The sequence below is a fragment of the Roseobacter sp. HKCCA0434 genome, assembly GCF_032464675.1.
In the GTDB taxonomy this organism is placed as follows: domain Bacteria; phylum Pseudomonadota; class Alphaproteobacteria; order Rhodobacterales; family Rhodobacteraceae; genus Pontivivens.
In genome coordinates this window covers 56077-97199 of the sequence record NZ_JAWDKL010000014.1, presented here as the reverse complement: position 1 = coordinate 97199, position 41123 = coordinate 56077, and the positions used below count along the sequence as shown (strand labels likewise).

The window sequence follows — 41123 nt, the reverse complement described above, 5'->3', positions numbered from 1 at the left end:
GCTGGTGGGTCCCGACCTACCTGGTCGAGGAGCATCCCGAGCTCGCCAGGCTCGACGGCGTGCTGGTCCGCTGGCCGGAGGACGCGCTCGCCATGAAGCTGGTTCAGTCGCTGCGCTTCATGCTGGGCGACGCGGCGGGGATGCGCGCCTCGGTCGCCACGGCGGCGCGCGGGATCGGCGCGGATCACCCGATGCATGGCTATCTGCTGGGCTGCCGCGCCTTCGCGCTGGAGGAGACGGGTGACTACGCGGCGGCGGAGGCGGCGGGCCGCGCCGGGCTGGAGCTGTGTCCCGATGATGCCTGGGGCCTGCATGCCGTGGCACACGTGCACGACATGACCGGCCGGATGGAGGACGGCGTGCGCTGGCTCGCCGGGCGCTCGAAGCATTGGGCGCATTGCAACAATTTCGCCTATCACGTCTGGTGGCACCTTGCGCTGTTCCATCTCGACCGCGGCGCCTGCGGCCCGGTGCTGGAGCTCTACGACCGCAAGGTCCGACCCGCCGCCACCGACGACTTCCGCGACATCGCCAATGCCGCCTCGCTCCTGTTCCGGCTGGAGGTCGAGGGCATCGATGTCGGCGACAGGTGGGAGGAGCTGGGCGCGCTCGGCGCAGGCCGGACGGAGGATGGCTGCCTCGTCTTCGCGGACCTTCACTACCTGCTGGCGCTGAACGCCACGGGGCGGACGGGCGAGGCCACGCGCCTTGCCGCCCGCATCGCCGCCGATGCCGCCACGCTCGACCACGATCAGCACGAGGTCGCGGCACTGGCGGGACAGCCGATGGCGCGCGGCCTGCTCGCCTTCCGCGCCGCCGACTACGCCACCGCGCGGCGCGATCTCGCCCATGCGCTCGACTGGCTGCCCCGCATTGGTGGCAGCCATGCGCAGCGCGACGTGTTCTGGCGGCTGGCGGTCGAGGCGCATCTTCGGGCGGGCGACCTCGCCGGGGCCGAGGCCCTGCTGGCGCGCCGCGTTCTGGAACGCGGGGCCGAGGACGGCTATACCGCTCGCAGGCGACATCTGATCGCACGACGTCGCGCCGAGCTGCGCGGCACGCGTATCGCCGCGCAGTAGGGGCCAGCGCCATGAACACGCCGAGCACGACCGCACCACCACCGTCCGCCCCCGGGGCGCGCAAGCCGCGCGACCCGCGGCTCGACTTCTTCCGCGGCATGGCGATGTTCATCATCCTGCTCGCCCACACGCCGGGCAACACGTGGACCTTGTGGATTCCGGCGCGGTTCGGTTTCTCGGACGGGGCGGATCTCTTCGTGTTCTGCTCCGGCATGGCCTCGGCGCTCGCCTTCGGCGGCATCTTCGGCAAGGCGGGCTGGGCACTGGGAGCCATGCGGATCGCGCACCGCATCTGGCAGGTCTACTGGGCGCATATCGGCATCTTCCTCGTCACCGCGCTCCTGCTGTTCTCAATCGACCATTTCGGCATCGGCAACTGGGACCGCCCCTATATCGAGCGTCCCTATGTCGTGCCGCTCTTCAACGAGACGGGCGAGTCGCTGCTGGGCCTGATGACGCTGAGCTACGTGCCCGGCCTGTTCGACATCCTGCCGATGTATATCGTGATCCTCGCGATGATCCCGGTGGTCATGGCGATCCACCGGGCGGCAGGGACGGCGGCGGTACTGGTGGTGCTGGGCTTCCTGTGGCTCGCCGCGAACCTCGCCGGCTGGGCCTACCGCATCGAGGATCCCACCGGGCTGAACGCGTTTCAGACGACGCTCCACGGCATCGGGCAGCGCTTCGGCTTCCTCAACCTGCCCTCCAACCCTTTCGGGGAGGGGCGCTGGTTCTTCAATCCGTTCGGCTGGCAGATCACCTTCTTCGCGGGCTTCGTGCTGGGCATGAAATGGGTGCCCGCGCCGCCCCGCGCGCGCTGGCTGTTCCGGCTGGCGGTCGCCTACGTGCTGCTGGTCGTGCCGTTCGCATGGTTCAAGATCCACGGCGGGCTCTACCTGCCCGGCGACTGGGCGATTCAGGACGTGATCGAGGGCACGCGCAACGCGATAACACCGCTCTGGGCGAAATCCGACATGGGCCTCTTGCGCTGGCTGCACTTCCTCGCCACGGCCTATATCGCCTGGATGCTGGTCGGGATCGGCGGTGAGCGGCTCAGCAACGGGTTCGCGACGCCGCGCAGGGCAGGGCGCGGCGTCCTGATCGCCGCCGCCATCGTCGCCGTGCTGACCATTCCCTATGCCTATGTCGATTTCTTCGGGAAGTACGTGCCGCCGGTGGATCGCTTCTTCGGCTGGCTGCTGGGCGACGGGGTACGGCCAGTCATCGGCACCGACCTCTTCGCCCATCCCGACCGCATCGGGCTGTTGCAGATCGCGCATCTGATTGCGCTGATCCTGCTCGTCTGGGCCGCGATCGGCCCCACCCGCAGGCACTGGATGACCCACGACCTCGTGGGCAAGGTCGTGCCCGTCGTGCGCAAGGTCGGCACGCAGAGCCTCGCCTGCTTCATGGTCTCGATCCCGCTCAGTCAGGTGGACGGTCTCCTACTCGACCGCCTGGGGCGGGAGCCCGCGACATGGTGGCTCGTCAACTGCTTCGGCATTGGCGTGCTGATCGCGACGGCCTATTTCGTCGGCTGGATCAAGGGCAACCCGTGGCGGCGAACCGACCGCGTCGCCCGGCCCGAGGCGGGAACCTCGGGCGCCACGGCGGAAGCACTGGCGGGCCGCTGAGGAAGGAGACGGGATGAACATCGCCACGTCGAAGGCACCGGCACCGCTGCTGCCCGACCGCTTCCGCAAGGGGGCGGTGGTGATCGCCCAGCTCGGCCAGACCCTGGACGGGCGCATCGCCACGGTCACGGGCGCCTCGAAATACATCAACGGCACTGCGGCGCTCGACCACCTGCACCGATTGCGGGCCGAGGTCGACGCGGTGATCGTCGGCGTCGGCACCGCCATCGCGGACGACCCGCAACTGACCGTGCGCCGCTGCGAAGGCGCGCATCCGGCCCGCGTCGTCATCGACCCCAACGGGCGGGTGCCCGCCAGCCTTGGCATGTTCGGCGACGGCGAGGCGGAGGTGCTGGTCGTCACCCGGCCCGGCGGAGATGTGCCCGACGGCGCGGACCGCATCGAGGTGGAGGAGCGGGACGGCGCCCTGCCGCCCGCCGCCATCCTCGCCGCTCTGCGCGCGCGCGGCCTCGCCCGCATCCTTCTGGAGGGTGGCGCGGACACGCTCGCACGTTTCCTTGACGCGGACGCGGTCGATCTGCTCCATATCCTCATGGCGCCGATGATCCTCGGCTCGGGCAAGGCGGGGCTGGCCCTCGCGCCCGTCGAGCGGCTGGATCAGGCGCGCAGGCCACAGACGCGCGTGCACGTGTTCGAGGATGGCGATGTCCTCTTTACCTGCGACCTGCGCCGCGAATGGGAGAGGGACGGATGATCCACAGCTATCCGAGATTGCGCCGCTGGCTGCACTGGACCATCGCGGTGCTGGTGATCGCCATGCTGCCGATGGGCATGATCTTCACCGATTTCGACAATCGCGGGGCGATCGAGGGCATCTTCGGCGAGGGGTCGTTCAATGTCTTCTATGACCTGCACAAGAGCACCGGGTTCCTGATCCTGTTCCTGATGCTGGTGCGCATCGTCGCCGCGATCCGCCTGCCCAAGCCGCCCTACGCCGTGCCGCTGACAGGGTTGGAGCGGGCAGGCTCGGGCGCGGTGCACGGTCTTATCTACGTCATGCTGCTGGCGATGCCGCTGCTCGGATGGCTGGGCGTCAGCGCCTATGACGCGCCGCTGCCGGTCTTCGGCCTGTTCGAGATGCCCGCGCTGATCGGGCGCGATCGGGACCTGTCCGAGGATTTCTTCGAGTGGCACGAGATCGGCGCGAAGATCGTCATCGCGCTGGTCGTCGTCCATATCGGCGCGGCGCTCTATCACCAACTGGTCAAGAAGGACGGCCTGATCCGGCGGATGTGGCCCTCACGCGGGTAGGGCCAGCAGGTCCACATGCCCGATCCGCACCGCGTCGGCGCGGCGGCGGGCGGCCCGCCAGTCGGCAATCTCCTCCGATGTGAGTTGCCCGGTCTCCGCCACCGCCCCGGCGGCGCCGTCGGCCAGCGCCTCGATGAGCGCCCTGTCCTCGGGACCGAGCCGCCAGGGGCTTTGCGTCAGCGTCACGTCATGGCCCCGCGCCCGCAGCGCCCCTGCCAGATGCTTCGGCGCCGCCGGTCCCAGCGCCGTGCCGAAGGACTTGTCGCCCTCTTGATGGGCATGGAACGCGGCGAGCGCCCGCGCCTCGTGCGGCGGCTCGGGCGTCCAGCTCTCCTGCCCGTCATAGCTCAGCGCCATGTAGAGCGCGGCCTCCTCCGGCAGCGCCGCCGCCAACCGGTCGAGCCAGTCGGTCGAGCACAGGTCCAGCAGCGCCGATCCGGTTACGAGATCGGGCGCGACCTCCGCCATCAGCCCTTCGAGATCGCGGGCAAGATCGACCTGTCGCGTGCCCAGGAAATTCACCTCGCCCGCGTGCTGTCCGGCAACGGCCAGAAGATCGCCGTCGATATCGCTCAGCACCCAGCGCCCGCCGATGCGCGGGGCGAGCGCGCGATAGCTCGCCCCCGTCCCGCTGCCCAGATCGAGCACACGCGGCGCCCGGTCCGCCGTCCACGCAGCCAGCCGCGCAATTAGCCCCGCATCGCGTGCCCGCGCATCCGCCCCTTCGCGCAAGGCGAGCCAGTCGGCGGAAAAGCTCACGCGACCCGCTCCATCACGTCTCGGATGATTGCGGCCGTCTCTGCCCAGCCCGGTTGGCCCAACGCATGCGCGCGTCCGCCCGCCGCCAGCCGCTCCGCCAGCACCGGGTCGGTCAGCACGGCCCGCAGCGATCCGGCGAGCGCCCGCGCGTCGCCCGGTTCGGTCAGCAGACCGGCGCTCTCGGGCACGGTCTGCGTGACGGCTCCGCCCGCGCAGGCCACCACCGGCAAACCGCTCATCATCGCCTCGGCGAAGGCCATGCCGTAGCCTTCGTAATGCGAGGGCAGGCAGAACAGATCCGACGCGGCTCGCAGCGCGTCCAGCGCCTCGGATCCGGCGGCGGGATGCCGGTGGATCCGGTCGCCCAGACCCGACCGGGCGATCCGCGCCTCCAGCATGGCCAGCCACCCCGCATCCGGCGCGGGTCCGATCCAGTCGGCCCGCCAGTCGAGATCGGCGATCTGCTCCAGCGCCTCGATCAGCACGTCATGCCCCTTGCGCGGGATCAGACTCGCCACCGTCAGGATGCGTGGCGGCATGTTCCCTCGTGCCGCCATCGGGGCCGGAGGCAGACCCGGCACCGCCACCGTGATCGCCTCCGCCGCCACGCCATAGCGCGCGGTCAGCAGCTCCGCCGTCGTGTCGCTGGTACAGATCACCGCCGCCGCACGGTGCAGCGCCGCCCGCTCGGTCAGGCGGAGCGCCGCGGCGCGGCCCGCCTCGAGCCCCGTCTCCAGTGCCAGCGGATGATGGCACAACGCCACGTAGGGCCCCGCGATCCGGTCGAGTGCGCCCTCCGGCAGCGCCCCCAGTGCCAGCCCGTCGATCAGCCAGGGCAGGCCCGGTTCGGCCAGGATCTCCACCGTCCGCTCCAGCGACCGCGCGTTCGGCGTGGGGAACCCGCCCGGCAGCGCGACATGGCGCAAACCCGGCCATTCGCGCAGCACCTCCCGGTCATAGGCATAGCCGCCGCTGACCGTGTCGAGATCGCCTGGAATGGCGAAGCGCGCGCTCACAAGGCCGCCTCGTACCACGCCTTCGCCACGTGGCTTTCGTTCAGCGTGATGCGAAGCGCGCTCAGGCCCTCCGATCCCGGTCCCAGCGCGCCCTCCGCCGCGGCCTTGGCGATGGCGCCGTGAATGTGGCGGCACAGGAACTCGGTCGTCGTGACCTCGCCCGGAAACACCTCGTCGAGATTGGCGTAATTGAGCGGCCCCAGCACCGATTTCAGCACCTCCTGCGCGCGCCCCATGTCCACGACGATGTTGTCCGCCGACAGGGTCTCGCGCAGGAAGGCGACATCGACGACGAAGGTCGCGCCGTGCAACGCCTGCGCGGGGCCGAAAACGTCGCCCTTCAGCGAATGGGCGATCATGATGTGGTCCCGGACCTCGACGGCGAACATGGGCGATCCTCTCAGTAGTCGATGGTTGTGGCGATGCCGTCCGCGTCGGCGGCCAGCCGCGCGGGCAGCAGGGTCTCGGCCTCGTCGAATGGCACGGAATGGGTCAGCAGGCAATCGAGCGCCGGGTCGTCCATCAGCCCGATCGCCGTGCGCATCCGCTCCGCATGGGTGGTGCTCGCCCGACGCGGGGCCGCGACATGCCCGACCTGCGAGCACCGTATGGAGAGGCGCTGCGCATGGAACGCGCCGCCCAGACGCACCGGCACCTCCCGGTCGCCATACCAGCTCATTTCGATCACCTGTCCCTCGAAATCGAGACAGTGGATCGCGGCGTCGAGCCCGCCCGCGCTGGCGGAGGTGTGGAACGCCGTGTGGCAGGGCGGCAGGCCGTCCACCGATGACGCGAAGCTCACGCGAAGTTCACTCGCGATCGCCGCGCGGCTTCCTATCTTGTCGATCAGTGTCACGTCGGCACGGGACACGCGTGCGGCCAGATAGGCGGTGAGGCATCCGACCAGCCCGCCGCCGATCACCGCGACGCGGGCACCGGGCGGCACAGCGGCATCCCAGACCGCGTTCAGCGCGGTCTCCATGTTCGCGGCAAGCGTCGCGCGGCGCGGGGGCAGGTCGGGCGGCAGAACATGCACCGCGTCGCGGTGCGCATGAAAGAGGTCCTGATGCGGGTGCATCGTGAAGACAAGCCTACCCTGCAGGTCCGCATCGCCCTCCCGCACGCGGGCGACGGCGGCATAGCCGTACTTGATCGGCAGGGCGAAGCTGCCCTCCTGATTGGGCAGGGCCATGCGCGCATGTTCCGCCTTCGGCACGCGGCCCTCGGCCACGATGCGCTCGGTGCCGCGCGACAGGCCGGAATGGACCATCTCCAGCAGCAGGTCGCCCTCGCCGAGCCGCGCCTTTCGCAGCGCAACATTTTTCGTTTCACCCGTGTACCAAATGGCGCGCGATGCCATAACTTGTCCTTCCGAGCCCATCCGGGGCGGAGAGTAGCCGCATGACCTCAAACGTCCACCCGCAGCCGCCGCGCAACGGCGACGCCTCCTCACGCACGCCCGCAGGGTTGCAGGCCACCGCGGCGCTGGCCGGGCGCCGCCGCCTCGTGGCGCTGCTGAACCTCGCAACGCTCGCGGCGGTGATGGCCGGCGTGTGGAACGTCTTCGCCGAGGGCGGCTGGACCGCGACCGATGCCATCATCCTCGCCTGCGTCGCCATCGGCGCGCCCTGGACCATCATGGGCTTCTGGAACGCGGTGATCGGTCTGTGGCTGATGCACGGCGCGCGTGACGGGCTCGCCGCCGCAGCGCCGCAGATGGCCGAGGCTGACGTCACGGCGGCCATCACCACCCGCACCGCGCTGACCCTGTTCCTGCGCAACGAACCGCCCGAGCCGGCCTTCGCCCGCGCGGTGGAGATGCGCCGCTCGCTCGACGCGACCGGCTGGGGGCGGCACTTCGACATCTACATCCTGTCCGATACCGACGATCCCGACATCGCGCGGGCCGAGGAGGACACCTTCGCCCGCGTGCGCGACGCGCTCGGCCCCCGCGTGACCTATCGGCGGCGCGAGGACAACGAGGCGTTCAAATCCGGCAACCTGCGCGACTTCCTGCGCCGTTGGGGCGGACGCTACGACTATTTCCTGCCGCTCGACACCGACAGTCTGATGAGCGGGGAGGCCATGCTGCGCATGGTCCGCATCCTCCAGGCCCATCCGCGCGTCGGCATCCTGCAAAGCCTGGTGGTCGGCGCGCCCGCGCGTTCCGCCTTCGCGCGGGTGTTCCAGTTCGGGATGCGCCACGGGATGCGCAGCTTCACGCTGGGCGCCGCGTGGTGGCACGGCGATTGTGGGCCCTACTGGGGGCACAACGCCCTGATCCGCGTCGATGCCTTCCGCCGCCATTGCCGCCTGCCGAAGCTGCCGGGATCGGCTCCGCTCGGCGGGCATATCCTCAGTCACGATCAGGTGGAGGCGGTGCTGATGCGACGCGCGGGCTACGAATGCCGCGTCCTGCCGGTGGAGGGCGAGAGTTGGGAGGAGAACCCCCCGACCCTGCTCGACTTCACCCGCCGCGACCTGCGCTGGTGCCAGGGCAACATGCAATATGGCCGCGTCCTGTTCTGGAAGGGCCTCGCCCCGATGAGCCGGTTCCAGATCCTCGCCGCGATGATGATGTATTTCGGCGCGCCCGCCTGGATGCTGATGACCGCCGCCGCGGGGATCAAGCTCGCGAATGGCGCGACCGAGGAGGTGAACCTCGCCTTCGGCCTCGCCATGTTCTTCGTGATGATCGCGATGAGCCTGTTTCCGAAGGTCGCGGGCTGGATCGACGTGGCGCTGACCCCCGGCGGGGTGGCGCGCTATGGCGGCGCGGTCCGCTTCGCGCTCGGCGCGGTGGTCGAGACGCTGTTCTCCGTTCTGCTGGCCCCCGTCGTCGCCTTCCGCGTGACGCTGTTCCTCGCGGGGCTGTTCCTGTTCCGCCGCCCGGTCATCTGGGGCGGCCAGAACCGCGACGCCTACGCGCTGCCCTGGCGGATGGCGGTGGCGGGCCTCTGGCCGCAGACGCTGTTCGGACTGGGCCTCGGCGGCGCGATCCTCGTCCTCGCCCCCGCCGCGCTGCCCTGGGCGCTGCCGGTGCTGGCCGGGCTGATCCTCGCCATCCCCTTCGCGCTGCTGACCGCCGCCCCCGCTGCCGGGCGCTGGATGCAGGCCCGCGGCCTTTGCGCCACCCCCGACGAGATCGCGGCCAACCCCGTGATCGACGGGGCGGAGATGGCGTTGCCCGCGCAGGCGACCGCGTCGCAGGCCGCCTGACTTCCCGTTTGACGATCCCCCGCGAACAGGCCTAGCGTTGGCGCGATGTAACGGCCACGGCGGAGCCTGCGGATGATCGACGCGCCCTATCTTCTCTTCCTCGGGGACGCGCCCGATCCGCTGGCGGCGAAGGTCGCACAGGGCATCCGCGACTGGCGGCCCGACATGGCGATCGGGCAGCTGCGCCTCGACGGCTGCCGCGCCGACATGCACCTGCCCGACATGGACATTCCCGCCGCCGTTGACGCGGGCGCGAAGACCCTCGTGATCGGCGTGGCCAATCGCGGCGGCGTGATCTCGCAAGCATGGAAGGCCGTGCTGATCGAGGCGCTGGAGGCTGGCATGGACATCGCCTCGGGCCTGCACAACCTGCTGCGCGACGAGCCCGACCTCGTCGCCGCGGCCGACAAGGCGGGCCGCACCCTGCACGACGTGCGCGTCCCCACCGTGAAATACCCCATCGCCGACGGCAAGCGCCGCACCGGCAAACGCTGCCTGGCCGTCGGCACCGATTGCTCCGTGGGCAAGATGTACACCGCGCTGGCGATGGAGCGGGAGATGCACGCCCGCGGCATGAAGGCCACCTTCCGCGCCACCGGCCAGACCGGCATCCTGATCACCGGCGGCGGCGTGCCGCTCGACGCCGTGATCGCCGACTTCATGGCCGGGTCGGTCGAATGGCTGACGCCGGACAACGACCCCGACCACTGGGACCTGATCGAGGGGCAGGGCAGCCTCTTCCACGCCTCCTATTCCGGCGTGACGATGGCGCTGATCCACGGCGGACAGGCCGACGCGCTGATCCTGTGTCACGAGCCGACGCGCACCCACATGCGCGGACTGCCCGATTACGACCTGCCGACATTGGAGGACCTGCGCGACACCGCCCTGCACCTCGCCCGCCGGGTGAATCCGGACGTGGCCGTCGTCGGCATCTCGGTCAACACCGCCGCGCTGTCCGAGGATGCGGCGACGGTCCTGCTGGCCGAGATCGAGGAGCGTATGGGCCTGCCCACAGTCGATCCTTTCCGTCAGGGCGCGGTCCGCCTCGTCGACGCGCTGACATGATCGAAGCGCGAGAGGAGCGGTTCCCCCTGCGTGAGGTCTTCACCATCTCGCGCGGCTCGCGGACCGAGGCGACGGTCGTGACCGCCACCATCACCCGCGACGGCGCGACGGGCCGCGGCGAATGCGTGCCATATGCCCGATATGGCGAGACGGCCGAGAGCGTTCTCGCCCAGATCGCATCGCTGCCCGACGACGTGGATCGCGAGGCGCTGCAATCCCTGCTGCCCGCCGGGGCCGCGCGCAATGCCGTCGATTGCGCGCTCTGGGACTGGCAGGCCAAGGCGCACGGGCAGGGCGTGGCCGACCGGCTGGGCCTGACCCTCGCGCCGGTCACCACCGCCTTCACCCTCTCCATCGATACGCCCGCGAAGATGCGCGACGCCGCCGCCCGCAATGCCGAGCGCCCGCTCCTGAAGACCAAGCTCGGCGGCGGGCCCGAGGATGTGGAGCGCATCGCCGCCGTCCGGGCCGGGGCCCCCGCCGCGCGCATCATCGTCGACGCCAACGAGGGGTGGAGCCCCGACCAGTACCGCGACCTCGCTCCGCGCCTCATCGCGCTGGGGGTGGAGATGGTCGAGCAACCCTTCCCGGCAGGCGAGGACGCGGCCCTTGCCGGTCTGGACCGCCCGCTGCCGGTCTGCGCGGATGAAAGCTGCCACGACCGCGCCAGCCTCGCGGGCCTCGCGGGCAAGTACGACATGGTCAACATCAAGCTCGACAAGACCGGCGGCCTGACCGAGGCGCTGGCCCTGAACGCGGCCGCGCGTGCCGCGGGCTTCCGCGTCATGGTCGGCTGCATGGTCGGCTCCTCGCTCGCCATGGCCCCCGCGATGCTGGTGGCGCAGGGGGCGGATCTGGTGGATCTCGACGGACCGCTCCTCTTGGCCGAGGATCGCGACCCGCCGCTCGGCTATCACGGGGCGGAGGTGCAGCCGCCCCGCCCGCAACTCTGGGGGTGAGCATGGCGCGCATCGTCTATGTCGACGGGGCCTACGTGCCCGAGGCGGAGGCGAAGGTCTCGGTCTTCGACCGCGGTTTCCTCTTCGCCGACGGGGTCTACGAGGTCACGTCCGTGATCGACGGAAAGCTGGTCGATTTCGCGGGCCACCTGACCCGGCTCGCCCGCTCGCTGTCGGAGTTGCAGATCCCCGCGCCTGTCTCGGATGCGGAACTGGAAGCGATCCACCGAGAACTCGTGACCCGCAACGAGCTGACCGAGGGGCTGATCTACCTGCAGGTCACACGCGGCCCCGCCGACCGCGATTTCGTCTGGCTGGACGATCCGACGCCCACGCTGGTGCTCTTCACCCAGGAAAAGGCATTGATCGACAGCCCGCTCGCCGCGCGCGGCCTGTCCGTGGCGCTGATGCCCGACATCCGCTGGCAGCGGCGCGACATCAAGACGGTGCAGCTACTCGCGCCCTCGATGGCCAAGATGGCCGCGCGGGCCGAAGGGGCCGACGACGCCTGGATGGTCGAGGATGGCCACGTGACCGAAGGCACCTCCAACAACGCGTGGATCGTCACGGCGGACGGGGCAATCGTCACGCGACATCTGAGCAATTCGATCCTGCACGGCATCACCCGCGCCACGGTCCGCGACATCGCCGCCGATCTGGGCCTGAGCGTCGAGGAGCGCGCCTTCACCCCCGACGAGGCCCGCGCCGCCGCCGAGGCCTTCGTGACCGCCGCCACCAGCTTCGTCACCCCGGTGGTGAAGATCGACGGGCAGCAGCTGGGCGACGGCAAGCCCGGCCCCGTCGCGACGCGGTTGCGCGAGGCCTATATCGAGCAGGCGAGGCGGCTGGCGGTGTAGCGAGCCGCGCAGCGGTGGGCCGCGGCGCGGCGATCTTCCGCTGCTGCATGGTGCTTTATGTCAGCCAAGTCCGTGTGATCTCACCGCGTCGCGCCTCCATCGGCCAAATCGCCGTGCCGGGGGGCGGCCCGGCGATGCGCGGCGCCTTCGGCTTGATTCCGCGCATGGCTAGGCTGGACCCTCCCTCAATGCGCCTTCGGGCTTGCCTCGAATGCGGCCTTCTGCGCGTCGCTCGCCTCGGTCTGGTACTTCTCCTGCCACTCGGCATAGGGCATGCCGTAGACGATCTCCCGCCCCTCGGCCTTGTCCATCTCGATGCCGCGCGCGTTCGCCTCTTCCTGATACCAGCGGCTCAGGCAGTTCCGGCAAAAGCCCGTCAGGGTCATCATGTCGATATTCTGCACATCCGTCCGCGTGCGCAGATGATCGCGCAACCGGCGGAAGGCGGCGGCCTCGATTTCGAGGCGGGTCTGGTCGTCCATGTCGGTCTCCTTCGCGTTTCCCCTGATGTGGGCGGCAGCGTCAGTCCTGTCCACCCACCCCGTCGAACAGCCGCTGAACCGCCGGGGTCTCCAGGATCGGGCGCAGATGCCGCGCCAGCCGCTCGGCCCAGGCCTCCTGGCCCTCCGCATCCGCGATCAGGTCGTTTCGGATCTCGATCAGCACGTTGGGCAGCCCCTTCACCATCGCGTGCCGGTGCTGGCTGTCCCCGCCATAGAAGCCCGGATAGGGCTCGTTGTCGCCCACACACAGCCCGTCCGCGCGCAGCCCCTCCATCAAGGGCACCGCGATGCGCCCGTCGATCCGGTCCCACAGGATGCCGACCTCCCAGGGGCGCGGCGCCCGGCCCTTGAGCTGCGGCGTGTAGGAGTGGATGGCGATCACCACCGGCACGCCGCGCGCCGACAGCTCCGCGATCGCCCGCTCGATCCGCTCGTGATAGGGGCGGTAATAGGCCTCGATCCGCCGCGCGACCTCCGCCGGGCCTGCGTGGCGGTTCCCCTCCACGACCGAGCGATCGTAGATCCGCCGCACCAGCGTGGGATCGTCCTCCGCCCGGTTGGGGTCGATCACGATGCGGCTGACCGTGGACAGCACCGCCGCGCCGCCCAGCCGCTCGGCCAGCCCCAGCGTGACGCCCCGCGCCCCGATATCCCAGGCGATGTGCCGCGCCATGTCCGCGTCCGACAGCCCGATCGCGCCGATCTCAGCGGGCACGCGGTTCGACGCATGATCGCAGGTCAGCAGCAAACGCGTGTCCGGCGCGCCGGTGACGAATTCGTAACTCTCGTGCGGCATTGGGTAGGGTCCGATCGGTTCGAATGCGTGCCTTCGATACCGCGCATGGGCAACGCCTTCCAGCCTGCGCGCCCGTGAAAAGACACGATATTGCCCCCTTTTTGCGCGACACCGCGCGATGTGGGAAGTAAAGAGCGGACGACCGAACCGCTTTGGCCCCGAGGCAGGGGCCGCACGAAAGGAATGCCCATGAAACGCGACCGTCGAGTGAAGATCGTGGCCACCCTCGGCCCGGCATCGTCGAGCCGCGCGATGATCAAGTCGCTGTTCGAGGCGGGGGCCGACGTGTTCCGCCTGAACATGAGCCACGGCAGCCACGAGGAGATCGCCGAGCGGCACCAGCTGATCCGCGAGATCGAGCATGAGACCGGCCGCCCGATCTGCATCCTCGCCGACCTCCAGGGTCCCAAGCTGCGCTGCGGCACCTTCGCCGACGGCCCCGTCATGCTGGAGGAGGGGGCGACGTTCCGCTTCGACCTCGACGAGGCGCCGGGCGATGCGACCCGCGTGCAGTTGCCGCACAAGGAGATCTTCGAGGCGCTGGAGTCCGGCTCCACCCTGCTGGTCAACGACGGCAAGATCCGCCTGCGCGTGGAAAGCTGCGACGCCAGCTCCGCCGATTGCGTGGTCGAGGTCGGCGGCGAGATCTCCAACCGCAAGGGCGTGAACGTGCCCGACGTGGTGCTGCCGCTCGCGGCGCTCAGCGAGAAGGACAAGAAGGACCTCGAATTCGTCTGCGAACTGGGCGTCGACTGGCTGGCGCTCAGCTTCGTGCAGCGCGCCGCGGACGTGGAGGAGGCGCGCAAGCTCGCCCGCGGGCGCGCCGCACTCGTCGCCAAGATCGAGAAGCCCGCGGCGGTCAAGGCCTTCGACGACATCCTCGAAGTCACCGACGGCGTGATGGTCGCGCGCGGCGACCTCGGGGTCGAACTGCCCGTCCAGGCCGTGCCCCCGATCCAGAAGAAGCTGATCCGCAAGTGCCGCGAGGTCGGCAAGCCGGTGATCGTCGCGACCCAGATGATGGAGAGCATGATCACCGCCCCCGTGCCGACGCGGGCCGAGGTCTCGGACGTGGCGCACGCGATCTACGAGGGCGCGGACGCGGTGATGCTGTCGGCGGAATCGGCCGCCGGCGACTACCCGGTCGAGGCGGTGGCGACGATGAACAACGTCGCCGTCGAGGTCGAGCGGGACGACGTCTACCGCCAGATCATCGAGGCGAGCCGCACCCGTGCCAGCCGCGGCATGGCCGACGCGATCACCACCGCCGCGCGCGAGGTGGCCGAGACGATCGAGGTGAAGGCCATCTGCTCGTTCACCCAGTCGGGCACCACCGCGATCCTGGCGAGCCGGGAGAAGCCGCGCGTGCCGGTGATCGCGCTGACCCCGCTGATCGGCACGGCCCGCCGCCTCAGCCTCGTCTGGGGCCTGCACTGCGTGGTGACGCCGGGCGTGGAACGGTTCAAGCTCGCCGTGGTCGCCGCCGTGCGCGCCGCGGTCGGCGAGGGCTTCGCTGTCGAAAGCGACAAGATCATCGTCACCGCGGGCGTCCCCTTCAACGTGCCGGGCACCACCAACATCCTGCGCGTCGCGCCCTGCAACGAAAAGCAGATCTACGAGGGCGAGCAGGGGTGAGCGCCCTCAACTGGATCCTCGTGGCCTACGGGCTCGCCATCCTCGGCGCGATCGGCCGCTCGGTCGACGCGATGATGAGCGGGCAGAACCTTTGGCGCGCGCTCGGCTGGACCGGGCTCGCGCTGGGCCTGGGGCTCTATATCGAGTTCGTCACCCCCGTCGCCGCCAGCTTCGACCGGGTGATGGAGGCGGTGATCCGCCTCTACGCCGAAATCTTCTAGGCGGGCGGCTGACCCCTTGCCAATGCCGCGCGACCTTCCTAAAAGGCGCGCTCAATCCCGATGCGCCCGGCGAAAGGGCTGCCGAGTCGCATCCTCACGACCCTTAAAGTCAAGGAGATCGAAATGCCCAAGATGAAGACCAAGTCGAGCGCCAAGAAGCGCTTCAAGATCACGGCCTCGGGCCGCGTGAAGGCAGGCCAGGCCGGCAAGCGTCACGGCATGATCAAGCGTTCCAAGAAGTTCATCCGCGACGCGCGCGGAACCACCGTGCTGTGCAAGGCTGACGAGAACATCGTCAAGACCTACATGCCCTATAGCCGCTGATAGGAGGCCAGACACATGTCCCGAGTGAAATCCGGCAAGGTCACCCACGCGCGCCACAAGAAGGTCATCAAGGCGGCCAAAGGCTATTACGGTGCCCGTTCGACCAACTTCCGCACCGCGACGCAGGCCGTCGACAAGGCGCAGCAATACGCGACCCGCGACCGCAAGGCGCGCAAGCGCAACTTCCGCGCCCTTTGGATCCAGCGCATCAACGCGGGCGTCCGCGCCCATGACGAGGCGATGACCTACAGCCGCTTCATCAACGGCCTGTCGCTGGCCGGGATCGAGGTCGACCGCAAGGTCCTCGCCGATCTCGCCGTGCACGAGCCCGCGGCCTTCAACGCCATCGTCGACCAGGCGAAAGCGGCCCTGCCCGCCGCCGCCTGATCCCGAGGCGACCCGACAGATCGAAAGCCCCGTAGCGCAAGCTGCGGGGCTTTTTATTTGGGCGTCGCTGTCAGCGCAGCAGGTCTTTCAGCCCCTCGGGATACAGGCGCGGCCGCTCCGGCCGGTCCAGCCCGTCCGGATCGAACCACTCCGCGAAGCACACGGTCCCACCCTCCTCGCGGAAGGAGAGGCGCGTCTGTCCGTCGAACGCGCCCTCGGGAAAGGTCACGTCGAACAGCGCGATGACCTCGTGCCCGATGCTGCCCTCATGGCGGAAGATGTTTTCCATGAATACCGGCGAGCCGCCGACCGTGACCACGATCCCCAGTTCCTCGCGAAACTCCCGGATCACCGCGTCGCGTGCCGTCTCACCGAACTCCACGCCGCCGCCGAGCGGACGGACGCCTTTCACCTTGCCTGCATCGTCAAGAACCTCGACCGCCAGCAGCCGCCCCTGCCGCCAATGCAGGCCGAGCGCCTTGAACCGGATCGCCGGGGCAGGGCGCCAGACCGGACCGCCGCTCAACAGCCCCCAGGCCCCGCGTCCAGCCAGTCGACCACGTCGCGATAGGTCGGCGCCTGCCCGCGCAGCAGCCCTGCGAAGGCACCGATGATGTTGATGTGACCGACACCCTCGTAGAGCCGCATCTCCGACCGGTTGCCCGCCACTTCCAGCGCCGCCTGCATCAGCCGCGTATCCTCGTCATGCACCGTCTCGTCGTCGAGCCCGTGGATCAGCAGCGAGGCGGGAGCAGGCCCCTCGGCATAATCGATCGGCTGGCTCGCGTCCCGCGTCGCGCGGGGGAAGCTGTCGCCCAGCCGGTTCTCGTTCAGCGGCAGGAAGTCATAGGGCCCCGCCAGTCCGATCACACCGTCGAGATCACAGTTGGACCGCCCCAATGACTGCATGAACCGCTCGTCATAGGCGATCATCGTCGCGATATGCGCACCCGCCGAATGGCCCATCAACACCACGTCGCGCCCCTGATCCAACAGGTGATCCGCCGCCAGTGCCGCATCCTCCACGAAGGTCGGGAACACCGCCTCGGGCGTCAGACGGTAGTTGATCGCGGCCACCGGATAGCCCGCCTCGGCCAGCGCCGTGCCGAGGAAGCGGTAGATGTCCTTCGACCCCTCCTCCCACGATCCGCCATGCACGAACATCACCGTCGGCGCGCCCGGTCGCGCGTTGACCGGCTCGTAGAGGTCGTAGCCCTGCCGCGCCAGCGGGCCGTAGCTCAGATCCCGTGTCTCGCGCACCGCGTCGGAGCCGGAGAAGGCGTTGACCACATCCACGGGCGAACAGGCGGCGAGCAGGAAGGGCAGGGCGAGGGCGAGGCGCATGGGAAATCTCCGGTCAGATGTCTTCACGAAAGCTAACCGTCCCCGCGCCCGCGTCCACCGCGCCGTTCCGTCACGCCCGCTGCGCGAGCTTGGCGACCATCCGCTCCAGCCCCGACTGCATCTTGGCCTCCATCATCTTCAGGCCGGTCATCAGCATCTTGCCCTTGATCGACCGACCCTCGAAATCCAGTGCCACCTTCAGGTCGCTGCCCCCCGATGCCTCGGCGATGTCGAAGCCGAGCGTCACCGCCAGCCCCTGCGCCTCGGTCAGGTAGACCAGCCGACCGGGCACGTTCTCCACCCGCGTCAGCGTGCCCTCGGTCTGCATCCCCTGAACCTCGGCCTGCAGGTCCCACCTGTCGTCGCCCGCCGGGGTCAGACTCATGTCCTTCGACACCGCATCGAAATTGGCAGGCTCCGCCAGGTAGGATTGCAGCGCGTCCGCCTCGCGCGCCACATGGGTCTCGGTCGTCAGATGCATCTCAACTCCTGTCTTCCAGCCACATGTCGAGCAGGTGGCGGGCAATCGCGCCCTTCCGGGCCGGTTTCAGATCCGGGTCATCCCCCGCCATCGCGGCGAGGCAGCGTTCGCGGCTGACCCAGATCGCGTCGTCCAGTTCCACCGGATCGAGCCTTATGTCCCGCTCCAGCGCCTCGCCCGCGCAGCCGATCATCAGCGACGCCGGGAAGGGCCAGGGCTGCGAGGCGAGATAGCGCACCGCGCCCACGCGCAAGGACGCCTCCTCCATGACCTCGCGTCGCACGGCCGCCTCCACCGTCTCGCCCGGCTCCATGAAACCGGCGAGCAGCGAATACATCCCCGCAGGCCATCCGGGTGAGCGGCCCAGCAGCACGTCGTTGCCATGCGTGATCAGCATGATGACCACCGGATCCGTGCGCGGGAAATGCGAGGCCCCGCAGGACGGGCACGCGCGGCTCCACCCTCCCTTCGCGGGCTGAGAGGCCGCGCCGCAGCGCGCGCAGAACCGATGCGTCCGGTGCCATTCCAGCATACCGCGCGCCATCGCTGCATTCCCGGCATCGCCAGCCGACAACACACCCATCGTCGCGCGCAGATCGGCGAAGGCCTGCCCCTCCGCCAGACCTGGCGCGGGGTTGCGCGACGGATCGTGGAACTGCGCCAGCTGCGCGGGATCGGCCACCACCTCTGCCCATCCCGACAGATCGGCGGCGAAGCGCGGCGCCCCGTCGCGCGCCAGGCCGAGGAAGATCGGTGCCTCCACCGCTTCGGCGGGCAAGGCATGGGGCGCGAGCCACACCAGCGCATCCCCCGGCCCAAGCAAGGGCTTGCCCTTCCAGAAGCAGGCGACCCCCGCCTCCGGATGCGCCCAGGCCGCCGACAGCCCCGCGTCGTCGTCGCGCAGATGCGCCGCGCGGTCGATATCCGCGCCTCCGAAAGTCACCTGCTCGTCCATGCATCCCTCGTCCTTCGCGCCCGCAGCTAGCACGCCCACGGGCCCCCGGCAAACCACGCCATCTTCGGATTGGCCCAAATACTCCATTGACCCCGAAGCCGCCCGGCGCTCCCATCGCGACGACGCAGCGCAGGAGCATCCATGTCCACCCTCACCCCCACGCTCACCGTGGTCGGCGGCGGCATCAACGGCCTCGCCACCGCCCGCGCGGCCACCCTGCGCGGCTGGCAGGTCACGCTGGTGGAGGCCGGACCGCTGCCCAATCCCCACGCGGCGAGCTGGGACCATCACCGCCTGATCCGCAGCCACTACGCGGGCCAGCCCCATTACGCCGCACGCATGGGCGAGGCCTGGGCCGCCTGGGACCGGCTCTTCACCGACATCGCCGCGCGCCCCTACGTCCCGCGCGGCGTCATGGCGCTGAGCCAGGCCGAGGGCGACTGGACCGACCGCGCCCGCATGGCCTTCGAGGAGACGGGCCTGCCGCACCGCACCCTCGACCAAGCCGAGATCGCCCGCGAACTGCCGATGCTGGAGCCCGACGGCCTGCGCTACGCCCTGCTGACGGAGGATGGTGGCGCGCTCCTCTCCGACCGCATCGTCGAGGCGCTGCTGCACTGGCTCGCCGCGCGCGGGGTGACGCTGATCGCGAACAGCCCCGTCACCGCCGTCGACGCCGCCACCGCGACCGTCCACACGGCTCAAGGCCCGATCACCGCCGACCGCCTCGTCGTGGCCGCGGGCGTCGGCCTGCCCGCGCTCGACCCGTGGTTCGCCGAGCATACCCACGCCCGCCGCGCCACCGTGGTCTATGCCGACGTGCCCGACAAATGGCAGGACGCCTGGTCCACCGCCCCCGCCTGGGTGGACCTCGGCGGCGAGGACGACCTGTGGGGCATCCCGCCCTGCGCGGGCCAGCCGCTGAAACTCGGCTACGGCCTCCACACCCGCCCCGGCGACCCCGCGACCGAGCGCGCGGCGACCGAAGCCGACACCGAGACCATCCTGATGGCCTACCGCGACCGCTTCCGCGAGATCGAGACCTACGCCCCCGACCGCACCGTCGCCAATTTCTACCTGATGGCCCCCGACCAGTCCTTCGTCCTGCGCCCCGACGGCCCGACCCTCTGGCTCAGCGCCGATTCCGGCCACGGCTTCAAGTTCGGCGCCCTGACCGGCGAGGACGTGGCCGACGCCCTGGAGGGCGATGCGGGGAAGGTGGCGGACAGGATGGCGGGGCGGGGGTGATAGCGCATTCTCACGCGCGTTGGCCTATTTCTATAATTGATCGGGAGTTGAGCATGGACCAACGGTGCGTTAGCAGGTCCGCTTTGCGGAACGGAGCGGCATTTCGCTTCGGCTGCGCCAAGGTCGGCTAATCGAACCCGCACGAGCTATCCCTTCTTGTTTAGGGCGTATATAGTTCCAAGAGAATTTTTGGGTGCGAACAAGGGGGGCGTCGATGAAAGCTGAGATAAAGCGCTTCTGCATATGGGATGATCACTCCCAACAGTTCTATCCTGAAGATCCAGAGTATTTCTTTGCCATGGTTGATATGAATATCGGCGCGGCCGATTCTGAGGGGGGCGACATATTCAATGTGATGGTCTGCACTCCGCGCTGGTTTGAAGAAAACATCATGACAAGGCGTCCCGCAGATCCGACTCATGAAACCGTTCGAAAAAATATTTTCGGAAGGCACTACTTGTTCGTCCACAATTTCGACGAAGATGAAATCAAAAAGGAAGTCAGTTGGATCGTAGATCGCGTCAAAGGCAAAGACTGGAGTGAAATTGCGACTCGCCTTTCCCGCTACTTTGGTTGGGAATTTGAGGACTATAACCAAGATTGCGGATTGCCCCAGTCATTTTGAGAAGGCACGAGCCCATGCGAAAGCGCTCTGGACGGGGTTAGGCCCGCAGCTTTCGCTGTACTGCCAGGAAGAGCCGACATCCGTGCAAGCCACAGCATCATGCACTTTGGGCTCATAGCGGTCCCCCCCACCCTTCCCCTTCCGCGCCCAACCCTCTACCTAGGGGCCAACAGGCCAGAGGTGCGCGCATGTCCTTCTTCTCCAAACTCAAGTCCCGGCTGACCAAGTCCTCCTCGAAGCTGGAGGAGGGGCTCGACGCCATCGTGGAGGAGGCTCCGGCCCCCGAACCCGCCGCCCCCGCAACGCCCGATCCGACGCCCGCGCCCACGCCGGACCCCGCGCCGCAGCCGAAACCCGGTTTCCTGTCGCGCGCGCTCGGCCGCTCCGACGCGCCGCGCCGCATCCTCGACGACGCCATGCTCGAAAGCCTGGAGGAGCTGCTGATCCAGTCCGACATGGGGGTGGAGACGGCGCTGAACGTCGCCGCGGCGCTCGCCGAGGGCCGCTTCGGCAAGCGTCTGTCGACCGACGAGATCAAAGAGGCGCTGGCCGACGAGATCGCGAAGATCATCGAACCCGTCGCCCGCCCCCTGCCGATCTATGCCAAGAAACCGCAGGTCGTGCTGGTGGTCGGCGTCAACGGCTCGGGCAAGACAACCACGATCGGCAAGCTCGCCTCCCAGTTCCGCGCGGCGGGCAAGTCCGTGGTCATCGCCGCGGGCGACACCTTCCGCGCCGCGGCGGTCGAGCAATTGCAGGTCTGGGGCGAGCGGGCGGGCGTGCCGGTGATGACCGCACCGCAGGGCTCCGACCCCGCCAGCCTCGCCTATGATGCCATGCAGAAGGCCGAGGCCGATGGCGCGGACCTGCTGATGATCGACACCGCGGGCCGCCTCCAGAACCGCGCCGACCTGATGGAGGAACTGGCCAAGATCGTCCGCGTCATCCGCAAGAAGGACCCCGAGGCGCCGCACAACACCCTCCTGGTGCTCGACGCCTCCACCGGCCAGAACGCCGTCAGCCAGGTCGAGACCTTCCGGAAGATCGCGGACGTGTCGGGTCTGGTGATGACAAAGCTCGACGGCACGGCCAAGGGCGGCGTGCTGGTCGCGCTCGCCGACCGGTTCGGCCTGCCGATCCATGCGATCGGCGTGGGAGAGGGCATCGACGACCTCGCCCCGTTCGACCCCGAGGAGTTCGCCAAGGCCCTGACCGGCGCCGAGGCGTAGCCACCGACCCGTCCGCCGGGCAGGCGCCACCACGGCTCATCCTCCCCTAAGCCGCTCCGGCCCCCGAGCCGGAGCCTCGCCCGCCTATGCGGCCCCCCGGCAAGCGGTGTCCGCCTCACGACAGGAAGAACTCCGCCTCCAGCGCTACCGTCGCGGCGCCCAGCACCCGCGCATCCGCCCCGACCGATCCCGCCGCGACCTCCGGCACGATCAGCCCGCGCAGATCCTGCTCCGCCATCGCCGCGCGCACCCGGTCGACCAGCAGCTCGCGCACATGGTCGGGGAACAGCCCGTCGATCACCAGCAGCTCGAAATCCAGCACCGCGCAGGCCGCCGTCACCGCCTGGGCGAGCGCCTTCACCGTCTGCCCCAGCCAGGTCTCGAAGACCGGATCGTCTAGCGCCCAGTCGTACCCCGCCAGATCACGCCCCGCCATCTGCTCGAAGCGCAGCAGCGACGCGATGTCGAGCAGCTGCACCTGTCCCCCCGCGCCACCGCGCACCGGCAGTGGTCCCAGCGCCCCCGCATTCCCGAGCCTCCCGTCGCGCACCCGCCCGTCGAGCACCACGCCCCCGCCGGGCAGCGCGCCGATATAGAGGTAGATCCAGTCGCCCGCCGCCCGCCGCGTGCCCCAGGCGAGCTCTCCGCGCGCGGCACAGGTCATGTCGTTGCGCAGATGGGCGGGCGCGCCGGTCTGCGCCTCGATCCGCCGCACCAGATCCAGCGCCTCCCACTCCGCGCGCGGGGCGTGGCGGGCATAGTCGTCCCAGGCCCAGATCTCGTAGGGCATCGCGATCCCGGTGCCGCAGGGCGGCGGGGCGCCAGGCGTGGCCGACAGGATCTCGGGCACCGCCTGGTCGAGGAACCGCACCAGCGCATCGGGTGTGGGCACCGGCCAATCCCGGCCGCGACGCGCGACGATTCCGCCGGCCAGATCCACCGATGCCAGCTCCACCGAGCGCCGACCGACCTTCAGCCCCAGCGCCCGGCGGCGCAGCAAGGTCAGCACCAGGCGCTGGTTGTGCAGCGCGCCGCCCGTCTGGTTCGCACCGCTCGGCCGATGCTCGACGCCGGAGAAGAAGGCCCCTCGTGTCATGTCCGCTCCTTATCTAAATTCAATTGATAAAAGCTTGACCCGAATCCCGCAATGGGGTTTTGATGAATTCGACCCGGCGATCACAGCCGGGGAAGTCATGGCCGAACGGCCACATTTGGGAGGATGATATGACGAAATTCATGACCGGAACCGCTCTGGCCCTGATCGCGATGTCCGGCGCGGCCTTCGCCGACGCGCACATGGCGCCCGAGGGCACCAGCGCCTGCCTGATCACCAAGACGGACACCAACCCGTTCTTCGTGAAGATGCGCGAAGGTGCTGCCGCCGCGGCCGAAGAGCTGGGCATCGAGCTCAACAGCTATGCCGGCCAGGTCGACGGCGACAACGAAGCACAGGTCGCCGCGATCGAGACCTGCATCGCCAACGGCGCGTCGGGCATCCTGCTGACGCCGTCCGACACTTCCGCAATCGTCGACAGCGTCCAGCAGGCGCGCGACGCGGGCATCCTGGTGATCGCGCTCGACACCCCGCTGGACCCGATCGACGCGGCGGACGCGACCTTCGCCACCGACAACTTCCTCGCGGGTGAGCTGATCGGCCAGTACGCCGCGGCCGCGATGGACGATCCCGAGAACGCCAAGATCGCGATGCTCGACCTCGCCATCAGCCAGCCCACCGTCGGCGTGCTGCGCGACCAGGGCTTCCTGCAGGGCTTCGGCATCGACCTCGGTGACGACAGCCGCTGGGGCGACGAAGACGACGCGCGCATCATCTGCAACGAGGTCACCGCCGGGAACGAGGAAGGCGGCCGCACCGCGATGGAGAACTGCCTCGCCGCCGATCCCGACATCAACGTCGTCTACACGATCAACGAACCGGCGGCTGCCGGGGCCTATGAGGCGCTCTCCGCCGTGGGTCGCGAGAACGACGTGATGATCCTGTCGGTCGACGGCGGCTGCCCGGGCGTCGAGAACGTGAGTGAGGGCGTGATCGCCGCCACCTCGCAGCAATACCCGCTGCGCATGGCGTCGCTGGGCATCGAGGCGATCGCCGCCTTCGCCAAGGACGGCACCATGCCCGAGCCGACGGAAGGCAAGGACTTCTTCGACACCGGCGTCGCGCTCGTCGCGTCCGAGCCGGTGGACGGCGTCGACTCCATCTCGGTCGAGGAAGGTCTCGACCTCTGCTGGGGCTGATCCCCACCGCCGGGCGGCGCTGACGTCGCCCGGCACCCTCGCTTGCGATCCCGGCGCGGCCCCGCCGGTGCGACGCGATACGACACAACCCGGATTCCGAACCGAAACTGTGGCAGGATGGCCGCGCCGGACCCCTGTGTCCGGCCGGGACCCTGCACGGGAGACACAGAATGACCATGGATGATGCGGGCGGCGGCCGCGCGCCCAACGATCACGAAGCCTCCGTCCGCGCCCGGCGCGAGGAGGCGGTAGCGAATTTCGAGCGTCCCCGCGACATCGTCGGCCGGGTGCAGCACGCGCTGCACGTGACACCCGCGCTGGTGCCGCTGATCGTGTTGACCGCGGCCATCATCGGCTTCACCTGGCTTCTGGGGACGCGGTTCCTGGAGCAGTTGCCCCTCATCATGCAGCAGGTCCAGATCGTCGGCGTGCTGGCGGCGGCACAGACCCTCATCATCCTGACGGCGGGCATCGACCTCAGCGTCGGGGCCATCGCCGTGTTCTCCTCGGTGGTGATCGGTCAGGTCAGCTTCCGCTATGGCGTGCCGCCTGCGCTCTCCATCGCCGCGGGCCTCGCCATCGGCAGCGCCATCGGTGCCGCCTCGGGCTGGCTGGTGTCGAAGATCAAGCTGCCGCCCTTCATCGTCACGCTCGGCATGTGGCAGATCGTGCTCGCCACCAACTACCTCTACTCGCGCAACGAGACCATCCGCTCGCGCGAGATCCGGGAGGAGGCGCCGATGATGCAATGGCTCGGCGCCAAGCCCAACGAGCAGATCGTGCAATGGATCGAGGCGTCCCGCGGCATCGAATGGGAGCGTCGGCGCCCGCCGCAGACCGACAGCCCGGTGCTCGATTTCCTCTGGGCCACCAACATCACCTACGGCGTGCTGGTGATGATCCTGCTCTTCGCCGTGCTCGCCTACGCGCTGCGCGCTACTGCCTGGGGCCGCCACGTCTATGCCGTGGGCGACGACCCCGAGGCCGCGGCGCTCGCCGGTGTCAACGTGCGCCGCACGCTGATGAGCGTCTACATCCTCGCCGGGGCCATCTGCGCGGTCGCGGGCTGGATCATGATCGGTCGCTTCGGCTCGGTCTCGCCCTCCGCTTCCACGGGCGTGCTGGGCAACATCCAGTCGATCACCGCCGTGGTGATCGGGGGCATCTCGCTCTTCGGCGGGCGGGGCAGCATCTGGGGCGCGTTCTTCGGCGCGCTCATCGTCGGCGTGTTCGAGCTGGGCCTGCGCATGGCGGGCGCGGACGCGCAATGGACCTACCTGCTGATCGGCACGCTCATCATCGGCGCCGTCGGCGTGGACCAGTGGATCAGGAAGGTGAGCGCATGACGACCGAAACCATCCTCGAAGGCCGCGGCCTGACCAAGCGCTACGGCAAGGTCGTGGCCCTCGACAACTGCGATTTCGACCTGCGCGCGGGCGAGATCCTGGCCGTTATCGGCGACAACGGCGCGGGCAAGTCCACGCTGATCAAATGCCTCTCGGGCGCGGTTGTGCCCGACGAGGGCGCGATCACGCTCGAAGGGCAAGGCGTCTCCTTCGCCTCGCCCACCGACGCGCGCGATGCCGGGATCGAGACCGTCTACCAGACGCTCGCCGTCTCCCCGGCACTGTCGATCGTGGACAACATGTTCATGGGCCGCGAGCGGCGGCGCGAGGGCTGGCGGGGCCGCTGGCTGCGCCAGCTCGACAAGCCCGCGATGCGCGCCTTCGCGCGGGAGAAGCTCTCCGATCTCGGTCTCATGACCATCCAGAACATCGACCAGCCGGTCGAGACGCTGTCGGGGGGCCAGCGGCAGGGCGTGGCCGTGGCCCGCGCCGCCGCCTTCGGCTCCAAGGTCATCATCCTCGACGAGCCCACGGCGGCGCTGGGCGTGAAGGAAAGCCGCCGCGTGCTCGACCTGATCCAGGACGTGCGCGCGCGCGGCATCCCGATCATCCTGATCTCCCACAACATGCCGCACGTGTTCGAGGTCGCGGACCGGATCCACGTCCACCGCCTCGGCCGCCGCCTGGCCGTGGTGGACCCCAAGGCCTGCTCGATGTCCGACGCCGTGGCCCTGATGACCGGCGCCATGTCTCCCGAAGGGCTGGAGGCCGCCTGAACCCGCAAGCCCCGGCCCCCGAGCCGGGGCGCCCCTCAACGCTATCCCGCGCGGAATCAAGCCGAAGGCGCCGCGCATCGCCGGGCCGCCCCCCGGCACGGCGATTTGGTTAGCCGAGATGCGATACGTTCAGGTCATGCGGACTTGGCAGCCATAAAGTGTCACGCACCACCGTCGCATCGCCGCACCGCGGCCCGTTGATGCGCGGCTTTACGAGCTTCGCCGGCTTGGCAATTTGGCCGACGGAGGCGCGGCGCAATTAGGTCATGTGGCCTTGGCAGCCATCAAGTGCCACAAACCAACGTCGCACCGCGGCCCGTCAATGCGCTCTGTCTTGCCCCGGCCCCCGAAGCGCAGCCTCCCCTCAGCCCTCGTGGCTCAGATCCTCGTCATCCGCCTTCGACGACACCTTGTGCGACACCCGGCTCAGCAGGAACAGCACCGCCAGCGCCATGCCCGTGGCCATCAGCGCCAGCGTCAGCCGCCCCGTGCCGCAGGCCAGCCCCACCGCACCGGCCAGCCACATGCTCGCCCCGGTCGTCAGCCCCTTCACCTTCACCCCCGACGTGATGATCGACCCCGCGGCGAGGAACGCGACCCCCGCCGTCACCGCCTCGATCAGGCGCAACGGGTCGAATTGCAGCCGGTCGCTGTCGCCCATCCCCACCAGCTCGAAGGCGATCAGCGCGAAGAGGCACGCGGCGAGCGCGATCATCACATGCGTGCGCAGCCCCGCATTGCGGGCGAAGGCCTCGCGCTCCAGCCCGATCGCCCCGCCCAGCACCGCCGCCGCCAGCATCCGCAGCAGCACGATGCCCGTTGGTACGGCGGCGTTGGGATCCGAGAATTCGGCGATGACGAGGTCGAGCATGACACTCCCGTGACGTTTCGATGACGCTTGGACGCAAGCACCTAATCCGCCCCGCCGCCGCGTCCATCTCTGCCCAATTCGGCGCTCGCGGCCCAGGCGGGCCGATCCGCGAGGAACTCGTGCATCCCGTTGCGTATCCCCGGATCGTCGTCGAGGCACTGCGCATTTATCGGGAACGCACCCTCGGGCGACAGCGGCTCGCCCAGCGAGGTGCCGCAGCATCCGCAGAACGAGCGGTGATAGCCATATCGCGCCGTCGGCTCCAGCGTGACGAGCCGTTCTTCTCCCCGCACCAGGCGGAACTGCTGCCGCGTCACGAAGACGAAGGTGGAGGTGCCGAGCTTCCGGCAGCGCGCGCAATGGCACGTCCCCATCGCGGACGGCGCACCCGCGATCTCGAACGCGACCGCGCCGCAGACGCAGCTTCCCCGAATGGTCATGAGATTCTTCCTTCCAGCTTGTGAACTCGTCGCACTGTGCCAGACCGCTCCTGCCAACGTGGTGTCAGCAGAGTGCCGCCCCGCCATGCATTTGCGCGCGGGCGGGTTTGCGCCCACGGCCACTGGACGCGCCGGGGCGAAGGCGTATGGTCGCGCCATGACTCTCTCGCCCCCCGACCCCGCAGCATCCGACGGCTGGTCCGACATGCCGCCCGATCCCGAACACTACGTCGCACTGCGCACCACCTGCGGCCTGGGCGCGCGCACGGTCGCGGCGGCGCGCATCGGGATGGAGAACGGCCTGCACTGCTCGGCCCTGCGCAAGGACGGCGCGGTGATCGCGATGGCGCGCATCATCGGCGATGGGGGCTGCTTCACGCAGCTCGTCGACGTGATGGTCCATCCCGACCACCGGGGGCAGGGGCACGCACGCGCCGCCCTCGACCGCGCGTTGGGCTGGGCCGAGGCAAACCTGCCCGAGAGCTGCCTCGTCTCGCTCGTGTCCACTCCGGGGGTGGAGCCGGTCTACGCCGCGCGAGGCTTTCGACCTCTCACCGGCATGGTGCGCAATGTCGGATCCTGAGCGCGCCCGCCCGACGAACTGCCATACGCATGCCATACGGGGTGCATACGCATCGCATACCCGGTTTTTCGCGCCATGACCGACTGGATCGCCGCCATCGAGGGCACCGAGGCCGGCCACCGCGCCGCCATGCTGCTCGCCCTGACCTCCGCACTCGCGCACGCCCTGTTCGGGGCCTTGCAAAAAGGCCGCTACGACCCGTGGCTGATGCGCGGTGCGATCGATTTATCCTATGGTCTCATGGCCTTGCCGATCGCGCTCTTCGTCTTCCCGCTGCCCGACGCGCGGCTGTGGCTGGTGCTGGTGGGGGTGTTCGTCATCCACGCGGGCTACAAGCTGCTGATGGCGATGGCCTATACCCGCGCCGCCTACACGGTCGTCTACCCGGTCGTGCGCGGCACCGCCCCCGTCATCACCGTCCTCGCCGACGGTCTGGTGTTCCAGGAACATTTCAACGCGACGCAATGGGCCGGTACGGCATTGGTTTCGCTGGCGATCTTCGCGCTGGCCGCGGTGAACCTGCGCGCCGCGACCGTGGGCCGCTCGACCCTTTGGGCAGCTCTCGGCCTCGCCGTCCTGACGGGTGTCTTCACCACCTTCTACACCGTCTACGACGCCTGGGGCATCCGGCTCGCCGACAACGCCTTCACCTTCCTCGCCTGGTTCTTCGTCGTCGACGGGCTGTTCCTGTTCCCCTGGATCGCACTCGCCCGCTGGCGAGCCATGCCCGAACGTCCCGCCCCCGGCCCGCTGATGGCGCGCGGGCTGCTCGGCGGTTTGCTCGGCTTCGTCAGCTTCGGCGCGGTGATGCTCGCCACCCGGCTCGACAAGGTGGGCGAGGCGGCGGTGCTGAGGGAGACCTCGACCGTCTTCGCCGCCGCAATCGGCTGGATTTTCCTGCGGGAGACTGTAGGACCTGTCCGCGCGCTCCTGATGGCGCTGATCGCGGCGGGCGCGGTGCTCGTGGAACTGGGAGGCTGAGACATGGCCGAGATGCGACAACTGCACCCCGCGCTGAAGATGGCGCTCGAGATCGGGCCGGTCGCCCTGTATTTCCTGGCCTATCGCCGCTTCGCCGACACGCCGCTGCCGGGAACCGAGTACGAGGGCGTGGTCGCCGCGACGATTGTTTTCGTCCCCGCGATCCTGATCTCGCTCGCGATCAGCTGGGCGCTGACGCGGACCCTGCCGCGCATGGCCGTGTTCACCGCGATCATCGTGGTGGTGTTCGGCGGGATCACCGTCTGGCTCAACGACGATACCTTCACCAAGATGCGGCCGACGGTGATCTACGGCCTTTTCGCCTTCGTTCTGGGCTTCGGGCTGTGGGTGCAGGGCCGCTCCTGGCTGCGCTACCTGATGGGGGAGATCATGCCCCTGACGGACGAGGGCTGGATGCTGTTCACCCGCAACTGGGTGGTCTTCTTCGCCGCGATGGCGCTGTTCAACGAGTTCACCTGGCGCGTGCTCGGCGAGGAGGCTTGGATCTGGCTCGACACCTTCGGCCAGATGATCCTGACCTTCGTCTTCATCGCAACGCAATTCCCGCTGCTGCAAAAGCACAGCGTGGAAGAGGGGGAGTAGAAGCGCTCCTGTCCGCGCAGATCACTCTGCGCGGAATCAAGCCGAAGGCGCCGCGCATCGGCCGCGCCAAAGGTGCGCTTCCAGCGCGACCCGCCCCCCGGCACGGCGATTTGGCTGATGGATAGGCGACATGGCTAGGACACACGGACCTGGCCACCATAAAGTGCCATGCTCATACCGAGGATCGCCGCACCGCGGCCCGCCGATGCGCTCCGTTCCGCTCCAGCCTCAGGCACACCCCGACCCCGGCCTTGCGCCGGGGCCGGTGCATCGTAGAGAGCGGTCCAGGATCAGGTCCGGGACATCGGCACCGGCTACATACCCGCCATGCACCGATCGCACGCGACAGCGCCCCCGCCACCCCCTAACCTGCGCGCCATGACCTTCCTGCGCGGCATCCTCCTCAAACTCGCTTCCGTCGCTGTCTTCGTCGTCATGGCCGCCATCGTGAAGGCCGTCGCGGACGACGTGCCGCCGGGGCAGACCGTGTTCTTCCGCTCGCTCTTCGCCATCCCGATCATCCTCGGCTGGCTCGCCCTGCGGCACGAGGGACTGCGCGAGGGGCTCGCCACTGCCAATCCGATGGGGCACCTGTGGCGGGGCCTCGTCGGGACGACCGCGATGGCGCTGACCTTCACCGGGCTGGGCCTGCTGCCGCTGCCCGAGGTCACGGCGATCGGCTATGCTGCGCCGCTCTTCGCAGTGATCCTCGCTGCGATGTTCCTGGGCGAGGAGGTGCGTGCGGTGCGCCTCGCCTCGGTCGCGATGGGGCTGATCGGCGTCGCGATCATCCTGTCGCCGCGCCTCAGCGCCTTCGACGCGGGCGGCCCCACCGATCGTGAGACGCTGGGCGCGGTCATCGTGCTCGCCTCCGCCGTCTTCGTGGCGCTCGCCCATGTGTTCATCCGCAAGCTCGTGCAGGTGGAGCGGACGACCGCCATCACCTTCTGGTTCTCGGTCACGGCGAGCGTCCTGTCGCTCGCCACGCTGCCCTTCGGCTGGGTTCTGCCGGATCTCGCCACGCTCGGCCTGCTGATCCTCGCGGGGCTGCTGGGCGGGGTGGGGCAGATCTTCCTGACCTCCGCCTATCGCTACGCGCCGACAGGGGTAATCGCGCCTTTCGACTATGCTTCGATGCTGTTCGCACTGCTGCTGGGCTATGTCGTCTTCGACGAGGTGCCGACAGCCCGGATGCTGGTCGGCGCGGGCATCGTGGTGGTGGCGGGCCTGCTGATCATCTGGCGCGAGCAGCGCCTCGGCCTCGAACGGGCGAAACAGCGCCGCGCCCAGACCCCGCAGGGCTGACTGGACAGGACCGCCGCCGCCCGCTACCCCACCCGCAAAGGGAGGCCCCGATGCGCATCTACAAGATCTTCCGCAGCCATGAATGGGAAACGCTTCAGCGTGACGGCATGACGCTCGGCGCGCCTGTGGACGTGGCGGACGGCTACATCCATTTCTCCACCGCCGAGACGGTGCGGGAAACGGCGGCAAAGCATTTCGCGGGCGAAGACGACCTGATCCTCGCCTGGGCCGACAGCGACAGCTTCGGCGACGACCTGAAATTCGAGGAGAGCCGCGGCGGCGCGCTGTTCCCGCATCTCTACCGCAGCCTGCGCGCCGACGAGATTGCGGGCCATGCCGCCCTTCCCCTCGTGGCGGGCGTCCACCAGTTCCCCGAGACGCTGCCATGATCGAGCGCGCGGGCCTCGCCCTGTTTCACCGGATGGACCCCGAGGCTGCGCACCGCGCCGCCCTGACCGCGCTGCGGCTGGGTCTCGCCCCCAAAGGCGGCGCGATCACCTCGCCCCGGCTCGAAACCTCCGTCGCGGGGCTGCGCCTGCCGAACCCGCTGGGCCTGGCCGCCGGTTTCGACAAGAACGCCGAGGCCGTGGATCCCCTCCTGCGCACCGGTTTCGGCTTCGTCGAGGTCGGCGCGGCCACCCCGCGCGCGCAACCCGGCAACCCGCGCCCGCGCCTGTTCCGGCTCAGCGAGGATCGCGCGGTCATCAACCGCTTCGGCTTCAACAACGATGGGGTGGAGGTCATCGCCGACCGCCTCGCGGCGCGGCAACGCCCCGGTGTGGTCGGCCTCAACCTCGGCGCGAACAAGGACAGCGACGACCGCGCCGCCGATTACGCCACCGTCCTGCGCCGCGCGGGCCCCCATGTCGATTTCGCGACCGTCAACGTCTCCTCCCCCAATACGGAGAAGCTGCGCGACCTGCAGGGGGCCGAGGCGCTCGCCCGTCTCCTCGCAGGCGTGATGGAGGTGCGCGACAGTCTCGCGACACCCATCCCCGTCTTCCTCAAGATCGCCCCCGACATGGACGCGGGCGCGCTGGCCGAGCTGTGCGCCGTGGCGGAAGAGGCGCGCATCGACGCCATTGTCGCCACCAACACCACGTTGGGGCGCGAGGGCCTCGCATCCCGCCATGCAGGCGAGGCCGGGGGCCTGTCGGGCGCGCCGCTGCATGACCTGTCGCTGCGGGTGCTGGCCGATGTCCACAGCTTCACCGGCGGGCGCATTCCGCTGATCGGGGTCGGCGGCATCTCCACGGGTGCCGAGGCCTATGCCCGCATCCGGGCAGGGGCGAGCGCGCTGCAACTCTACTCCGCGCTGGTCTACGAGGGGCTGGGCCTGGTGCCGCGCCTCCTCGCCGATCTCGACGCCCTGTTGGCGCGCGACGGCTTCGCCACGCTGGCCGAGGCCGTCGGCGTGGACGCCGTCTGAGCGCTGGCGCGGCCATGACGCGATTGCGACCCCCTGCCGCTTGCGCAGCCGCGCCGCGGGCGGTTACATCGCGACCATGAGCATCTGGGAATTCGCCAATCCGGCCCGTTTCACGCGCCTTGTCAGCCGCATCCTGCCCTGGGCCGCGGGCGTCACCGCGCTGGCGCTGGGCCTCGGGCTGATCTGGGGCTTCTTCTTCACGCCCGACGATTTCCGGCAAGGCTCGACGGTCAAGATCATCTACATCCACGTTCCCGCCGCGCTGATGGCGATCAACGCATGGTTCATGATGGCCGTCTGCTCGCTGATCTGGCTGATCCGGCGGCACCATGTCAGCGCCCTCGCCGCGCGGGCCGCAGCCCCGATCGGCGCCGTGATGACCGTGGTGGCGCTGCTGACCGGCGCGATCTGGGGCCAGCCGATGTGGGGCACATGGTGGGAGTGGGATCCGCGGCTGACCTCCTTCCTGATCCTCTTCGTCTTCTACCTCGGCTATATCGCGCTGTGGCAGGCGGTTGAGGAGCCGGACAACGCCGCCGACCTCACTGCGATCCTGTGCCTCGTCGGCTCGGTCTTCGCGGTGCTGTCGCGCTATGCCGTGCTGATCTGGAACCAGGGTCTGCACCAGAGTGCGTCGCTCTCCCTCGACAAGGAAGAGAACGTGGCCGACGTGTTCTACCATCCGCTGCTGCTGACGATGGCGGGCTTCGTCGCGCTGTTCGTGGCCCTCGTGCTGCTGCGCACCCGCACCGAGATCCGCGCCCGCCGCCTGCGTGCGCTGAGCCTGCGCGACGCCCGGTCGCAGGAGGCGCTCTGATGCTCGACCAATATGCGCCCTACGTGCTCGCCGCCTACGCGGTCACGGGCCTGCTGATCGGCGGGCTGATCGCGGTGTCGGTCCTGCGCAGCGCCAAGGTCCGCCGCGACCTCCAGGCGCTGGAGCGGCGCGATGGGTAAATTCAATCCCGTCTGGCTGGTCCCGATCATCGCGGGCGGCATCCTCGCGACCTTCCTCTGGGCGATGTACTTCACCGATGACGAGCTGCCCTCGCAGTTCATCGCGCGCGAGGCGCCGCCGCTCGACCTCCAGCCCTTCCAGGGCGATCTGCCGGAACTGGGCGGCGAGGTGAAGCTGGTGAACTTCTGGGCCAGCTGGTGCGGCCCCTGCCGGATCGAGCATCCGGTGCTGATGGACCTCGCCGCCGAAGGGCTGCCGATCCTCGGCGTGAACTACAAGGACGACCCCGACAACGCGCGCGCCTTCCTGGCGGAACTGGGCAACCCCTACGTCGCCATCGGCGCGGACGAGAGCGGCCGGACGGGCATCGACTGGGGCCTCTACGGCGTGCCCGAAACCTTCGTGATCGACGCGGAGGGCAGGGTCGTCCTGCGCTTCCCCGGCCCCGTGACCGAGGACGTGCTGGAAACCCGCATCCGCCCCGCGATCGAGGCGGCAAGGTAGTGATTGGACTATGCGCCGGCGCCGAGCCGGGTCGCTAAACACTCGTTCCTCAGCGCGGAATCAAGGTGCGCAGCACCGCCGCGCATCGCCGGGCCGCCCCCCGGCACGGCGATTTGGTTGGTGGATGCGCGACGTGGGTAGGTCACACGGATTTGGCGGGCATAAAGTGCCACGCTCCAACGTCGGATCGCTGCGCCGCGTCCCGACGTTGCGCTCTGTTACGCCCCGGCTCCAGAGCCGGGGCCGCGTGGATACATGCGATTCCGGATCAAGTCCGAGGCGGAGCAACTCCCGCTCCCACCGCACCGCGGCCCGACGCTGCGCTCCCCCACCGCTCCGGCCGCAGAGCCGGAGCCTCGCCGTTCCACGCGGTCCCGGATCAAGCGCGGGACGCAACACCTCCCGCTACCCCTCCGGCCCGATCCGGCTCAGGTCCGGCTCCAGCCAGCCCAGCTGCCGCCGCATTGCCGTGCGCGCGAGCTTCAGCACCATCGCCTTGCGCCGCGCGGGGGCGAGCCTGGTCAGCGGCGCCTCGCGCAGCACCGCCGCGTCGTAGCGGTCGGCGACGATCAGGCCGCAGCCGTCCTCGGGCAGCACCTCCTGCGGGAACCCCTCGGGCACGGCCCAGAAGAAGCGGTCGCACCACTGCAGATAGCCCTGCCATTTCGCATCCGCACGAAAGTCGGCGAGCGAGCTCTTGCACTCAACGATCCAGACCTCGCCCTTCGCCGTCAGACAGGCGAGGTCGACCCGAAACCCCCGCGCTGGCACGAATTCCGGGATCGCCGTCACGTCGAGCGTGTCGAGATGGCGCCAGACGCCGCGGGCGATTTCGAAGCCGGGGGCAAGCGGTTGGGCAGGCAGGGTCATGGCCCTACATGAACGTATGGTGAACGGCTCGTCAAGGACAAGCCGCCGCACCCCTTGCAACACGCCCGCGCGTCGCTATCTGATGGCTCAGGCGGGTGCTGTTCCTCTCGTTTGGGCTCTTATATTCACGAGGCCTTACTTTTTCTCGCGGGAGCTGGCTCTGCGACTGACCCTGGTCTATCGCACCCGGCGCCCACCTGGTTTTCCAGGTCCCGAGAATCAGCAGTTCCGACGGTTGCTACGGGCCCGCCGCTTTTCCATCCTTCCAGGTCGCGATCCGGCTGCACCCACGCGCAGCCCGCGCTAGGCTGCGCGGCATGACCGACCTGACCGAGATCAAGGCCACCCAGCGCCGCGCCGCCTTCGCCGCGCGCAAGGCCGCGCATGCCAGCGGGGCCGAGGCCACCGACCCGCTGTCGCAGGCGGTGCGGGCCGCGCCCTCGCGCATCGTCGCGGGCTACATGCCGATCCGCACCGAGATCGACCCGATCGCCGCCATGACAGTGCTCCACGCCGAGGGCCGGCGGATCTGCGTCCCGGTCATCGAGGGCGCGGGCCAGCCGCTCGCGTTCCGCGAGTGGACGCCCGACGCCATGCTCGTCCCCGGCCCCTTCGGCGCGCAGGTGCCCGAGGGCGGCGACTGGCTCACCCCCGACACGCTGATCGTGCCGCTCGTCGCCTTCGATCGCGCGGGCAATCGCCTCGGCTATGGCGGCGGGTTCTACGACCGCACGCTCGAACGGCTCCGCGCCCACGCCCCCACCCACGCCATCGGCCTCGCCTATGCCGCGCAGGAGATGCCGCTGACGACCGAGCCCACGGACCAGCCGCTCGACCGCATCGTCACCGAGGCCGGGATCATCGACCCGCTTGCCGCGCCCGTCGCCGCGCGCTAACCCGGACCCATGCGTATTCTCTTTCTGGGCGACGTGATGGGCCGCGCGGGGCGCCGCGCCATCACCGAAGGGCTCGCCGATCTCAAATCCGCGCTGAAGGCCGACTTCACCATCGTGAACGGCGAGAACGCCTCGGGCGGTATGGGCCTGACCGGCGGCCATGCGGACCTCCTGTTCGAGGCGGGGGCCGACTGCGTGACGCTGGGCGACCACGCCTTCGATCAGAAGGACATGCTCACCCATATCGCGGGCGACGACCGCATCCTGCGCCCGCTGAACTTCGCGAAGGACGCGCCGGGCCGCGGCGCGCGCATCTTCGAGGTCAGCCGCGGGCGGCGCATCCTCGTGGTGCAGGCACTGGGCCAGGTCTTCATGAAGCGTCCCTTCCCCGACCCGTTCTCGGCCGTGGAGGCGGAGCTGAAGCGCGCTCCGCTCGGCGGGCGCGTCCACGCCACGCTGGTCGATTTCCACGCCGAGGCGACGAGCGAGAAGATGGCGATGGGCCACTGGTGCGACGGTCGCGCCTCCGCCGTCGTCGGCACCCACACCCATGTCCCCACCGGCGACGTGCAGGTGCTGCCCAAGGGCACCGCCTACATGACCGATGCGGGCATGTGCGGCGATTATGACAGCGTCATCGGCATGGAAAAGGCCGAGCCGATGCGCCGCTTCATCATCGGCATGCCCAAGGCCCGCTTCACCCCCGCCGAAGGGCCCGCCACCCTGTCGGGCCTGTTCGTCGAGACCGACGACCGCACCGGCCACGCAATCGCCGCGCATCCCATCCGCCACGGCGGGCGGTTGGCACAGGCCCTGCCATCTTGACCTTTCCGCGCCTCGCGTCACATTCGCGACGTTTGCCACCTGCGAGGGACCAATCCCCGTGACCGAGCTTTTGTCCTTCGAATATCCCGGCGCCATTGCGGGCATCGTCATCGTGCTGGGCATGTTCGCCGTTTTCCTGACCGAGCGCTGGCCGGTCGAGGTCGTGGCGATGGTCGCGGCAGGCGTCATGGTCGTGACCGGGCTGGTGGAACAGGCGGCGGTCCTGACCGCGCTGTCGAACCCCGCGCCCTGGACCATCGCGGCCATGTTCATCCTGTCGGGTGCGCTGGTGCGCTCCGGCGCGCTGGCCGCGTTTTCCCAGCGCATCGCCGATCAGGCGGGCACCCGGCCCGTGGCAGTGGTCGCGGCACTCGGGGCCTTCACGCTGATCGCCTCGGCCTTCATGAACAACACGCCTGTCGTGGTCATGCTGATCCCGGTGGTCCTCGGCCTTTCGCAGTCGATGAAGGTCGCGCCGTCCAAGCTGCTGATCCCGCTCAGCTACACCGCGATCCTGGGCGGGATGCTGACGCTGATCGGCACCTCCACCAACCTGCTGGTGGACGGTGTCGCGCGCGAGGCGGGCCTCGCCCCCTTCACCCTGTTCGAGGTGACGCCGCTCGCGCTGATCGTCGCGGCGGCGGGCCTGATCTATATCCGTTTCCTCGCGCCCATCCTGCTGCCCGAGCGCAGCTCGATGGCCGGCTTCCTGACCGAGCGCAAGAGCCAGAAGTTCTTTACCGAGGTCGCCATCCCCATCGGTTCCCGCCTCGCCGGACGCCCGGTGATGGAGGTCGAGCTGTTCCGCCGCGACGGAATGCGGGTGATCGACGTGCTGCGCGGCGATGCCAGCCTCCGGCGCAGCTTCCCGGACGTGGAACTGGCAGAGGGCGACCGCGTCGTCCTGCGCACCGCGGTCAACGAGCTTCTGGGCCTCAAGGAAAGCGGCGACGTGGTGATGGTGGACCGCGCCGATGGGCGCCGCATGGTCACGGTCGAGGCGCTGATCTCGCCCGGCTGCCGTCTCGTAGGCCGCACGCTCGGCGGGCTGCGCTTGCGCCGCCGCTACGGCGTCTATCCCATCGCCATCCACCGCCGGAACCAGAACCTCGGCCGCCAGATGGACGAGGTGATCGTCCGCGTCGGCGACACCCTGCTGATCGAGGGCGACCCCGAGGACATCCAGCGCCTCGCCCGCGACGTCGACCTGGTGAACCTCGCCGAACCGATCGAGCGGCCCTTCCGCCGCTCCCACGCGCCGCTTGTGCTTGCCGTGCTGGCGGGCGTCGTCGTGCTCGCCACCATCGGCATCGCGCCCATCCACATCCTCGCGCTGCTGGGGGTCGCCATCGTGCTCGCCACCCGCGCCATCGACAGCGACGAGGCGATGGAATTCGTCGACGGGCGGCTGCTCGCCCTGATCTTCTCGATGCTCGTCATCGGCTCGGGGCTGGAGGACGCAGGCAGCGTCGAGCTGATCGCGGGCACGCTCGCGCCGTTCCTGTCCGACGTGTCGCCCTGGCTGCTGGTGCTCGGCATCTACGCGCTGACCACGACGCTGACCGAGCTGGTGTCCAACAACGCCGTCGCGGTCGTCGTCACCCCCATCGCCATCGGCATCGCGCAGACGATCGGCGTGGACCCGCGCCCTCTGGTGGTGGCCGTGATGGTCGCGGCCTCGGCCAGTTTCGCCACCCCCATCGGCTACCAGACCAACACGCTGGTCTACGGCCCCGGCGGCTACCGCTTCACCGATTTCATGCGGATCGGCCTGCCGCTCAACGTGCTGCTGGCCTTCGTCGCATCGGCGGTGATCCCCTTCCTCTGGCCGCTCTGAGCGCGGCTTGAAAGGGGGCGCGCCCCTGCCGTATAAGGCGCGCAGATCACGCAATCGCAGGTAAGGGAGGCCCTCATGGCCGGACATTCCAAATGGGCCAACATCCAGCACCGCAAGGGCCGCCAGGACGCCGTGCGCTCCAAGCTGTTCTCCAAGCTCAGCAAGGAGATCACCGTCGCCGCCAAGATGGGCGACCCCGATCCCGACAAGAACCCCCGCCTGCGCCTCGCGGTGAAGGAGGCCAAGAGCCAGTCCATGCCCAAGGACAATATCGACCGCGCCATCAAGAAGGCGATCGGCGGCGATGCCGAGTCCTATGACGAGATCCGCTACGAGGGCTACGGCCCCTCCGGCGTCGCCGTGATCGTCGAGGCGATGACCGACAACCGCAACCGCACCGCGTCCAACGTCCGCTCCACCTTCTCCAAGAACGGCGGCAATCTTGGCGAGACCGGTTCGGTCGGCTTCATGTTCGACCGCAAGGGCCAGATCACCTACCCGGCGGATGCGGGCGATGCCGACACCATCATGATGGCCGCGATCGAGGCCGGTGCCGAGGATGTCGAAAGCTCCGAGGACGGCCACGTCATCCTGACCGCCGACACCGACCTCAACGACGTCTCGAACGCGCTCGAAGCCGAGCTGGGCGAGAGCGAGAGCACCAAGCTGATCTGGAAACCCCAGACCACCACCGAACTCGACCTCGACGGCGCGCAGAAGCTGATGAAGCTGATCGCGGCACTGGAAGACGATGACGACGTCCAGAACGTCACCGCCAATTTCGAGATCTCCGACGAGGTGATGGAACAGCTCTGAGCGCCGCGTCCCGGCCCCCGAGCCGGGACCGCCCTCCGATCCATCCCCTCCGTTCCGGCCTCGAGCCACCTTCTCCCCAGCGCGGAATCAAGGCCGAAGGCCGCCGCGCATCGCCGGGCCGCCCCCCCGGCACGGCGATTTGGCTGATGGTGGTGCATGACTGCGACCTCACACGGACTTGGCTGCCATAAAATGCCATGTTCGAACCGAAGATCGCCGCACCGCGGCCCGCCGATGCGCGGCTCACACCCGCCGCGTCAGCGCCCGGAACCGCAGGCCCATCGCCGTCACGCTCACCACGCTGGCCAGCAGGATGCCCTGATAGATCCCCGCGACACCGCCGCCCTCGCGGATCGCCAGCCACCAGCAGGCGGGCACCATCACGCCCCAATAGCTCACCAGATGCAGCGCCGTGGGCACCCAGGTATCGCCGCGCCCCCGGCAGGCATGACTCATCACCGTCTGGTTGCCGTCGAAGACCAGCGCCAGCGTCATCCACACCATCACCGGTGCAGCCGCGCCCAGCACCGCCGCATCGTCGGTGAAGAGCCGCAGCGCCCCCACCGGGAACAGCGTGTAGAGCATCGCGAACACCGCCGAGGACCCGGTGGCGAGCGCCAGCCCCACCCATCCGGCGAGCGCCATGCCGCGCGCATCGCCGCGCCCCCAGGCATTGCCGACCCGCACCTGCACCGCCGACGCGATCCCGAAGGCGAGCATGAAGGTCAGCGCCAGGAACTGGAACAGCACCGCGTTCGCGGCCAGCGCCAGCGTGCCCATCCATCCGACGAACTGCGTGACCATCACGAAGGCCCCCGCCTCGAACGTGTAGGACAGCCCCGCGCCGTAACCGATGCGTCGCTGCTCGGCGGGGGGCGGGGCCTCCGCCGCGACCGCGATGCCGTAGCGCTCCCGCCCCGGCATCAGGTGGCGGGCATAGACCCACAGCCCCAGCGCCAGCAGGGCGGAGTTTATCACGGTGGCGATGGCCGCACCCTCCGCCCCCAGCGCCGGGACCGGCCCCGCGCCGAAGACCAGCACCAGGTTCAGCCCCAGATTGGTCAGGTTCGCGATGGCGACCGCGATCATCCCCACCTTGGGCCGGTGCAGCGCCTCCAGAAAGGTCGTCGTCACGAAGTAAAGCGCGACGAAGGGCAGGGCGAGCGCCACGATCCGCGTCACGCCCCCCGCACTCTGCGCCCGCGCCGGGTCCTGCCCGAGCAGCGCGAAGAGCTGCGGCGCGAATTGCAGCGCCAGGGCGGCGGCCAGCCCGACACAAGCCCCGTACATCACGCCGCGCCGCCAGATCGTCCCCGCCGCACGGTCGAGCCCGGCGCCCGTCACCCGCGCCGTCAGCACGCCGACGCCCAGCGTCAACCCGGCCAGTGCGGCGAGCAGACTGTCATAGATCGTCAGACCCAGCGTGTAGTCGGCCAGCTCCTCCGCCCCCGCGCGACCCAGCACCAGCACGTCCACGGTCGCGAATCCCACCAGCCCCAGCCGGGCCAGCATCACCGGCCAGGCGAGGATCAGCGTGCGCCGCACGTGGTCGGCGATCGTGTGGTTGGGCAGGGTCTCCATCCGTCCCGCCTATACGGGACGGCGGGGCAGGGGAAGGGCCGATCCAGCCCGGTTGGCGCGCTTGGCTCAGACGTCGTCGGGCATCAGGAACAGGTCGGTATCGCCCGGTGCGGCCCCCGCAGCCGTCAGCATCGCGTGGATCTGTCCGCGGTGGTGGGTCTGGTGGTTGAACATATGCGTCAGGACCGTCGTCGTCGGCTTGCCGATCTCCTTGCCTGCAGCGCCCGAATACCAGCTCATGTCGCCGCGCAGGTCCGCATCGTTGAGACTCTGGCTCCAACGGAGGATCTCCGCGTCGAGCTTGCCGCGCGCGGCGGTCAGGCTGTCCCAGTCGGGCTCCTCCTCGGTGGACATGGTGATCGAGCCGGCGCTCGGGCCGTCCATGCCGGCGAGGCGGCTCATCCAGATGCGGTCGGCCCAGAGCAGGTGGTTCATCGTGCCGTGGATCGAGGCGAAGAAGGCCCGCCGATCCTCGCGCCGCGCGCCTTCGTCGAGCGTGCCCGCTGCCGCGACCTGCGCCCCGTTCTGCCACGCGGAATAGCGGGCCATCATCCGCACCCAGTCCGAGGTAATCATCCGTCACCGTCCCCATGCTGCAATCGCTCGGTCGCATTTCGCACCGAACCCGCCACCTTGGC

General features: G+C 69.3%; 47 protein-coding genes. 31 read left to right on the top strand and 16 right to left on the bottom strand.

Annotated elements, in window-relative coordinates:
- From RX333_RS10480 to RX333_RS10465, 4 genes are all read left to right on the top strand, one after another.
- On the top strand, positions 1-1079 hold a 1079-nt coding region (locus RX333_RS10480; protein WP_316014889.1), incomplete at its 5' end, for a tetratricopeptide repeat protein.
- Between the two features lie 11 nt (positions 1080-1090).
- Positions 1091-2713, top strand: coding sequence for an OpgC family protein (locus tag RX333_RS10475; protein ID WP_316014888.1), 1623 nt, complete (start codon positions 1091-1093; stop codon positions 2711-2713).
- A gap of 13 nt (positions 2714-2726) precedes the next feature.
- A complete protein-coding gene (locus tag RX333_RS10470; protein ID WP_316014887.1) occupies positions 2727-3428 on the top strand; it encodes a RibD family protein in 702 nt (233 codons plus the stop codon).
- Positions 3425-3985 (top strand): cytochrome b, encoded by a 561-nt coding sequence (locus tag RX333_RS10465; protein ID WP_316014886.1) that lies wholly within the window; start codon positions 3425-3427, stop codon positions 3983-3985. Before RX333_RS10470 ends, RX333_RS10465 begins: the two co-directional genes overlap by 4 nt.
- Here the strand turns inward: RX333_RS10465 and RX333_RS10460 are convergent.
- Genes RX333_RS10460 through RX333_RS10445 form a run of 4 tightly spaced genes read right to left on the bottom strand, consistent with a single transcriptional unit; the run spans position 3974 to position 7120 of the window.
- Entirely contained in the window at positions 3974-4744 is a 771-nt protein-coding gene (locus tag RX333_RS10460; RefSeq protein ID WP_316014885.1) for a class I SAM-dependent methyltransferase, read from the bottom strand. The two genes, RX333_RS10465 and RX333_RS10460, sit on opposite strands and share 12 nt — an antisense overlap.
- The gene (locus RX333_RS10455; RefSeq protein WP_316014884.1) at positions 4741-5760 is read right to left on the bottom strand and encodes a glycosyltransferase family 4 protein; all 1020 of its coding nucleotides are present in this window, start codon (positions 5758-5760) and stop codon (positions 4741-4743) included. The genes RX333_RS10460 and RX333_RS10455 overlap by 4 nt, the downstream gene beginning before the upstream one ends.
- Complete coding sequence (locus RX333_RS10450) at positions 5757-6149, bottom strand: 6-pyruvoyl trahydropterin synthase family protein (protein WP_316014883.1); 393 nt, start codon at positions 6147-6149, stop codon at positions 5757-5759. The genes RX333_RS10455 and RX333_RS10450 overlap by 4 nt, the downstream gene beginning before the upstream one ends.
- An 11-nt stretch (positions 6150-6160) precedes the next feature.
- Positions 6161-7120 (bottom strand): zinc-binding alcohol dehydrogenase, encoded by a 960-nt coding sequence (locus RX333_RS10445; RefSeq protein WP_316014882.1) that lies wholly within the window; start codon positions 7118-7120, stop codon positions 6161-6163.
- A gap of 41 nt (positions 7121-7161) precedes the next feature.
- Here RX333_RS10445 and mdoH point away from each other — a divergent pair, with 41 nt between their 5' ends.
- The 4 genes from mdoH to RX333_RS10425 all read left to right on the top strand — a co-directional run bounded on the left by mdoH (position 7162) and on the right by RX333_RS10425 (position 11863).
- Positions 7162-8979, top strand: coding sequence for a glucans biosynthesis glucosyltransferase MdoH (gene mdoH, locus RX333_RS10440; protein ID WP_316014881.1), 1818 nt, complete (start codon positions 7162-7164; stop codon positions 8977-8979).
- Positions 8980-9051: 72 nt separating this feature from the next.
- Positions 9052-10047, top strand: coding sequence for an N-acetyltransferase DgcN (gene dgcN, locus RX333_RS10435; RefSeq protein ID WP_316014880.1), 996 nt, complete (start codon positions 9052-9054; stop codon positions 10045-10047).
- Positions 10044-11006, top strand: a complete 963-nt coding sequence (gene dgcA, locus RX333_RS10430) for an N-acetyl-D-Glu racemase DgcA (protein ID WP_316014879.1) — start codon at positions 10044-10046, stop codon at positions 11004-11006. The genes dgcN and dgcA overlap by 4 nt, the downstream gene beginning before the upstream one ends.
- Positions 11007-11008: 2 nt before the next feature.
- Positions 11009-11863, top strand: coding sequence for a D-amino-acid transaminase (locus RX333_RS10425; RefSeq protein WP_316014878.1), 855 nt, complete (start codon positions 11009-11011; stop codon positions 11861-11863).
- A gap of 185 nt (positions 11864-12048) precedes the next feature.
- Here the strand turns inward: RX333_RS10425 and RX333_RS10420 are convergent, their stop codons facing one another.
- Positions 12049-12345 carry a DUF1244 domain-containing protein gene (locus RX333_RS10420; RefSeq protein ID WP_316014877.1) on the bottom strand — a complete coding sequence of 99 codons (297 nt, stop codon included), beginning with the start codon at positions 12343-12345 and terminating at the stop codon, positions 12049-12051.
- Between the two features lie 40 nt (positions 12346-12385).
- Positions 12386-13162 (bottom strand): N-formylglutamate amidohydrolase, encoded by a 777-nt coding sequence (locus tag RX333_RS10415; RefSeq protein WP_316014876.1) that lies wholly within the window; start codon positions 13160-13162, stop codon positions 12386-12388.
- Between the two features lie 189 nt (positions 13163-13351).
- On the opposite strand from RX333_RS10415, the gene pyk reads away from it, so the two are divergent.
- The 4 genes from pyk (at position 13352) to rplT (ending at position 15729) form a co-directional block, all read left to right on the top strand.
- A complete protein-coding gene (gene pyk / locus RX333_RS10410; RefSeq protein WP_316014875.1) occupies positions 13352-14797 on the top strand; it encodes a pyruvate kinase in 1446 nt (481 codons plus the stop codon).
- A complete protein-coding gene (locus RX333_RS10405) occupies positions 14794-15018 on the top strand; it encodes a hypothetical protein (protein ID WP_316014874.1) in 225 nt (74 codons plus the stop codon). The genes pyk and RX333_RS10405 overlap by 4 nt, the downstream gene beginning before the upstream one ends.
- A gap of 123 nt (positions 15019-15141) precedes the next feature.
- Positions 15142-15342: a 50S ribosomal protein L35 gene (rpmI, locus tag RX333_RS10400; RefSeq protein ID WP_316014873.1), complete on the top strand. Its 201-nt coding sequence runs from the start codon at positions 15142-15144 to the stop codon at positions 15340-15342.
- A 15-nt stretch (positions 15343-15357) separates the two neighbouring features.
- Positions 15358-15729, top strand: a complete 372-nt coding sequence (gene rplT, locus RX333_RS10395; RefSeq protein WP_316014872.1) for a 50S ribosomal protein L20 — start codon at positions 15358-15360, stop codon at positions 15727-15729.
- A gap of 70 nt (positions 15730-15799) precedes the next feature.
- Here rplT and RX333_RS10390 read toward each other — a convergent pair whose 3' ends face one another.
- The 4 genes from RX333_RS10390 to nudC form a co-directional block, all read right to left on the bottom strand.
- Positions 15800-16255, bottom strand: coding sequence for an NUDIX hydrolase (locus tag RX333_RS10390; RefSeq protein ID WP_316014871.1), 456 nt, complete (start codon positions 16253-16255; stop codon positions 15800-15802).
- On the bottom strand, positions 16252-17073 hold the full coding sequence (locus RX333_RS10385) for an alpha/beta hydrolase (RefSeq protein ID WP_316014870.1): 822 nt from the start codon (positions 17071-17073) through the stop codon (positions 16252-16254). Before RX333_RS10385 ends, RX333_RS10390 begins: the two co-directional genes overlap by 4 nt.
- A 70-nt stretch (positions 17074-17143) precedes the next feature.
- The gene (locus tag RX333_RS10380) at positions 17144-17554 is read right to left on the bottom strand and encodes a hypothetical protein (RefSeq protein WP_316014869.1); all 411 of its coding nucleotides are present in this window, start codon (positions 17552-17554) and stop codon (positions 17144-17146) included.
- Between the two features lies 1 nt (position 17555).
- On the bottom strand, positions 17556-18509 hold the full coding sequence (gene nudC, locus RX333_RS10375) for an NAD(+) diphosphatase (RefSeq protein WP_316014868.1): 954 nt from the start codon (positions 18507-18509) through the stop codon (positions 17556-17558).
- A gap of 141 nt (positions 18510-18650) precedes the next feature.
- Here nudC and RX333_RS10370 point away from each other — a divergent pair, with 141 nt between their 5' ends.
- The 3 genes from RX333_RS10370 to ftsY all read left to right on the top strand — a co-directional run bounded on the left by RX333_RS10370 (position 18651) and on the right by ftsY (position 21611).
- The gene (locus tag RX333_RS10370; protein WP_316014867.1) at positions 18651-19757 is read left to right on the top strand and encodes an FAD-dependent oxidoreductase; all 1107 of its coding nucleotides are present in this window, start codon (positions 18651-18653) and stop codon (positions 19755-19757) included.
- A 214-nt stretch (positions 19758-19971) separates the two neighbouring features.
- Positions 19972-20382, top strand: a complete 411-nt coding sequence (locus RX333_RS10365; RefSeq protein WP_316014866.1) for an Imm8 family immunity protein — start codon at positions 19972-19974, stop codon at positions 20380-20382.
- A 188-nt stretch (positions 20383-20570) separates the two neighbouring features.
- Entirely contained in the window at positions 20571-21611 is a 1041-nt protein-coding gene (ftsY, locus tag RX333_RS10360; RefSeq protein ID WP_316014865.1) for a signal recognition particle-docking protein FtsY, read from the top strand.
- A gap of 115 nt (positions 21612-21726) precedes the next feature.
- On the opposite strand, the gene RX333_RS10355 is transcribed toward ftsY, so the two are convergent.
- Complete coding sequence (locus RX333_RS10355; protein ID WP_316014864.1) at positions 21727-22707, bottom strand: ROK family protein; 981 nt, start codon at positions 22705-22707, stop codon at positions 21727-21729.
- Between the two features lie 128 nt (positions 22708-22835).
- On the opposite strand from RX333_RS10355, the gene RX333_RS10350 reads away from it, so the two are divergent.
- The 3 genes from RX333_RS10350 to RX333_RS10340 all read left to right on the top strand — a co-directional run bounded on the left by RX333_RS10350 (position 22836) and on the right by RX333_RS10340 (position 25986).
- On the top strand, positions 22836-23864 hold the full coding sequence (locus RX333_RS10350) for a sugar ABC transporter substrate-binding protein (RefSeq protein WP_316014863.1): 1029 nt from the start codon (positions 22836-22838) through the stop codon (positions 23862-23864).
- Between the two features lie 170 nt (positions 23865-24034).
- A complete protein-coding gene (locus RX333_RS10345; protein ID WP_316014862.1) occupies positions 24035-25210 on the top strand; it encodes an ABC transporter permease in 1176 nt (391 codons plus the stop codon).
- Positions 25207-25986 (top strand): ATP-binding cassette domain-containing protein, encoded by a 780-nt coding sequence (locus tag RX333_RS10340; RefSeq protein ID WP_316014861.1) that lies wholly within the window; start codon positions 25207-25209, stop codon positions 25984-25986. Before RX333_RS10345 ends, RX333_RS10340 begins: the two co-directional genes overlap by 4 nt.
- Positions 25987-26350: 364 nt before the next feature.
- Here the strand turns inward: RX333_RS10340 and RX333_RS10335 are convergent, their stop codons facing one another.
- Together RX333_RS10335 and RX333_RS10330 are read right to left on the bottom strand one after the other, a co-directional pair.
- Positions 26351-26857, bottom strand: a complete 507-nt coding sequence (locus tag RX333_RS10335) for an MgtC/SapB family protein (protein WP_316014860.1) — start codon at positions 26855-26857, stop codon at positions 26351-26353.
- A 41-nt stretch (positions 26858-26898) separates the two neighbouring features.
- Entirely contained in the window at positions 26899-27297 is a 399-nt protein-coding gene (locus tag RX333_RS10330) for a GFA family protein (RefSeq protein ID WP_316014859.1), read from the bottom strand.
- 157 nt (positions 27298-27454) lie between these two features.
- On the opposite strand from RX333_RS10330, the gene RX333_RS10325 reads away from it, so the two are divergent.
- From RX333_RS10325 to RX333_RS10285, 9 genes are all read left to right on the top strand, one after another.
- A complete protein-coding gene (locus RX333_RS10325) occupies positions 27455-27880 on the top strand; it encodes a GNAT family N-acetyltransferase (RefSeq protein ID WP_316014858.1) in 426 nt (141 codons plus the stop codon).
- Positions 27881-27955: 75 nt separating this feature from the next.
- Positions 27956-28861, top strand: coding sequence for a DMT family transporter (locus RX333_RS10320; RefSeq protein ID WP_316014857.1), 906 nt, complete (start codon positions 27956-27958; stop codon positions 28859-28861).
- Between the two features lie 3 nt (positions 28862-28864).
- Complete coding sequence (locus RX333_RS10315) at positions 28865-29464, top strand: inner membrane-spanning protein YciB (RefSeq protein ID WP_316014856.1); 600 nt, start codon at positions 28865-28867, stop codon at positions 29462-29464.
- Between the two features lie 378 nt (positions 29465-29842).
- Positions 29843-30769, top strand: a complete 927-nt coding sequence (locus RX333_RS10310; RefSeq protein WP_316014855.1) for a DMT family transporter — start codon at positions 29843-29845, stop codon at positions 30767-30769.
- Positions 30770-30819: 50 nt separating this feature from the next.
- Positions 30820-31158 (top strand): DUF952 domain-containing protein, encoded by a 339-nt coding sequence (locus RX333_RS10305; RefSeq protein ID WP_316014854.1) that lies wholly within the window; start codon positions 30820-30822, stop codon positions 31156-31158.
- Positions 31155-32198, top strand: a complete 1044-nt coding sequence (locus tag RX333_RS10300; protein WP_316014853.1) for a quinone-dependent dihydroorotate dehydrogenase — start codon at positions 31155-31157, stop codon at positions 32196-32198. The genes RX333_RS10305 and RX333_RS10300 overlap by 4 nt, the downstream gene beginning before the upstream one ends.
- 76 nt (positions 32199-32274) lie before the next feature.
- On the top strand, positions 32275-33015 hold the full coding sequence (locus RX333_RS10295; protein ID WP_316014852.1) for a heme ABC transporter permease: 741 nt from the start codon (positions 32275-32277) through the stop codon (positions 33013-33015).
- Positions 33015-33155, top strand: a complete 141-nt coding sequence (gene ccmD / locus RX333_RS10290; protein WP_316014851.1) for a heme exporter protein CcmD — start codon at positions 33015-33017, stop codon at positions 33153-33155. Before RX333_RS10295 ends, ccmD begins: the two co-directional genes overlap by 1 nt.
- Positions 33148-33660 carry a DsbE family thiol:disulfide interchange protein gene (locus RX333_RS10285; RefSeq protein WP_316014850.1) on the top strand — a complete coding sequence of 171 codons (513 nt, stop codon included), beginning with the start codon at positions 33148-33150 and terminating at the stop codon, positions 33658-33660. Before ccmD ends, RX333_RS10285 begins: the two co-directional genes overlap by 8 nt.
- 405 nt (positions 33661-34065) lie before the next feature.
- On the opposite strand, the gene RX333_RS10280 is transcribed toward RX333_RS10285, so the two are convergent.
- Positions 34066-34530: an MmcB family DNA repair protein gene (locus RX333_RS10280; RefSeq protein ID WP_316014849.1), complete on the bottom strand. Its 465-nt coding sequence runs from the start codon at positions 34528-34530 to the stop codon at positions 34066-34068.
- A gap of 317 nt (positions 34531-34847) precedes the next feature.
- Here RX333_RS10280 and RX333_RS10275 point away from each other — a divergent pair, with 317 nt between their 5' ends.
- The 4 genes from RX333_RS10275 (at position 34848) to RX333_RS10260 (ending at position 38904) form a co-directional block, all read left to right on the top strand.
- Positions 34848-35426, top strand: a complete 579-nt coding sequence (locus RX333_RS10275) for a 5-formyltetrahydrofolate cyclo-ligase (protein WP_316014848.1) — start codon at positions 34848-34850, stop codon at positions 35424-35426.
- Positions 35427-35435: 9 nt separating this feature from the next.
- A complete protein-coding gene (locus tag RX333_RS10270; protein ID WP_316014847.1) occupies positions 35436-36251 on the top strand; it encodes a TIGR00282 family metallophosphoesterase in 816 nt (271 codons plus the stop codon).
- A gap of 121 nt (positions 36252-36372) precedes the next feature.
- Entirely contained in the window at positions 36373-38088 is a 1716-nt protein-coding gene (locus tag RX333_RS10265) for an SLC13 family permease (protein ID WP_316014891.1), read from the top strand.
- Positions 38089-38163: 75 nt separating this feature from the next.
- Positions 38164-38904, top strand: a complete 741-nt coding sequence (locus RX333_RS10260) for a YebC/PmpR family DNA-binding transcriptional regulator (protein ID WP_316014846.1) — start codon at positions 38164-38166, stop codon at positions 38902-38904.
- Between the two features lie 243 nt (positions 38905-39147).
- Here RX333_RS10260 and RX333_RS10255 read toward each other — a convergent pair whose 3' ends face one another.
- On the bottom strand, positions 39148-40485 hold the full coding sequence (locus tag RX333_RS10255; protein ID WP_316014845.1) for an MATE family efflux transporter: 1338 nt from the start codon (positions 40483-40485) through the stop codon (positions 39148-39150).
- A 66-nt stretch (positions 40486-40551) separates the two neighbouring features.
- On the bottom strand, positions 40552-41061 hold the full coding sequence (locus RX333_RS10250; protein WP_316014844.1) for a DinB family protein: 510 nt from the start codon (positions 41059-41061) through the stop codon (positions 40552-40554).
- Positions 41062-41123: the final 62 nt, after the last annotated feature.

Bases quoted from the DNA above. Each gene is read 5' to 3' on its own strand.
- RX333_RS10470 (WP_316014887.1), top strand. From the start codon at position 2,727: ATGAACATCGCCACGTCGAAGGCACCGGCACCGCTGCTGCCCGACCGC.
- RX333_RS10315 (WP_316014856.1), top strand. From the start codon at position 28,865: ATGGCCGAGATGCGACAACTGCACCCCGCGCTGAAGATGGCGCTCGAG.
- RX333_RS10475 (WP_316014888.1), top strand. From the start codon at position 1,091: ATGAACACGCCGAGCACGACCGCACCACCACCGTCCGCCCCCGGGGCG.
- RX333_RS10270 (WP_316014847.1), top strand. From the start codon at position 35,436: ATGCGTATTCTCTTTCTGGGCGACGTGATGGGCCGCGCGGGGCGCCGC.
- RX333_RS10250 (WP_316014844.1), bottom strand. From the start codon at position 41,061: ATGATTACCTCGGACTGGGTGCGGATGATGGCCCGCTATTCCGCGTGG.
- RX333_RS10370 (WP_316014867.1), top strand. From the start codon at position 18,651: ATGTCCACCCTCACCCCCACGCTCACCGTGGTCGGCGGCGGCATCAAC.
- RX333_RS10325 (WP_316014858.1), top strand. From the start codon at position 27,455: ATGACTCTCTCGCCCCCCGACCCCGCAGCATCCGACGGCTGGTCCGAC.
- RX333_RS10465 (WP_316014886.1), top strand. From the start codon at position 3,425: ATGATCCACAGCTATCCGAGATTGCGCCGCTGGCTGCACTGGACCATC.
- RX333_RS10450 (WP_316014883.1), bottom strand. From the start codon at position 6,149: ATGTTCGCCGTCGAGGTCCGGGACCACATCATGATCGCCCATTCGCTG.
- RX333_RS10445 (WP_316014882.1), bottom strand. From the start codon at position 7,120: ATGGCATCGCGCGCCATTTGGTACACGGGTGAAACGAAAAATGTTGCG.
- RX333_RS10380 (WP_316014869.1), bottom strand. From the start codon at position 17,554: ATGCATCTGACGACCGAGACCCATGTGGCGCGCGAGGCGGACGCGCTG.
- RX333_RS10420 (WP_316014877.1), bottom strand. From the start codon at position 12,345: ATGGACGACCAGACCCGCCTCGAAATCGAGGCCGCCGCCTTCCGCCGG.
- RX333_RS10320 (WP_316014857.1), top strand. From the start codon at position 27,956: ATGACCGACTGGATCGCCGCCATCGAGGGCACCGAGGCCGGCCACCGC.
- RX333_RS10365 (WP_316014866.1), top strand. From the start codon at position 19,972: ATGAAAGCTGAGATAAAGCGCTTCTGCATATGGGATGATCACTCCCAA.
- RX333_RS10425 (WP_316014878.1), top strand. From the start codon at position 11,009: ATGGCGCGCATCGTCTATGTCGACGGGGCCTACGTGCCCGAGGCGGAG.
- rpmI (WP_316014873.1), top strand. From the start codon at position 15,142: ATGCCCAAGATGAAGACCAAGTCGAGCGCCAAGAAGCGCTTCAAGATC.
- pyk (WP_316014875.1), top strand. From the start codon at position 13,352: ATGAAACGCGACCGTCGAGTGAAGATCGTGGCCACCCTCGGCCCGGCA.
- RX333_RS10295 (WP_316014852.1), top strand. From the start codon at position 32,275: ATGAGCATCTGGGAATTCGCCAATCCGGCCCGTTTCACGCGCCTTGTC.
- RX333_RS10275 (WP_316014848.1), top strand. From the start codon at position 34,848: ATGACCGACCTGACCGAGATCAAGGCCACCCAGCGCCGCGCCGCCTTC.
- RX333_RS10255 (WP_316014845.1), bottom strand. From the start codon at position 40,485: ATGGAGACCCTGCCCAACCACACGATCGCCGACCACGTGCGGCGCACG.
- RX333_RS10260 (WP_316014846.1), top strand. From the start codon at position 38,164: ATGGCCGGACATTCCAAATGGGCCAACATCCAGCACCGCAAGGGCCGC.
- rplT (WP_316014872.1), top strand. From the start codon at position 15,358: ATGTCCCGAGTGAAATCCGGCAAGGTCACCCACGCGCGCCACAAGAAG.
- dgcN (WP_316014880.1), top strand. From the start codon at position 9,052: ATGATCGACGCGCCCTATCTTCTCTTCCTCGGGGACGCGCCCGATCCG.
- RX333_RS10350 (WP_316014863.1), top strand. From the start codon at position 22,836: ATGACGAAATTCATGACCGGAACCGCTCTGGCCCTGATCGCGATGTCC.
- RX333_RS10305 (WP_316014854.1), top strand. From the start codon at position 30,820: ATGCGCATCTACAAGATCTTCCGCAGCCATGAATGGGAAACGCTTCAG.
- RX333_RS10285 (WP_316014850.1), top strand. From the start codon at position 33,148: ATGGGTAAATTCAATCCCGTCTGGCTGGTCCCGATCATCGCGGGCGGC.
- RX333_RS10355 (WP_316014864.1), bottom strand. From the start codon at position 22,707: ATGACACGAGGGGCCTTCTTCTCCGGCGTCGAGCATCGGCCGAGCGGT.
- dgcA (WP_316014879.1), top strand. From the start codon at position 10,044: ATGATCGAAGCGCGAGAGGAGCGGTTCCCCCTGCGTGAGGTCTTCACC.
- mdoH (WP_316014881.1), top strand. From the start codon at position 7,162: ATGACCTCAAACGTCCACCCGCAGCCGCCGCGCAACGGCGACGCCTCC.
- RX333_RS10310 (WP_316014855.1), top strand. From the start codon at position 29,843: ATGACCTTCCTGCGCGGCATCCTCCTCAAACTCGCTTCCGTCGCTGTC.
- RX333_RS10280 (WP_316014849.1), bottom strand. From the start codon at position 34,530: ATGACCCTGCCTGCCCAACCGCTTGCCCCCGGCTTCGAAATCGCCCGC.
- RX333_RS10415 (WP_316014876.1), bottom strand. From the start codon at position 13,162: ATGCCGCACGAGAGTTACGAATTCGTCACCGGCGCGCCGGACACGCGT.
- RX333_RS10335 (WP_316014860.1), bottom strand. From the start codon at position 26,857: ATGCTCGACCTCGTCATCGCCGAATTCTCGGATCCCAACGCCGCCGTA.
- ftsY (WP_316014865.1), top strand. From the start codon at position 20,571: ATGTCCTTCTTCTCCAAACTCAAGTCCCGGCTGACCAAGTCCTCCTCG.
- RX333_RS10385 (WP_316014870.1), bottom strand. From the start codon at position 17,073: ATGCGCCTCGCCCTCGCCCTGCCCTTCCTGCTCGCCGCCTGTTCGCCC.
- RX333_RS10330 (WP_316014859.1), bottom strand. From the start codon at position 27,297: ATGACCATTCGGGGAAGCTGCGTCTGCGGCGCGGTCGCGTTCGAGATC.
- RX333_RS10340 (WP_316014861.1), top strand. From the start codon at position 25,207: ATGACGACCGAAACCATCCTCGAAGGCCGCGGCCTGACCAAGCGCTAC.
- nudC (WP_316014868.1), bottom strand. From the start codon at position 18,509: ATGGACGAGCAGGTGACTTTCGGAGGCGCGGATATCGACCGCGCGGCG.
- RX333_RS10345 (WP_316014862.1), top strand. From the start codon at position 24,035: ATGACCATGGATGATGCGGGCGGCGGCCGCGCGCCCAACGATCACGAA.
- ccmD (WP_316014851.1), top strand. From the start codon at position 33,015: ATGCTCGACCAATATGCGCCCTACGTGCTCGCCGCCTACGCGGTCACG.
- RX333_RS10300 (WP_316014853.1), top strand. From the start codon at position 31,155: ATGATCGAGCGCGCGGGCCTCGCCCTGTTTCACCGGATGGACCCCGAG.
- RX333_RS10265 (WP_316014891.1), top strand. From the start codon at position 36,373: ATGTTCGCCGTTTTCCTGACCGAGCGCTGGCCGGTCGAGGTCGTGGCG.